Annotated in this window: 46 protein-coding genes (1 of these 46 cut by a window edge); 16 read left to right on the forward strand and 30 right to left on the reverse strand. The window is 70.8% G+C overall.

What is annotated here, in order from left to right; all coding sequences use genetic code 11:
* Positions 1 to 740: 740 nt before the first annotated feature.
* From ACZ4N5_RS17195 to ACZ4N5_RS17210, 4 genes are all read right to left on the reverse strand, one after another.
* Positions 741 to 1,442 carry an AAA family ATPase gene (locus tag ACZ4N5_RS17195; protein ID WP_467757887.1) on the reverse strand — a complete coding sequence of 234 codons (702 nt, stop codon included), beginning with the start codon at positions 1,440 to 1,442 and terminating at the stop codon, positions 741 to 743.
* 34 nt (positions 1,443 to 1,476) lie between these two features.
* Positions 1,477 to 2,298, reverse strand: a complete 822-nt coding sequence (locus ACZ4N5_RS17200; protein ID WP_467757888.1) for an ABC transporter permease — start codon at positions 2,296 to 2,298, stop codon at positions 1,477 to 1,479.
* Positions 2,299 to 2,386: 88 nt separating this feature from the next.
* Positions 2,387 to 3,361: an ABC transporter ATP-binding protein gene (locus tag ACZ4N5_RS17205; protein ID WP_467757989.1), complete on the reverse strand. Its 975-nt coding sequence runs from the start codon at positions 3,359 to 3,361 to the stop codon at positions 2,387 to 2,389.
* A 149-nt stretch (positions 3,362 to 3,510) separates the two neighbouring features.
* Positions 3,511 to 4,728, reverse strand: a complete 1,218-nt coding sequence (locus ACZ4N5_RS17210) for an NYN domain-containing protein (RefSeq protein WP_467757889.1) — start codon at positions 4,726 to 4,728, stop codon at positions 3,511 to 3,513.
* A gap of 224 nt (positions 4,729 to 4,952) precedes the next feature.
* On the opposite strand from ACZ4N5_RS17210, the gene ACZ4N5_RS17215 reads away from it, so the two are divergent.
* On the forward strand, positions 4,953 to 5,132 hold the full coding sequence (locus tag ACZ4N5_RS17215; RefSeq protein WP_261709820.1) for a hypothetical protein: 180 nt from the start codon (positions 4,953 to 4,955) through the stop codon (positions 5,130 to 5,132).
* Between the two features lie 137 nt (positions 5,133 to 5,269).
* On the opposite strand, the gene dnaE is transcribed toward ACZ4N5_RS17215, so the two are convergent.
* Positions 5,270 to 8,809: a DNA polymerase III subunit alpha gene (gene dnaE / locus ACZ4N5_RS17220; protein ID WP_467757890.1), complete on the reverse strand. Its 3,540-nt coding sequence runs from the start codon at positions 8,807 to 8,809 to the stop codon at positions 5,270 to 5,272.
* A 265-nt stretch (positions 8,810 to 9,074) separates the two neighbouring features.
* Between dnaE and ACZ4N5_RS17225 the strand changes: the two genes are divergently transcribed.
* The 4 genes from ACZ4N5_RS17225 to ACZ4N5_RS17240 all read left to right on the forward strand — a co-directional run bounded on the left by ACZ4N5_RS17225 (position 9,075) and on the right by ACZ4N5_RS17240 (position 14,035).
* Positions 9,075 to 10,403, forward strand: coding sequence for a DUF2252 domain-containing protein (locus ACZ4N5_RS17225; RefSeq protein WP_467757891.1), 1,329 nt, complete (start codon positions 9,075 to 9,077; stop codon positions 10,401 to 10,403).
* A 115-nt stretch (positions 10,404 to 10,518) separates the two neighbouring features.
* Positions 10,519 to 11,205, forward strand: coding sequence for a hypothetical protein (locus ACZ4N5_RS17230; protein ID WP_467757892.1), 687 nt, complete (start codon positions 10,519 to 10,521; stop codon positions 11,203 to 11,205).
* A 163-nt stretch (positions 11,206 to 11,368) separates the two neighbouring features.
* On the forward strand, positions 11,369 to 12,208 hold the full coding sequence (locus ACZ4N5_RS17235; protein WP_467757893.1) for a thioredoxin domain-containing protein: 840 nt from the start codon (positions 11,369 to 11,371) through the stop codon (positions 12,206 to 12,208).
* A 159-nt stretch (positions 12,209 to 12,367) separates the two neighbouring features.
* Positions 12,368 to 14,035 carry an alkaline phosphatase D family protein gene (locus ACZ4N5_RS17240; RefSeq protein ID WP_467757894.1) on the forward strand — a complete coding sequence of 556 codons (1,668 nt, stop codon included), beginning with the start codon at positions 12,368 to 12,370 and terminating at the stop codon, positions 14,033 to 14,035.
* A 56-nt stretch (positions 14,036 to 14,091) separates the two neighbouring features.
* Here ACZ4N5_RS17240 and ACZ4N5_RS17245 read toward each other — a convergent pair whose 3' ends face one another.
* Positions 14,092 to 14,661 (reverse strand): dienelactone hydrolase family protein, encoded by a 570-nt coding sequence (locus tag ACZ4N5_RS17245; protein WP_467757895.1) that lies wholly within the window; start codon positions 14,659 to 14,661, stop codon positions 14,092 to 14,094.
* Between the two features lie 173 nt (positions 14,662 to 14,834).
* On the opposite strand from ACZ4N5_RS17245, the gene ACZ4N5_RS17250 reads away from it, so the two are divergent.
* A complete protein-coding gene (locus ACZ4N5_RS17250) occupies positions 14,835 to 15,986 on the forward strand; it encodes a mechanosensitive ion channel family protein (RefSeq protein ID WP_467757896.1) in 1,152 nt (383 codons plus the stop codon).
* 71 nt (positions 15,987 to 16,057) lie between these two features.
* Here the strand turns inward: ACZ4N5_RS17250 and ACZ4N5_RS17255 are convergent, their stop codons facing one another.
* The 5 genes from ACZ4N5_RS17255 to ACZ4N5_RS17275 form a co-directional block, all read right to left on the reverse strand.
* Positions 16,058 to 17,644 (reverse strand): Na+/H+ antiporter, encoded by a 1,587-nt coding sequence (locus ACZ4N5_RS17255; protein ID WP_467757897.1) that lies wholly within the window; start codon positions 17,642 to 17,644, stop codon positions 16,058 to 16,060.
* A gap of 79 nt (positions 17,645 to 17,723) precedes the next feature.
* Complete coding sequence (locus ACZ4N5_RS17260; RefSeq protein WP_467757990.1) at positions 17,724 to 18,194, reverse strand: GNAT family N-acetyltransferase; 471 nt, start codon at positions 18,192 to 18,194, stop codon at positions 17,724 to 17,726.
* A 38-nt stretch (positions 18,195 to 18,232) separates the two neighbouring features.
* Complete coding sequence (locus ACZ4N5_RS17265) at positions 18,233 to 19,177, reverse strand: RluA family pseudouridine synthase (RefSeq protein ID WP_467757898.1); 945 nt, start codon at positions 19,175 to 19,177, stop codon at positions 18,233 to 18,235.
* A gap of 171 nt (positions 19,178 to 19,348) precedes the next feature.
* Complete coding sequence (gene lspA / locus ACZ4N5_RS17270; protein WP_467757899.1) at positions 19,349 to 19,972, reverse strand: signal peptidase II; 624 nt, start codon at positions 19,970 to 19,972, stop codon at positions 19,349 to 19,351.
* 125 nt (positions 19,973 to 20,097) lie between these two features.
* Positions 20,098 to 20,952 (reverse strand): TraR/DksA family transcriptional regulator, encoded by an 855-nt coding sequence (locus tag ACZ4N5_RS17275; protein ID WP_467757900.1) that lies wholly within the window; start codon positions 20,950 to 20,952, stop codon positions 20,098 to 20,100.
* Between the two features lie 582 nt (positions 20,953 to 21,534).
* On the opposite strand from ACZ4N5_RS17275, the gene ileS reads away from it, so the two are divergent.
* The gene (gene ileS, locus ACZ4N5_RS17280; protein WP_467757901.1) at positions 21,535 to 24,678 is read left to right on the forward strand and encodes an isoleucine--tRNA ligase; all 3,144 of its coding nucleotides are present in this window, start codon (positions 21,535 to 21,537) and stop codon (positions 24,676 to 24,678) included.
* Positions 24,679 to 25,045: 367 nt separating this feature from the next.
* On the opposite strand, the gene ACZ4N5_RS17285 is transcribed toward ileS, so the two are convergent.
* From ACZ4N5_RS17285 to rsmH, 16 genes are all read right to left on the reverse strand, one after another.
* Positions 25,046 to 26,338, reverse strand: a complete 1,293-nt coding sequence (locus ACZ4N5_RS17285; protein ID WP_467757902.1) for a DivIVA domain-containing protein — start codon at positions 26,336 to 26,338, stop codon at positions 25,046 to 25,048.
* A gap of 46 nt (positions 26,339 to 26,384) precedes the next feature.
* Positions 26,385 to 26,669 carry a YggT family protein gene (locus ACZ4N5_RS17290; protein WP_261706878.1) on the reverse strand — a complete coding sequence of 95 codons (285 nt, stop codon included), beginning with the start codon at positions 26,667 to 26,669 and terminating at the stop codon, positions 26,385 to 26,387.
* Positions 26,670 to 26,722: 53 nt separating this feature from the next.
* Positions 26,723 to 27,364, reverse strand: coding sequence for a cell division protein SepF (locus tag ACZ4N5_RS17295; RefSeq protein ID WP_356783932.1), 642 nt, complete (start codon positions 27,362 to 27,364; stop codon positions 26,723 to 26,725).
* 129 nt (positions 27,365 to 27,493) lie between these two features.
* Positions 27,494 to 28,213, reverse strand: a complete 720-nt coding sequence (locus ACZ4N5_RS17300) for a YggS family pyridoxal phosphate-dependent enzyme (RefSeq protein WP_467757903.1) — start codon at positions 28,211 to 28,213, stop codon at positions 27,494 to 27,496.
* A 6-nt stretch (positions 28,214 to 28,219) separates the two neighbouring features.
* Positions 28,220 to 28,957, reverse strand: coding sequence for a peptidoglycan editing factor PgeF (gene pgeF, locus ACZ4N5_RS17305; RefSeq protein ID WP_467757904.1), 738 nt, complete (start codon positions 28,955 to 28,957; stop codon positions 28,220 to 28,222).
* On the reverse strand, positions 28,954 to 30,147 hold the full coding sequence (gene ftsZ / locus ACZ4N5_RS17310) for a cell division protein FtsZ (RefSeq protein WP_467757905.1): 1,194 nt from the start codon (positions 30,145 to 30,147) through the stop codon (positions 28,954 to 28,956). Before ftsZ ends, pgeF begins: the two co-directional genes overlap by 4 nt.
* 275 nt (positions 30,148 to 30,422) lie before the next feature.
* A complete protein-coding gene (locus ACZ4N5_RS17315; RefSeq protein ID WP_467757906.1) occupies positions 30,423 to 31,208 on the reverse strand; it encodes a cell division protein FtsQ/DivIB in 786 nt (261 codons plus the stop codon).
* A gap of 25 nt (positions 31,209 to 31,233) precedes the next feature.
* Positions 31,234 to 32,325 (reverse strand): undecaprenyldiphospho-muramoylpentapeptide beta-N-acetylglucosaminyltransferase, encoded by a 1,092-nt coding sequence (gene murG / locus ACZ4N5_RS17320; RefSeq protein ID WP_081216733.1) that lies wholly within the window; start codon positions 32,323 to 32,325, stop codon positions 31,234 to 31,236.
* 6 nt (positions 32,326 to 32,331) lie between these two features.
* Positions 32,332 to 33,693 (reverse strand): putative lipid II flippase FtsW, encoded by a 1,362-nt coding sequence (gene ftsW, locus ACZ4N5_RS17325; RefSeq protein ID WP_467757907.1) that lies wholly within the window; start codon positions 33,691 to 33,693, stop codon positions 32,332 to 32,334.
* A 68-nt stretch (positions 33,694 to 33,761) separates the two neighbouring features.
* Positions 33,762 to 35,189: a UDP-N-acetylmuramoyl-L-alanine--D-glutamate ligase gene (gene murD, locus ACZ4N5_RS17330; protein ID WP_467757908.1), complete on the reverse strand. Its 1,428-nt coding sequence runs from the start codon at positions 35,187 to 35,189 to the stop codon at positions 33,762 to 33,764.
* On the reverse strand, positions 35,171 to 36,244 hold the full coding sequence (gene mraY / locus ACZ4N5_RS17335) for a phospho-N-acetylmuramoyl-pentapeptide-transferase (protein WP_467757909.1): 1,074 nt from the start codon (positions 36,242 to 36,244) through the stop codon (positions 35,171 to 35,173). The genes murD and mraY overlap by 19 nt, the downstream gene beginning before the upstream one ends.
* Complete coding sequence (locus ACZ4N5_RS17340; protein ID WP_467757910.1) at positions 36,241 to 37,647, reverse strand: UDP-N-acetylmuramoyl-tripeptide--D-alanyl-D-alanine ligase; 1,407 nt, start codon at positions 37,645 to 37,647, stop codon at positions 36,241 to 36,243. The genes mraY and ACZ4N5_RS17340 overlap by 4 nt, the downstream gene beginning before the upstream one ends.
* A gap of 4 nt (positions 37,648 to 37,651) precedes the next feature.
* Positions 37,652 to 39,172: a UDP-N-acetylmuramoyl-L-alanyl-D-glutamate--2,6-diaminopimelate ligase gene (locus ACZ4N5_RS17345; RefSeq protein WP_467757991.1), complete on the reverse strand. Its 1,521-nt coding sequence runs from the start codon at positions 39,170 to 39,172 to the stop codon at positions 37,652 to 37,654.
* A 204-nt stretch (positions 39,173 to 39,376) separates the two neighbouring features.
* Positions 39,377 to 41,329: a peptidoglycan D,D-transpeptidase FtsI family protein gene (locus ACZ4N5_RS17350; protein WP_467757911.1), complete on the reverse strand. Its 1,953-nt coding sequence runs from the start codon at positions 41,327 to 41,329 to the stop codon at positions 39,377 to 39,379.
* A 5-nt stretch (positions 41,330 to 41,334) separates the two neighbouring features.
* Positions 41,335 to 41,892: a cell division protein FtsL gene (gene ftsL, locus ACZ4N5_RS17355; protein WP_467757912.1), complete on the reverse strand. Its 558-nt coding sequence runs from the start codon at positions 41,890 to 41,892 to the stop codon at positions 41,335 to 41,337.
* Positions 41,893 to 42,113: 221 nt separating this feature from the next.
* On the reverse strand, positions 42,114 to 43,121 hold the full coding sequence (gene rsmH / locus ACZ4N5_RS17360) for a 16S rRNA (cytosine(1402)-N(4))-methyltransferase RsmH (protein WP_467757913.1): 1,008 nt from the start codon (positions 43,119 to 43,121) through the stop codon (positions 42,114 to 42,116).
* Positions 43,122 to 43,546: 425 nt separating this feature from the next.
* Between rsmH and ACZ4N5_RS17365 the strand changes: the two genes are divergently transcribed.
* The 4 genes from ACZ4N5_RS17365 to ACZ4N5_RS17380 all read left to right on the forward strand — a co-directional run bounded on the left by ACZ4N5_RS17365 (position 43,547) and on the right by ACZ4N5_RS17380 (position 49,144).
* Positions 43,547 to 44,095, forward strand: coding sequence for a beta-class carbonic anhydrase (locus ACZ4N5_RS17365; RefSeq protein ID WP_467757914.1), 549 nt, complete (start codon positions 43,547 to 43,549; stop codon positions 44,093 to 44,095).
* A gap of 263 nt (positions 44,096 to 44,358) precedes the next feature.
* Entirely contained in the window at positions 44,359 to 45,393 is a 1,035-nt protein-coding gene (locus tag ACZ4N5_RS17370) for an AAA family ATPase (RefSeq protein ID WP_467757915.1), read from the forward strand.
* Positions 45,393 to 46,757, forward strand: a complete 1,365-nt coding sequence (locus tag ACZ4N5_RS17375; RefSeq protein WP_467757916.1) for a DUF58 domain-containing protein — start codon at positions 45,393 to 45,395, stop codon at positions 46,755 to 46,757. The genes ACZ4N5_RS17370 and ACZ4N5_RS17375 overlap by 1 nt, the downstream gene beginning before the upstream one ends.
* A complete protein-coding gene (locus tag ACZ4N5_RS17380; protein ID WP_467757917.1) occupies positions 46,754 to 49,144 on the forward strand; it encodes a transglutaminase TgpA family protein in 2,391 nt (796 codons plus the stop codon). The genes ACZ4N5_RS17375 and ACZ4N5_RS17380 overlap by 4 nt, the downstream gene beginning before the upstream one ends.
* 466 nt (positions 49,145 to 49,610) lie before the next feature.
* Here ACZ4N5_RS17380 and ACZ4N5_RS17385 read toward each other — a convergent pair whose 3' ends face one another.
* From ACZ4N5_RS17385 to ACZ4N5_RS17395, 3 genes are all read right to left on the reverse strand, one after another.
* Positions 49,611 to 50,009 (reverse strand): DUF3040 domain-containing protein, encoded by a 399-nt coding sequence (locus tag ACZ4N5_RS17385; protein WP_351131771.1) that lies wholly within the window; start codon positions 50,007 to 50,009, stop codon positions 49,611 to 49,613.
* Between the two features lie 274 nt (positions 50,010 to 50,283).
* Positions 50,284 to 51,054, reverse strand: coding sequence for a methyltransferase (locus tag ACZ4N5_RS17390; protein WP_467757918.1), 771 nt, complete (start codon positions 51,052 to 51,054; stop codon positions 50,284 to 50,286).
* Between the two features lie 256 nt (positions 51,055 to 51,310).
* Positions 51,311 to 51,865: an SAV_6107 family HEPN domain-containing protein gene (locus ACZ4N5_RS17395; RefSeq protein WP_467757919.1), complete on the reverse strand. Its 555-nt coding sequence runs from the start codon at positions 51,863 to 51,865 to the stop codon at positions 51,311 to 51,313.
* Positions 51,866 to 52,040: 175 nt separating this feature from the next.
* Between ACZ4N5_RS17395 and ACZ4N5_RS17400 the strand changes: the two genes are divergently transcribed.
* From ACZ4N5_RS17400 to ACZ4N5_RS17420, 5 genes are all read left to right on the forward strand, one after another.
* Positions 52,041 to 52,994, forward strand: a complete 954-nt coding sequence (locus tag ACZ4N5_RS17400) for an ATP-binding cassette domain-containing protein (protein ID WP_467757920.1) — start codon at positions 52,041 to 52,043, stop codon at positions 52,992 to 52,994.
* Positions 52,981 to 55,065 (forward strand): YhgE/Pip family protein, encoded by a 2,085-nt coding sequence (locus ACZ4N5_RS17405; protein ID WP_467757921.1) that lies wholly within the window; start codon positions 52,981 to 52,983, stop codon positions 55,063 to 55,065. Before ACZ4N5_RS17400 ends, ACZ4N5_RS17405 begins: the two co-directional genes overlap by 14 nt.
* 35 nt (positions 55,066 to 55,100) lie before the next feature.
* Positions 55,101 to 55,730, forward strand: a complete 630-nt coding sequence (locus ACZ4N5_RS17410; RefSeq protein ID WP_467757922.1) for a TetR/AcrR family transcriptional regulator — start codon at positions 55,101 to 55,103, stop codon at positions 55,728 to 55,730.
* A 578-nt stretch (positions 55,731 to 56,308) separates the two neighbouring features.
* Positions 56,309 to 56,947: a DUF4126 domain-containing protein gene (locus ACZ4N5_RS17415; protein ID WP_467757923.1), complete on the forward strand. Its 639-nt coding sequence runs from the start codon at positions 56,309 to 56,311 to the stop codon at positions 56,945 to 56,947.
* Between the two features lie 109 nt (positions 56,948 to 57,056).
* Positions 57,057 to 57,671, forward strand: the 5' end (the start) of a protein-coding gene (locus tag ACZ4N5_RS17420; RefSeq protein WP_467757924.1) for a phytoene desaturase family protein. It continues 936 nt past the right edge of the window; 615 of the gene's 1,551 nt are visible here — the first part of the coding sequence; the start codon lies at positions 57,057 to 57,059; its stop codon lies beyond the right edge, outside the window.

Raw genomic sequence — 57,671 nt, forward strand, 5'->3', positions numbered from 1 at the left:
GGCGCCACGCACGTCCGAGCGCGCACGACCTCCCGCCGTCCACGCCCGTCGGGCGGGCGGGCGCAGCCTCTCGCCGTCCACGCCCGTCGGGGCGGGCGCAGCCGCTCGGCGCCACGCACGTCCGAGCGCGCACGACCTCCCGCCGTCCACGCCCGTCGGGCGGGCGGGCGCAGCCTCTCGCCGTCCACGCCCGTCGGGGCGGGTGCAACCGCTCGCCGTCCACGCCGTCGGGGCGGGTGCAGCCGCTCGGCGCCACGCACGTCCGAGCGCGCACAGCCTCCCGCCATCCACGCCCGTCGGGCGGGCGCAGCCTCTCGCCGTCCACGCCGTCGGGGCGGGCGCAGCCGCTCGGCGCCACGCACGTCCGAGCGCGCACGACCCCTCGCCGGCCACGCCCGCCGGGGCGGGTGCGCCGCTCGGCGTGCGCGCCCGTCCGAGCGTGCACGACCCCTCGCCGTCCGCTCCCGTCGAGCGGGCGCACCCCTGGCCGCACGCGCCCGTCGGGCGTGCGGGACTCCGCGACGTCCGCACCCGGCGTGGCCTGTACGAGCCCTCGACGGATGGCCCGCCCTCGGTTAAGCACGAGTGGCATGTCGAAGAAAACGCGGAAACGCAAGTGGCGCATCAAGAAGGGCCGCTCGAACCACGGCCACCGTCCGGCGTGACCCACGCTCCGCACCGAAGGGCCGGCCGGGCAGCCTCTCCGAGGCGCCCGGCCGGCCCTGTCCCGCCCCGTCCGCTCAAGCGGCGGGAGGTCCCGGCGGTGTGGCCGGGTACGGGTTCTGCTCGTACGGGTCGGGGTCCCGGGGGCCGAAGAGGGCCATCAGGCCGAGGTGGACCACCAAGGCGCTCAGGGGCCACGCCAGCAGCGCACCCTTGGCCCCGAGCTTCAGCGGCGCGGAGAACGTGACGCCCTTGCCCACGGCCTTGGCGTGCGCGACCACGTTCTGCGGGGGCCCGAGCCAGATCCCGATCCGCCAGGCGAGGAGCGATCCGAGCAGGCCTCCCAGGGCGAGCGCGATCACCAGGGGCACACCGCCCCGCCGTCGTACGAGGAACACGACCAGGGCGCTCAGCGCCCCGAAGCCCAGCGCGAGCAGGGTGAAGGTCCCGTCGACGCCGATCGCCTGCTCCCCCTCGGTGTCCTTGAGGTACACCGCGGTGGCGTCCGCGATCAGTGGCACATGCGGCGCCAGCCACGACCAGAGCACCCCGAGCAGAGCTCCCGCGAGGGCGACCGCGACCGTGATCACGGCGGCTTCCCGCAGTTCGGTCTTCATCCCGGGTCCGTCCTGTCCGTAGGAGACCTCGTAGGCCGCCGGATACACGGGGTAACCCGCGGGTCCGGGAGCGTGCGGGGCCTGCCAGGCGGGGTGCGGTTGCTGCCGGTCCTGCGGGGACTGTTCGTGCGGCGGCGGAGGTGGAGTCAGCGGAGCGGTCACCCTGCCATCGTGCCAGGCCCCGCTGTCGGCCGCGTCACCGGACGGCCGCCCGACGGTAGGCCCAGGCCGCGAGGCCCAGTGAGGCCACCCCGACTCCGGCGCAGACGGCCAGATCGCCGAGGACGACGGCCCAGTCGGGATGCGCCCCGAAGGTGCGTGCGAAGGCCTCGACACCGTAGGTCGAGGGCAGCAGATCCCGGGCGTACTGCACCGCGGTCGGCATCCGGTCCGCCGGGAGAACGCCCAGCAGCAAGGCCGCGGACATGCCCATCTGGCCGAGCAGGGTGGCGAGCTCGGGCCGCGGCGCGAGCAGCCCGAACGCGGCCCCGAGCCCGGCGAGCGCGGCGCCCGCGAGCGGGACGACCGCGGCGAGCACCCACAGGTGGGCCAGCGGCAGCCCGAAGAGCAGGCACCCGAAGACGGCGGTGACGGCGGTGCCGGGCACCGTGAAGGACGCGTACGCGCCGGCGGCGCCGAGCACCACGGCCGCCGGCGGCACCGGCAGCGTCGCGTAGTGGTCGAGCCCGCCGCTCGCCCTCAGCTGCCCGAAGTACTGCGCGAGCAGGTTGAGGGCGACGAAGGCGACGACCAGGACGGTCGCCCCGGCCACCACGGCGCGCGCCTCGGCACCGCCGTCCACCACCCCGCGCATCATGATCATGATGCCGACGGACTGGAAGGTGGCCACGAACAACAGCGGGATCCGCGCGACGCGGGCCCGGGAGAGCTGCGCCCGGTACACGGCGGCCAGCGACGGCCACAGCCGCGCACGCGGCCCCAGCTCCGCGACGGAACCGGCGTCCTCGGCCAGCGGCAGCGCGCCGCCCGGCAGGACTCCAGCGGGTACGACACTCACGTCGAACTGCTCCCCTTCACTCCGGCAGCCGTCCTGTTCCGCACTCGTACGACGCCCCTCTCCCGTACGGATTCCACACCCCGGACGCTCACGCCTTCACCAGTCCCTGCGTCGCGTGGCCGCCGAGCGCCAGGTACACGTCCTCCAGGCTGGGCGTTGCCAGCGTGAAGTCGTCGAGGGCGGCGAAGGCGGCCCCGCCGGTGACCGTGGCGACGGCCGCGCGGGCCTCCTCGGGCGCGAGCCGCAGCGTCCAGCGGCGGCCCGACTCGACGGCGCGGGCACGCAGCGCGACGACCTCGGGGACGTGCAGCGGGGCGCTCTCGCGCCAGACGAGTTCGACCCGCACCTCGCCCGCGACCCGTTCCTTGAGCCCGGCCGGGGTGTCGCAGGCGATGACCCGTCCCTCGTCGAGGACGGCGACCCGGTCGAGGACCGTCTCGGCCTCGATGACGTTGTGGGTGACGAGCAGGACCGTGGCGCCGTGCTCCGCGCGACGCCGGTCGACGGCGGCCCAGACGGCGCGCCGGGCGACGGGGTCCATGCCGGTGGTGGGCTCGTCGAGGACCAGCAGCGGGCGCCGCCCGACGAGTGCGGCGGCGAAGCAGGCGAGCCTGCGCTGCCCGCCCGAGAGCTTCTTCAGGGGGCGGGAGGCGAGCGGGGCCAGACCCAGTTCGTCGAGGACGGCGTCCCGCTCGGCCCGCGCCGCGCGCAGGTCGAGCCCGCGCAGCCGCCCGGTCGTCTCGGCGGCGAGGGACACGGTCAGCTCGTCCAGGGCGGTGGACTCCTGCCCGAGGTAGGCGAGGATCCGGGCCGCCCGCTCGGGATGGCGCACGATGTCGTGCCCGAGGATCTCCACACTGCCGCTGTCGGGACGCATCAGCCCGGTCAGCTGGCGTACGAGGGTGGACTTCCCGGCGCCGTTCGGCCCGAGCAGCCCGAAGATCTCGCCCCGCCGGATGTCCAGACGTACCCCGTCGGTGGCCCTGACCTCGGGTGTCGCCGGGGTGCCACGACGGCCACGGACCGCCGGATAGGTCTTGGTGAGACCTCGCACGGCGCACACGACATCGCCCCTGTGTCCCATTCGGACCGCCTGTGCCGTGCGCGTACTCACGAAGGACGAGAGTACGTGGTCCGATGGCCTGTTACGCGATCGGGGCGGTGGCGGACCCCGGGCGAAGGCCTCCGCGGGCCTTCGCCGACGGCTTCGGATCACTCCCCGACGGGCGCGTGCTCCGTCGCGGTGCGCACATCGATCTCCCGCCAGAATCCGGCCCGGATCGCGTAGCGGTCGTGCTCGTCGATCTGGTCGTCCTTGTGCGCGAGCAGGCCGAAGCGGGCCGCGTAGCGCAGCAGCTCGCCGTCCACCCGGTGCGGAACCCGCGGGTACATCGCCGACAGCTTCTGCAGATGGCTCGGGTCGGTGAGGCGCCCCATCCAGCGGCGCGCGAAGACCTGGCCGACCTCGTAGGGGTCACCGCCGACGGTGGTGATGTCCTCCTCGCGGTCCGCCCACCGCTGCTCCGCGGAGGTGAGCTGGGCGAGCGTGGGCAGCGCGGCCGCCTCCGGTGACTCCATGGCGCCGCCGGGCCGGTCGACCCAGCCCTTGTCCGAGGACCAGCGCAGCGTCGCGTTCGTGGGGTGCTGGGCGGGCTGGGTGCCCGGTCCGCGGAGCGCGGCCAGGTCCTTCGGTGTGGGGACCCCCTTGGGGGCGGGCATCCGCTCCTGGGTGCCGTTCTGCGATTCGGCCGCCTGATGGTGTTCGGCCTCCTGGACGGAGCGCTCGGCCGCCGCCGCGAGGGCGGACTCGGGCAGCGGCGCGGAGAGGATGGCGGCGATCTCCGGGCGCGGAACCGGCGACGGGGCGCAGATCCCGCCGATCTCCTTGGCGCGCACGGCCTTGGTGATCCAGGCGCGGTCGAGCACCCGCCGCTCGTCGGCCTCGGCCACCAGGTCCTCGGACTGGTTGTAGTCGCCGTCCGCGGCCTGCACGGCCCACAGGTGCACGGCCACGCCGTGCTCCTTGGCGGCCATCATGCCCGGCAGCAGATCGCCGTCGCCGGTCACGAGGACCACGTCGGAGCAGGCCCGGTTGCGCGCCAGCTCGGTCAGCTCGGCGTGCATGGCGGCGTCGACGCCCTTCTGCGCCCACCGCCCGTCGCTGCGGGTCAGTGCGCCCAGGCGCACCGTCACCCGCGGCATCACGCGCAGCCTGCGGTGCTCGGGCTGCGGTACCCGGTCGGGGGCGCCGTCGAACCAGTAGATGCGCAGCAGGGGCCGCTCCGTGTCGGACTCGGCGCGCTCGCGCAGGCCCTGGATGAGGGCGGTGTGGTCGACGGTGATCCGGGATCGCGAAGGCTCCCCGGCGAGGAGACTGGCAGCGGCCCCCAGCAGATACCCGGCGTCCACCAGGACGATGCAGCGGTCCACGCGATCCACCCTCTTTCCGGGAGGTTTGCTTCGGGCTTCCTTGGAGTCTGCCCGACCGTGCGGAGGTTAACGGCCGGAACTCGATCTTCGGCGTGGCGGATCGGAAGAACACCTACCGACAGGTCTAATTACGCACCGTAATTCTACGAAATGCGCCACTTGCCAGCCTATGTGAATCTGGTCGCGGCCCTGGCCCCTAGATCCCCTTCAGGAGGCAGATCACCATGGCCAAGAACAAGAATCGCAAGCAGGGCGGCCAGCAGGACCGCTCCTCGCAGGCTGAGCGTGCGCAGGAGCAGGCACAGCGGTCGTCGGCGCAGGCACAGCAGTCGCCGATGTCGCAGGCCCAGGGCAGCCCCGCTGATGTTGCCCGTAAGCATCAGAAGCGCTTCGGCCACAACTAAAGGCCGCCGCGCGGGCTGTTGAGGCCCAGGCACGCACCGAGGGGCGCATCCGGTACCGGATGCGCCCCTCGGTGCGTGGTCGGTCTCGCCGTACGGCCTGCCGGACCGGCGTCGCGCCCTACGGCCTCTCCCCGATGTCAGCCGGCCAGGCAGGCCGGGCCGAGCAGCACCTTCAGGTCGCCGAAGAGCGCGGGGTCCGGCTTCACCCGGTGCCGGTCGAGCCGCAGCACCGTGGTCTTGCTCGGGCCCTGGAGCCTGATGCGGACCTCGCTCTCGCCCTTGTGGTGGCTGAGGATCTCGCCGAGGCGGCTGACCATGGGCGGAGTGACCTTCAGCGCCGGGATGGTGAGGATCACGGGCGCGTTGGTGCCCGCGTTCGACAGGTCCGGGACCTGGAGCTCCATCGCGACCAGCCGCGGCACGTCCTCGCGCTTGTCGAGGCGCCCCTTGACGAAGACGACCGCGTCCTCGACGAGCTGGGTCGACACCAGCTGGTACGTCGCCGGGAAGAACATGCACTCGATGGAGCCCGCGAGGTCCTCCACGGTGGCGATCGCCCAGGCGTTGCCCTGCTTGGTCATCTTGCGCTGCAGGCCCGAGATGATGCCGCCGATCGTGACGACGGCGCCGTCCGCGTGCTCGCCTCCGGTCAGCTGCGAGATGCCCGCGTCCGCCTTGTCGGACAGGACGTGCTCCAGGCCGAAGAGCGGGTGGTCGGAGACGTACAGGCCGAGCATCTCCCGCTCCTGGGCGAGCAGATAGACCTTGTCCCACTCATCGGTGGTGAACTCCACGTCGAGTCCGAAGCCGGGCTCGCTGGTGTCCTCGTCCCCCATGCCGCCGAAGAGGTCGAACTGGCCCTCGGCCTCCTTGCGCTTGACCGCCACCACGTTGTCGATCATCGGCTCGAACTGCGCGGTGAGGCCCTTGCGGGTGTGCCCCATCGTGTCGAACGCGCCCGCCTTGATCAGTGATTCCGTGGTGCGCTTGTTGCAGGCGACCGCCTCGACCTTGTCGAGGTAGTCCGGGAAGGAGGCGTACTTCCCCTTGGCCTTGCGGCTGCGGATGATCGACTCCACCACGTTCGTGCCGACGTTGCGGACGGCGGAGAGGCCGAAGAGGATCACGTCGTCGCCCTGGGCGGCGAAGTTCTGCTCGGACTCGTTCACATTGGGCGGCAGCACCTTGATGCCCATGCGCCGGCACTCGTTGAGGTAGACGGCCGACTTGTCCTTGTCGTCCTTGACCGAGGTGAGCAGCGCGGCCATGTACTCGGCCGGGTAGTTCGCCTTCAGGTAGCCGGTCCAGTACGAGACCAGTCCGTACGCGGCGGAGTGGGCCTTGTTGAAGGCGTAGCCGGCGAAGGGGACCAGCACGTCCCACAGGGCCTGGATGGCCTCGTCGCTGTAGTTGTTCTTCCGGGCGCCCTCCTGGAAGAGGACGAAGTTCTTCGCCAGCTCGTCGGGCTTCTTCTTGCCCATCACGCGGCGCAGGATGTCGGCCTCGCCGAGCGAGTACCCGGCGATGATCTGGGCGGCCTTCTGCACCTGCTCCTGGTACACGATCAGGCCGTAGGTGACGGCCAGCACCTCTTCGAGCGGCTTCTCCAGCTCCTTGTGGATCGGGGTGATCTCCTGGCGCTTGTTCTTGCGCTCCGCGTAGTTGATGTGCGAGTTCATGCCCATCGGGCCCGGCCGGTACAGGGCCGAGACGGCGGAGATGTCCTCGAAGTTGTCGGGCTGCATCTGGCGGAGCAGCGAGCGCATCGGGCCGCCGTCGAACTGGAAGACGCCGAGGGTGTCACCGCGGCAGAGCAGTTCGAACGTCTTGGGGTCGTCCAGCGGGAGGGCGAGCATCTCCAGGTCGATGCCCTTGTTGGCCTTCACCATCTTGATGGCGTCGTCCATGATCGTGAGGTTGCGAAGGCCCAGGAAGTCCATCTTCAGCAGGCCCAGCGACTCGCACTGGGGGTAGTCCCACTGGGTGATGGTCACGCCGTCGGTGTGCCGCACCCAGATGGGGGCGTGGTCGACGATGGGCTCGCTGGACATGATCACGCCGGCGGCGTGCACGCCCATCTGCCGGACCAGGCCCTCGACGCCCTTGGCGGTGTCGATGACCTTCTTCACGTCCGGCTCGTTCTCGTACATCCCGCGGATCTCGCCGGCCTCGCTGTAGCGGGGATGCGAGGGGTCGGTGATGCCGTTCAGGTCGATGCCCTTGCCGAGGACGTCGGCGGGCATCGCCTTGGTGAGCCGGTCACCCATCGCGTACGGGTAGCCCAGCACGCGCGCGGAGTCCTTGATGGCGTTCTTCGCCTTGATCTTGCCGTACGTGCCGATCATGGCGACCTTGTCGGCGCCGTACTTCTCGGTCACGTACCTGATCACCTCGACGCGCCGACGCTCGTCGAAGTCGATGTCGACGTCGGGCATGGAGACGCGCTCGGGGTTGAGGAACCGCTCGAAGATCAGACCGTGCGGGATCGGGTCGAGGTCGGTGATGCCCATGGCGTACGCGACGATCGAGCCGGCCGCGGAACCACGGCCGGGGCCCACCGCGATGCCCTGCTTCTTGGCCCACATGATGAAGTCGGCGACGACGAGGAAGTACCCCGGGAACCCCATCTGGATGATGACGTCCATCTCGTACTCGGCCTGCTTCTGGCGGTCCTCGGGGACGCCGCCGGGGAAGCGGCGCTCCATGCCGAGGCGCACCTCCTCCTGGAACCAGGTGACCTCGGTGAAGCCGTCCGGGATGTCGAACTTCGGCATGAGGTTCTTCGCCTCGAACATGCCGGTGGTGTCGATCTGCTCGGCCACCAGGAGGGTGTTGGCGCACCCCTCCTGCCAGGCGTCCGAGGAGTCGACGGCGTACATCTCGTCCGTGGACTTCAGGTAGTAGCCGGTGCCGTCGAAGCGGAAGCGGTCCGGGTCGGAGAGGTTCTTGCCGGTCTGGATGCACAGCAGGGCGTCGTGGGCGGTCGCCTCGTGCGCGTACGTGTAGTGCGAGTCGTTCGTCACCAGGGGCGGGATGCCGAGCTTCTTGCCGATCTCCAGGAGTCCGTCGCGGACCCGGCGCTCGATCTCGATGCCGTGGTCCATCAGCTCCAGGAAGTAGCGGTCCTTGCCGAAGATGTCCTGGTACTCGGCGGCCGACTTCAGTGCCTCGTCGAACTGGCCGAGCCGCAGCCTGGTCTGGAGTTCGCCGGAGGGGCAGCCGGTGGAGGCGATGAGCCCCTCCGACCACTGGGAGATCGTCTCCTTGTCCATCCGGGGCCACTTCTGGAGCCAGCCCTCGGCGTACGCGTCCGAGGAGAGCTTGAAGAGGTTGTGCAGGCCCGTCCGGTTCGACGCCCAGATCGTCTTGTGCGTGTAACCGCCCGAACCGGACACGTCGTCGCGCTTCTGGTGCGGCTGGCCCCACTGGATCTTGCGCTTGTTGCGCCGGGACTCCGGGGCGACGTACGCCTCGATTCCGATGATCGGAGTGACACCCGCCTTCTTCGCCGTGTGGAAGAAGTCATAGGCCCCGTGGAGGTTGCCGTGGTCGCTCATCGCGATATGGGTCATGCCCATCTCGTTGCACGCGTCGAACATGTCCTTGAGCCGCGCGGCACCGTCCAGCAGCGAGTACTGGGTGTGGACGTGCAGGTGCGTGAACGGCGGCTTCGACACGGTTTCGGCCTCCAGGAAGAACCATTGGTGACAGGCTGCGGACAGTCTGGGGGGTCAGCGTCGAAGTCTATGACGCGCGACTGACACTCGGCGGAGGATCACCCGTACCTTCATGCGGGGGCCGGAATCCCGGGCGTGGGTTCGTCGCCGGAACCCGGGCACTCCGGCGTATCTTCGTCCGTTGGAAGTGGACGGACCCCTTGTCCCCGGGGCGGCGCGCCCGCCCTGTCAGCCACGCACCACCTGCACCAGGAGGCACCCAGCGATGTCGGTCCCGCAGCTCAGCGCCGAGCAACGCGGCGAGCAGATCCTCGCCGTCTTCGACACCGCCTTCGGCGAGCTCCTGGCCGCCGACCCGGCCGCGTTCCGCGTGAAGTTCCGCAAGATGGCGGCCTCCGCGTTCGCCTTCTACCGCGGCACCGCGGCGCTCTTCTACCACGACCTCGACCAGGAGCGGCGGGGCGGCCCGTACCTGGACGAGCGCACCTCGCGCGTGTGGATCCACGGCGACCTGCACGCCGAGAACTTCGGCACGTACATGGACGCCCAGGGCCGCCTGATCTTCAACGTGAACGACTTCGACGAGGCCTACGTCGGTCCCTTCACCTGGGACCTCAAGCGCTTCGCCGCCTCCGTGGCCCTCATCGGCTACGCGAAGGCGCTCAGTGACGAGCAGATCACCGAGCTGGTGCGGGTGTACGCGGCCGCCTACCGCGAGCGCATCCACGCGCTGGCCACCGGCGCCAAGAGCGACGAGGTGCCGCCCTTCACGCTGGACACCGCCGAGGGCCCGCTCCTGGACGCGCTGCGCGACGCCCGGTCGCTGACCCGCTTCGGGCTGCTCGACTCGATGACCGAGATCCGCGACTTCGAGCGGCGCTTCGCGCCGGGCGGCGGCTCCATCGAGCTGGACGCCGCCACCCGCTACAAGGTCCTCGCGGCCTTCGACGGCTATCTGGAGACGCTCCCGGAGTCCTCGCTGACCCGCCCGGACTCGTACCGCGTGAAGGACGTCGTGGGCCGCCGCGGCATCGGCATCGGCTCGGCCGGCCTGCCGTCGTACAACATCCTTCTGGAGGGCAACAGCGACGCCCTGGAGAACGATGTGGTGATCTACATCAAGCAGGCCCAGACCCCGGCCGTCTCCCGGCACATCACGGACTCCTCGATCCGCGACTACTTCCAGCACGAGGGCCACCGCACGGTGATCTCCCAGCGCGCCCTGCAGGCGCACGCCGACCCGTGGCTGGGCTGGACCGAGCTGGACGGCGCGGGCCAGCTGGTCGCCGAGGTCTCGCCGTACGCGGTGGACCTGGACTGGGGCGACATCGACGACCCCGAGGAGATCGCCTCGGTCGTCGCGGACCTCGGCCGGTCCACCGCCACGATGCACGCGGCGGCGGACGACGAGAGCGGCCACTCGGAGCTCGTGCCGTTCTCCACGGAGCGGGCCATCGACGCGGCCATCGCGGCCGACGAGGACGGCTTCGCCGACCTCCTGGTGGACTTCGCGCACAGTTACGGCACCCGCGCGCGCGGCGACCACCAGATCTTCGTGGACCTGTTCCGCAACGGACGGATCCCGGGACTGTAGGCCACGCGACCGGTCGCGGGGCTTGATCCACGCGACCGGTCCCACAACGCTCCCGTAACGCACAGGGACCCTTTAGGGGACGCTTACGGGAGCGCGTGGGAGACTCGCCTCTGCTATGGACATATCCGGGATCCAGCTCAGGGCCGTGCGCGCGGCGGTGTTCACGGCTGTCGTCGTGACACTCTCCGCCGCGTCCCACGTACTGCTGTCCCGGATGCCGCTGCCGCTGTCCACCCTGGCCGCGATCACCGCCGCCGTCTTCGCCCTGTCCTTCGCGCTGGCGGGCCGTGAGCGGGGCTTCGGCCGGATCGCCGCTCTGCTCGTCCCGCTGGAACTGGCCGCCGACACCGTGTTCACCACGGGCCAGCACGTCTGTTACGGCAGGGCGGGCGGCCCGGTCGCGGGTCCGCTGCGCTCGGTCGGACTGGACGTGCTGTGCGCCGGCGGCAATGTGGGCACCCCGCTGTCCCAGGTGACCGGCGGCGCCCCCGACCGTGCCGCCGCCCTGCTCGCGCACGCCGACCCGGCCGCCGCGTGGCTGCTGCTCGGCGCGCATGTCAGCGTCGGTCTGCTCGCGGCCGCCTGGCTGCGCCGCGGCGAGCGTGCCCTGGCCCAGCTGCTGCGCGCGGTGGCCGCCTCGACCTTCCGGCCGCTGCTGCTGGCGGTCGCCGCGGTGACCGCACGGCTCGCCCCGGCTCGTCCGCTGCCGCGCACCGCGCGCCGGTCGACCGCCGCGCGTACCCGCTTGTTCGTGCACTCCCTGGGCCGACGCGGGCCGCCCCGCGCGGCCGTTCTCGCCTGAGCGACGGCTCCCCGAGCGACCGCTCCCTGGCCACGGCCCACCAGTCACCGCTTCCGGGCGACAGCGTGTGAACGAACGTTCCCGAGAACAGCCCTGAGCATCAGCAGTCCCCCTTACGTATTCCGCGTACCACGTGTGCGCGTCCTTGATGGAGATCACCACTATGAGCAAGCGGAACAGCCAGGCGTCGAAGACGGCAGCGCGCGAGAGGCTGCGCATCGAGCGCGAGCGCCAGGCCAAGCGCGACAAGATCAAGCGCCAGGCGATCGTGGCCGGTTCCCTCGTCGCGGTCCTCGCGATAGCGGGCGGCATCGGTTACGCGGTCGTGCAGAACAACAAGCCCAGTTACTGGGAGGGCCTGAAGGACGCCAAGGTCGTGGCGCCGGCCAACTCGACCGGCACTGACGGCACGACCGTGGTCTTCGGCAAGAGCACCGCGAAGAAGACCCTGAAGCTGTACGAGGACCCGCGCTGCCCCGTCTGCGCCAGCTTCGAGCAGACCGTCGGCCCGACCGTCAAGAAGGACCTCGACGACGGCAAGTTCAAGATCCAGTACATCGGTGGCACGTTCCTCGACGGCGACTCCCTGGGCAAGGGGCAGATCGGCTCGCGCGGCGAGGGCTCCAAGAACGCGATGAGCGCGATGGGCGCCGCGCTGAACGTCAGCCCCGAAGCGTTCCTCGAGTACAAGACCGCCCTGTACTCGGCGAAGTGGCACCCGGACGAGACGACGGACAAGTTCAAGGACGACGCCTACCTCATCAAGGTCGCGAACACCGTCCCCGCGCTCAAGGCCAACGCCAAGTTCCAGGACGCGGTCAAGAAGGGCACCTACGACGCCTGGGCCCTGGCGATGTCCAAGACGTGGGACAACAACAAGGACGGCGTCACCGGCACGCCGAGCCTGGTGATGAACGGCAAGAAGCTCACCGGCGCCGACGGCAACGCGCCGATGACGGTCGCCGACTTCACCACGGCGATCGACGCGGCCCTCAAGGCCTGACCGCGGCCGCGGTGAACCCCGAACCGTCCGACGCGACGGGCCGGGTGACCTGAGCGACCCGTGTGGGCCGTGTGACCTGAGCGGCGAAAAGCCGAAGAGCGGGCGAACTTTTCCAGTTCGCCCGCTCTTGGCATGTACCGCTCGGTAACCTCATCGTCCGTGACCAGTCGACAGAGATCATCCGACTTCGCGGAAGCCCTCAACTCCCGCGCCCCGCGCCGCCGTACGGTCGTCAAGGCCGCGGCCGCCACCGCCGTCCTCGCCGCCCCGCTCGCGGCCGCCCTGCCCGCCCGCGCCGCCGAGGCGCCCGCCTTCCTGCACGGCGTCGCCTCCGGCGACCCGCTGCCCGACGGCATCCTGCTGTGGACCCGGGTGACGCCCGACTCCCGGGCGACACCCGGCTCCGGACTCGGCCCGGACACCGAGGTGAGCTGGACCGTCGCCAGGGACAAGGCGTTCACCACGATCGTCGCCAAGGGTTCCACCGTCGCGACCGCCGCCTCCGACCACACCGTCAAGGCGGACATCCGCGGTCTGCAGCCGGCCACCGACTACTGGTTCCGCTTCTCCGCCGGCGGCACCGACTCGCCCGTCGCCCGCACCCGCACCACCCCGGCCGCCGACGCCTCCGTGGCCGGCCTGCGCTTCGGAGTGGTCTCCTGCGCCAACTGGGAGGCCGGCTACTTCTCCGGGTACCGCCACCTCGCGGCCCGCAACGACCTGGACGCCTGGCTGCACCTCGGCGACTACATCTACGAGTACAAGTCCGGCGAGTACGGGACCCGCGGCACGGTCGTACGGCCGCACTCCCCCGCCAACGAGATCCTCACCCTCGCCGATTACCGCACCCGGCACGGCCGTTACAAGACCGACCCGGACCTTCAGGCCCTGCACCACAAGGCGCCGGTCGTCGCGATCTGGGACGACCACGAGTTCGCGGACAACTCCTGGTCGGGCGGCGCGGTCAACCACACCGAGGGCGCCGAGGGGGCCTGGACGGACCGTCAGGCCGCCGCGAAGCAGGCCTACTTCGAGTGGATGCCGGTCCGCCCGGCCATCGCCGGCACCACCTACCGCAGGCTGCGCTTCGGCAAGCTCGCCGACCTCGCGCTGCTCGACCTGCGATCCTTCAGGTCGCAGCAGGCGTCCACGGCCAGCGGCTCGGTCGACGACCCGGAGCGTACGATCACCGGCCGCGCCCAGCTCGACTGGCTGAAGTCCGGGCTCAAGTCCTCGGACACCACCTGGCGTCTGGTCGGCAACTCGGTGATGATCTCGCCGTTCGCGGTGGGCTCCCTGTCCGCCGACCTGCTCAAGCCGCTCGCCAAGCTGCTCGGTCTCCCGCAGGAGGGCATCGCCCTCAACACCGACCAGTGGGACGGCTACACCGACGACCGCCGCGAACTGCTCGCGCACCTGCGCTCCAACGCCATCCGCAACACGGTCTTCCTGACCGGTGACATCCACATGGCCTGGGCCAACGACGTTCCGGTGGACGCCGGTACGTACCCGCTGTCCGCCTCCGCCGCCACGGAGTTCGTGGTCACGTCGATGACCTCCGACAACCTCGACGACATCGTCAAGGTCCCCGAGGGCGCCGTCTCGGCCATCGCCTCCCCGGTCATCCGCGCGGCCAACCGCCATGTCCACTGGGTCGACACCGACCGCCACGGCTACGGCGTCCTGGACGTCACCGCCGACCGCGCGCAGATGGACTACTACGTGCTCTCCGACCGCACGAATCCGAACGCGACCTCGTCCTGGGCCCGTTCGTACCGCACGCGCAGCGGCACGCAGACGGTGGAGCGGACGTACGACCCGGTGTAGGTCCCCCATGGGCCCGGGGCCCGTCCGCAGACCGGGCGGCCCGCCCAGGGCTCCGGCTACAGACTGTCGAGGAAGCCGAGCGCCACCTTCCAGGTGGCCTCGGCCGCCTCGGCGTCGTAGTCGGGCAGGTCGGGGTCGGTGTAGAGGTGCCCGGCGCCCGCGTACCGGTAGATCTCCACGTCGGCTCCGGTTCTCTGCATCTGGAGATACCAGGCACTCAGCCAGTCGTCCGTCTCGAACTGGTCGGGTTCGGCGACATGCAGCTGGACCGGCAGTTCGTCCACCGACGCGCTCTCGGCGATGTCCGACGTGCCGTGCAGCAGGAGAAGGCCGCGGGCCTTCTCGTCGCCGAGGGCCAGGGTCTGACCGACGGAAGCGCCGAGGGAGAAGCCCGCGTAGACCAGGCCGCGCTCGGAATAGGGCGCGGCGGCCAGGACCGCCCGCTTGAGCAGCTCGTCCTTGCCGATCTCGTCGCTGAAGGCCATGCCCTCCTCGACGGTCTCGAAGGTGCGCCCCTCGAAGAGGTCGGGCGTCCACACCTCGTGTCCCGCGGCCCGCAGCCGGTCCGCCGCCGCGCGCACCGCCGGCCGCAGACCGTAGGTCGAGTGAAAGAGCATGATGTTCATGGACCCCATGGTGCCAGCCGGCACCGACGGCGCCGGGCGCCCGTACCCCCGTACCGGGTGGCGCGGGTAACGGGTGCCGGGTCGCGGGGTACCCCGTTCCGGGTCGCTGGGATACCCCGTTCCGCCCGGAGAACACATGTTCATGACGCCCATGGCCGGTTACGTTCTCAGGCATGGAGAACGTACTGCGCCCGGTGATCGTCGTCGGTGGCTCGGTCGTGCTCACGCTGATCATCGGGTGGTCCGTGGACCGCCTGTTGCGGCGGGCGGACGACCGGCACAGCGAGACCTCCCTGTGGGGTCTGCTCCGCCGTGGCCGTATCCCCTTCCAGCTGGTCCTGTTCGCGGCTCTGCTCAGAGGCTCGTACGACCAGGCGAAGCTGCTGGTGGAGCACCGGATCGGCATCGGCCGGACCCTGACCCTGCTCCTCATCGGCGCCGCCGCCTGGCTGGTGGTGAGCATCGCCACGGCGGTCGTCGAGACCTCGTACACCCGCTACGCGAACGCGCACCGCGATCCGGCGCGGGTCCGCCGTGTCCGCACCCAGGTCGCGCTGATCCAGCGGGTGGTCACCGCGGTCGTCGGCGTCGTCGCCGTCGCCGCGATGCTGCTCACCTTCCCGGCGATGCGCGCGGCCGGGGCCTCACTGCTGGCCTCGGCCGGAATCCTCGGCATCGTCGCCGGTGTCGCCGCCCAGTCCACGCTCGCGAACCTCTTCGCCGGACTGCAGATCGCCTTCGGCGACATGGTGCGGCTCGGCGACACGGTGGTGGTCGACGGCGAGTGGGGAACGGTCGAGGAGATCACCCTGACGTTCCTGACGGTACGGACGTGGGACGAGCGCCGGATCACCATGCCGGTCTCGTACTTCACGTCCAAACCGTTCGAGAACTGGTCGCGCGGCACCCCGCAGATGACCGGCATCGTCTTCCTGCACGTCGACCACTCCGCTCCGGTGGAGGCGATGCGCGGGAAGCTGCGCGACATCCTGCGCGAGTGCCCCGCCTGGGACGGCCGCGACTACGGCCTCGCCGTCACCGATTCGACGCCCACCACCATGCAGGTGCGCGCCCTGGTCACCGCGAAGGACGCGGACGACATCTGGACGGTACGGGTCACGGTCCGCGAGCAGATGATCCGCTGGCTGACCGAAGAACATCCCTACGCGCTCCCCCGCGTCAACACCGCCGAGGCGGTGCTGCTCCCGGGTCAGACACGGCACACGGGGCACACGGGCCGCGCTGAGCCGGACGGAGTCGCGGCCCACGCGAACCACGGCCACCACATCCACGAACCACCCCGGACAGGCCCGGGCCGCGGCTGACAGCTGGCAGCTGGCAGCTGGCAGCTGGCAGAGCCTGCCGCGGACGGAGGATGGCGGCAGGCTGCGGACGGTCAGCGGAGGCTGCGGACGTCGAGGTGTCTGAGGACCCGGTCCACGATCTCCGGGTCGGCCCCGGGCTCGCTCCGCGCGGACAGCACCTCGTGCCGGGCCGCGCTCATCATCTCCCCCTGGATCCGCCGCATCCGCTTCATCCGCCGGACCCGCTGCACATGCGCGTCGCGCCGCTCCTCGTCCCCCATGTCGGGACTGATCCGCACGCCGATCTCGAAGGCCCGGCGCAGCAGTTGCTCGGAGACCTCCTCCGGCAGCTCCTCCACCGCCTCGATCTCGCGCAGCCGACGCTTCGCGGCCTTGGCTGCCCGTACCGCCAGCTCCTTCTCGAAGGCCTTCTCGACGTCCTCGTCGGCCCGCACCCCGAGCTTTCTGACCAGCCACGGCAGAGTGAGCCCCTGGAGCACCAGGGTCGCCATGATCACCCCGAAGGCGATGAAGACGATCTCGTCCCGGTCGGGGAACGGCGACCCGTCGTCCATCTTCAGCGGAATCGCGAGCGCCAGGGCCACGGAGGCGACCCCGCGCATGCCGGCCCACCACATGACCACGGTCTCCCGCCACGACGTCGGGATCTCCTCGTCGTAGTCCCGTTTGGCGTGCAGCCGCTTGGTGAGCCAGGTCGCGGGCAGCAGCCACGCCAGGCGTACGAGCACCACCACGACCACGATGGTGGCGGCCCAGCCGAGCATCTCGCCCCACCGGCCCGCCGCCGTCCGGATCGCGTTGTGGAGTTCGAGCCCGATGAGCCCGAAAGCGACGCCGGTGACGAGCGTGTCCACCACGTCCCAGACGGTCGCCCCCGCGAGCCGGGTCATGACGTCGTCGGCGTCGGTGGCGTACTCCGCGAGGAACAGGGCGGTGGTGAGCACGGCGAGCACCCCGGACCCGTGCAGTTCCTCGGCCAGCACGTACGCGACGTACGGCACCAGCAGGGTCAGCCCGATCTGAAGGGTGGCGTCGCCGACGATCGTCATCAGCTTGTTCGCCGCCCACCCGAGGGCGACTCCCATGACGAGCGCGACGACGGCGGAGAGCACGAGGTCGAGTCCGGCCCGCCACGGCGAGAAGCTCCCGCTCACCGCGGCGGCGATCGCGACGTGGTACAGCACGATGGCCGTCACGTCGTTGAAGAGCCCCTCCCCCTCCAGGATCGACACCAGCCGGCGCGGCAGCCCGAGCTGTCCCGCGACGGCGGTCGCCGCGACCGGGTCGGGGGGTGCCACCAGCGCGCCGAGCGCGAAGGCGGCGGCGAGCGGCAGGCCCGGCACGATCGCGCTCGCGACGGCCGCCACGGCCAGCGTGGTGACGAACACCAGGGCCACGGCGAGCAGGAAGATCGGGCGCTTGTTCGCGGTGAACTGTCTCCACGAGGTGCGCCGCACCGCGGCGTACAGCAGCGGCGGCAGCAGCGCGGGCAGGATGAACTCCGGCGGGATGTCCACGTTCGGGACGAAGTCCAGCACGGCCAGCACTATGCCCAGCAAGGTCATCAGGACCGGCGCGGGAAGCCCGAACCGCTCTCCCAGGGGGACACTGATCACGGCCCCGAGCAGCAGCACGAACAGCAGGGCCAACTGATCCACGGTCAGCGCTCCGGCGGGGTCTAGACGATCACAGGCGAACCAGACCCCAAGCGTGCCACGCGCCTACGGCAATCCCCGCTCACAGGGCCTTGCGCATCGCGCGGTGCGGCATTCCGGCGTCCGCGAACTCCGGGCCGTACGCCACGTACCCGAGCCGCTCGTAGAACCCCAGCGCGTGGGTCTGCGCGTGCAGGTCCACGGCGGCCAGGCCGCGCGCGCGTGCCGCGACCTCGATGGCACCGACGATCGCTGCGCCGACGCCGAGCCCGCGCGCCTCGCGCGTCACGGCGAGCCGCCCGAGCGAGCCGACGGTCAGGTCCCCGCCGGCTTTCGCCGCGGCCGCCTCGCCCTCCAGGAGACGCCCGGTGCCGAGCGGTACGCCGTCCTCGCGGACCGCCAGCACGTGCAGGGCGCCGGGGTCGTACGCGTCGTACTCGATGTCCTCCGGGACGCCCTGCTCACCGACGAAGACGTCCTTGCGCACCGCGAAACAGGCCTCACGGTCGGTGACGTCCTCGGCGACCCGCACCTCGTACGCACAGCCCCGCACCGCCGGGGAGACTCCCGCCGCCCCGTCCGAACCGCCGCTCACGCGTAGCTCTCCTCGCGCACCTTGTCGAGCGCCTGCTGAAGGTCCTCGGGGTAGTCGCTCTCGAACTCCACCCAGCGCCCGTCCCCGGGGTGCTCGAAGCCGAGCCGCACCGCGTGCAGCCACTGGCGGGTGAGGCCGAGGCGCTTGGCGAGTGTGGGGTCCGCGCCGTAGGTCAGGTCGCCGACGCAGGGGTGGCGGTGGGCGGCCATGTGGACACGGATCTGGTGGGTGCGCCCGGTCTCCAGCTTGATGTCGAGCAGGGAGGCGGCACGGAACGCCTCGACCAGGTCGTAGTGGGTGACCGACGGTTTGCCCTCGGCCGTGACCGCCCACTTGTAGTCGTGGTTCGGGTGGCGTCCGATGGGCGCGTCGATGGTGCCGCTGGTCGGGTCCGGGTGGCCCTGCACGAGCGCGTGGTAGCGCTTGTCGACCGTGCGCTCCTTGAACTGGCGCTTGAGCGACGTGTACGCGTACTCCGACTTGGCGACGGTCATCAGGCCCGAGGTGCCCACGTCGAGGCGGTGCACGATGCCCTGGCGCTCAGCGGCTCCGGAGGTCGAGATCCGGTAGCCGGCGGCCGCGAGACCGCCGATGACGGTCGGTCCCGACCAGCCGGGGCTGGGGTGCGCGGCCACGCCGACGGGCTTGACGATCACGAGCACGTCGTCGTCGTCGTGGATGATCTCCATGCCCTCGACGGGCTCGGCGACGATCTGTACGGGCGCGGGGGCCCCGGGCATCTCGACTTCGAGCCAGGCGCCGCCGTGCACCCGCTCGGACTTGCCGACCACCGAGCCGTCGACCGTGACCTTCCCCGCCGCGGCGAGCTCTGCGGCCTTGGTACGGGAGAAGCCCAGCATGCGGGAGATGGCGGCGTCGACACGCTCGCCCTCCAGGCCGTCGGGCACGGGCAGGGTGCGGATCTCGGGAACGGTGCTCACCCGTCGAGTATGCCGGACGGCTCGGACACCACCGGACCACGGACCGAACGCCAGTGCCCGGGGAGCCGCCCGGCGGCCCCGTACACGGGCCGCGGGCGCCGGTCCGAAGGCCTGTCCGACGGTCCGTGCGCGGTCCGTGTGGACCGTGTCTCAGTCCGTGTGGACCATGACTCAGTCCTTGTGGACCGTGCCGTCCGGGTCGAGGCCGCGGAAGGACAGCAGCACGATCAGGATGCCGCCGCAGACGATCGCCGAGTCGGCGAGGTTGAAGACGGCGAAGTGCTTGGGCGCGATGAAGTCGACCACCGCTCCCTCGAAGACGCCGGGCGAGCGGAAGACCCGGTCGGTCAGGTTGCCGAGCGCGCCGCCCAGCAGCAGGCCCAGGGCGATGGCCCACGGCACGCTGTAGAGCTTGCGGGCGAGCCGGGCGATGACGACGATCACCGCCGCCGCGATCACCGTGAAGATGATCGTGAAGGCCTGACCGAAGCCGAAGGCGGCGCCCGCGTTGCGGATCGCCTCGAACTTCAGCCAGTCCCCGATGACCTCGATCGAGTCGTGGTGCTCCAGCTTCGCCACCACGATCATCTTGCTGACGAGATCGAGGGCGTACGCCAGCACGGCCACCGTGAAGAGCACGGCGATCCTGCGCTTGCCCCTGGGACGCTCGGCCGGGGCCGGCGCGGCGGCGCCGGACCGGTCGCCGGACGCCGCGTTCCCGTCGGACTGCTCCGGCCCGGCCCCCGCCGCCCCTGGAATGTCCGGCGTACCGATGATGCGCTCCGCCTCTGCCACGTGAGTGAGTCCCTCGACCTAGGTTCCTGGCTGAGGACGAGGGTACGGCACACACTCCTGGGCCCACATGCTCAGGAGCTCTCGAGGACGGCGAGGCGGTGGCGCTTCCGCGCGGCGCCCGGGATTCAGTGCCTGCGTTCCTGCTTCTGCTTGCATTCGACGCACAGGGTGGCGCGCGGGAAGGCCTGCATACGGGCCTTGCCGATGGGGTTGCCGCAGTTCTCGCAGAGCCCGTAGGTGCCCGCGTCGAGGCGGTCCAGGGCGCGCTCCGTCTGCTCCAGCATCTCGCGCGCGTTCGAGTTGAGCGCCATCTCGTGCTCGCGTGTGATGTTTTTCGTACCCGTGTCCGCCTGGTCGTCACCCGCGCCGTCGCCGGAGTCCCGCATCAGGCCCGCGAGCGCCTCCTCGGACGACGAGATCTCGGTACGCAGCCGCAGCGCCTCCGACTGGAGCTCCGCGCGGGCCGCCCCGACCTCCTCCGGGGTCCAGGGGTCCTCGCCCGGTCGCACCGCGAGCTCGCCGGGCTCCACCGCGGCGATCCTCGCCTTGGGGACCGCAGTGGCCTTCTTGGCGGCCGTGGCCGTGCCACGGGTCTTCTTCGCAACCACCGTCGTGGCTCCCGTCGTCTTCGCGGCCTCGGCCGCACCCTGGGCCGCGGAAGCGGCCGCCTTCTTGGCCGTACTGGTGCTCTTCCTCGCCGTGCCGGTGCTCTTCTTGGCCGCGGACTTCCTGGCCACGGGCTTCCTCGCCGCTGTCGCCGCCTTCTTCGCGGTGGCCTTCTTGGCGGCCGGCTTCTTGGCCGCCGCCTTCGAGGACGCGGTCTTCGAGGACGCCGATTTGGTGGCGGTCGACTTCAAGGACGTCGCCTCGGCTGTCGCCGGGACCGCCTGCGCGTTCTTCTTCCCACCCACATTCTTGGCCGCCGCACTCGTGGATCTGCCGGACGCCGACTGCTGTACGGCGGTCTTCTTCGCCACCATGGCCGCGGCCCCTTCACATATTGTGATCTTGCTCGCGAATCGTGCTGGGACGATAAATCGACTTCTGGCCCGCGGCAACGGGACCCGCCCACGATTCGCCCGCCTCGCCAGCCCCGCGCGGCGAGTCTGCATGCGTTGTGCCCAGCTCCCCGCCGGGTAATCCGCCGGGCCCGGCGGACCAGGATCCGGACACGCGCACCTCGCCATTCGGGTCACCGCGCAGGCCACGGCGATGCCCGGGAAAACCGGTCGGCCGCTGTCCCCGGGGCGCCGTACACTGGGCGGAGCGAGAAGCGTGGATGGGGACGAGTAGCGGCGTACGCGGCCAGGAGCGACCCGGGGACGGTGGAAGCCCGGGGGCGAGCGCGACGCGAAGATCACCCCGGAGCCGCCGGCAGAACACCCCTCTGGGGCCAGTAGACCCGGCATCGCGACCCCAATGAGGGGGCTCACTGATGCGAACGGCGCATCGGGGAGCCAAGGAGGGTGGTACCGCGGGAGCGCGCCGCACACGGCGTCCGTAGCAACACGGCTCTCGTCCCTCCGACGGAAGGCAGAAAGTCCGTTGGAGGAAGCTCGCCGATGACAGCGCCGACGTACCGCCAGGTGCCCGCCCAGGTCGACCTGCCCGCCCTCGAGCACGCCGTGCTCGACTTCTGGCGCGAGCAGAAGATCTTCGCCAAGAGCCTTGAGCAGTCCGAGGGCCGGCCGGAGTGGGTGTTCTACGAAGGTCCGCCCACCGCCAATGGCATGCCGGGCGCCCACCACATCGAAGCGCGCGTCTTCAAGGACGTCTTCCCGCGCTTCCGCACCATGCGCGGCTACCACGTGGCCCGCAAGGCCGGCTGGGACTGCCACGGCCTCCCGGTGGAGCTGGCGGTCGAGAAGGAGCTCGGCTTCACCGGCAAGCAGGACATCGAGGCGTACGGCATCGCCGAGTTCAACGCCCGGTGCCGCGATTCCGTGACCCGCCACACCGACGCGTTCACCGAGCTGACGAACCGCATGGGCTACTGGGTCGACCTCGACGACGCCTACCGGACCATGGACCCCGAGTACATCGAGTCCGTGTGGTGGTCGCTCAAGGAGATCTTCAACAAGGGCCTGCTGGTCCAGGACTACCGCGTGGCGCCCTGGTGCCCGCGCGACGAGACGGGCCTGTCGGACCACGAGCTGGCCCAGGGCTACGAGACCATCGTCGACCCTTCCGTCTACGTCCGTTTCCCGCTCACCTCCGGTCCGCTGGCCGGCCGTGCCGCGCTCCTGGTGTGGACGACCACGCCGTGGACGCTGGTCTCCAACACCGCGGTCGCCGCGCACCCGGGCGTCACCTATGTCGTCGTGACGAACGGCGAGGAGCAGTTCGTCGTCGCGCAGCCGCTCGTCGAGAAGGCGCTCGGCGAGGGCTGGGAGACCACGGGCGAGTCCTTCACGGGTGCCGAGATGGAGCGCTGGACGTATCAACGTCCGTTCGAGCTCGTCGAGTTCCCCGAGCCCGCCCACTTCGTGGTCAACGCCGAGTACGTGACGACCGAGGACGGTACGGGTCTGGTCCACCAGTCCCCCGCCTTCGGTGAGGACGACCTCAAGGTCTGCCGCGCGTACGGCCTCCCGGTCGTGAACCCGGTCCGCACCGACGGCACCTTCCAGGAGGACGTCCCGCTCGTGGGCGGCGTCTTCTTCAAGAAGGCGGACGAAAAGCTCACCGAGGACCTCCAGAGCCGCGGCCTGCTCTTCAAGCACGTGCCGTACGAGCACAGTTACCCGCACTGCTGGCGCTGCCACACCGCGCTCCTGTACTACGCGCAGCCGTCCTGGTACATCCGCACCACGGCCGTCAAGGACCGCCTCCTCCAGGAGAACGAGGAGACCAACTGGTTCCCGGAGTCGGTCAAGCACGGCCGCTTCGGCGACTGGCTGAACAACAACATCGACTGGGCGCTCTCGCGCAGCCGTTACTGGGGCACCCCGCTCCCGCTCTGGACCTGCGAGGAGGGTCACCTCACCTGTGTCGGGTCGCGCGCGGAACTGTCCGAGCTGACCGGCACCGACCAGTCGGAGCTGGACCCGCACCGCCCGTACATCGACGCGGTGACGTTCGCGTGCCCGCAGGACGGTTGCGGCCTGACGGCGACCCGCGTCCCGGAGGTCATCGACGCCTGGTACGACTCGGGTTCGATGCCGTTCGCGCAGTGGGGCTACCCGTACAAGAACAAGGAGATCTTCGAGAGCCGCTACCCGGCGCAGTTCATCTCCGAGGCCATCGACCAGACCCGCGGCTGGTTCTACACGCTGATGGCCGTCGGCACCCTGGTGTTCGACAAGTCCTCGTACGAGAACGTCGTGTGCCTCGGCCACATCCTCGCCGAGGACGGCCGCAAGATGTCCAAGCACCTGGGCAACATCCTCCAGCCGATCCCGCTGATGGACCAGCACGGCGCCGACGCGGTGCGCTGGTTCATGGCGGCCGGCGGCTCCCCGTGGGCGGCCCGGCGCGTCGGCCACGGCACCATCCAGGAGGTCGTCCGCAAGACGCTCCTCACCTACTGGAACACCGTCGCCTTCCAGGCTCTGTACGCCCGCACCTCCAACTGGGCGCCCAGCGAGGCCGATCCGGCTCCGGCCGACCGCCCGGTCCTGGACCGCTGGCTGCTCTCCGAACTCCACGCGCTCACCGACCAGGTGACGCAGGCTCTGGAGGCGTACGACACCCAGCGTGCCGGAAAGCTCCTGTCGGCGTTCGTCGACGACCTCTCGAACTGGTACGTCCGCCGCTCCCGCCGCCGCTTCTGGCAGGGCGACAAGGCCGCGCTGCGCACGCTGCACGAGGTCGTGGAGACGGTCACGCGGCTGATGGCCCCGCTGACCCCGTTCATCACCGAGCGGGTCTGGCAGGACCTGGTCGTCCCGGTCTCCCCGGACGCCCCCGAGTCCGTGCACCTGTCGGCCTGGCCGGAGGCGGACCTGTCCGTCATCGACCCGGAGCTGTCGCGCCAGATGGTGCTCGTACGCCGTCTCGTCGAGCTCGGGCGGGCCACGCGCGCGGAGTCGGGCGTCAAGACCCGTCAGCCGCTGTCGCGCGCGCTGATCGCCGCGACCGGCTTCGCGACGCTCGACCCCGAGCTGCACGCGCAGATCACCGAGGAACTGAATGTGAGTTCCCTCGCCTCACTCTCCGAGGTCGGCGGCTCACTGGTCGACACCACGGCGAAGGCGAACTTCCGCGCTCTGGGCAAGCGCTTCGGCAAGGGCGTCCAGGATGTGGCGAAGGCCATCGCCGGGACCGATGCCGCCGCCCTGTCCCTCGCCCTGCGCGAGGGCACCGCCTCGGTCGAGGTCGGCGGCGAGACCGTGACCCTGGCCCCGGACGAGGTCATCATCACAGAGACCCCGCGCGAGGGCTGGTCGGTGGCCTCCGACTCCGGCGCCACCGTCGCCCTCGACCTGGAGATCACCGAGGAGCTGCGGCAGGCGGGCCTCGCCCGTGACGCGATCCGCCTGATCCAGGAGGCCCGCAAGAACAGCGGCCTCGACGTCGCCGACCGCATCGCGCTCCGCTGGACCTCCACGGACCCGGCGGTCATCGCGGCCCTCGGCGAGCACGCCGGCCTCATCGCCGACGAGGTCCTCGCCACGGACTTCGCCCAGGGAGAGGCCGACGGCGCCTACGGGGAGCCGTTCACCGACGAGGGCCTGTCCCTGGTGTTCCGCCTCCGCAAGGCGTAACGAGGACGGCACACCCGCACCGAAGGCCCGGGGCCACCAGGAAATCCTGGTGGCCCCGGGCCTTCGGCGTTGTTCTCCGGGCCGGCCCCGGACCTTCGGCATGCGGCCCGGCCTTCGGCGTCGCGGCCCCGCGCCTTCGGCGTCGCGTGCCCCTGTGACAAGCGTCGCGCGCACCCCGTACGAGCGACGACCAGGCACTCTGTACGAGCGCGGGCCCCGCACCCCGAGTACAAGCGCCCCACACACCCCGTACGGGCGCCCCTCGACCCCGCACCAGCCCGTGATGGACCGCACAAAAGGGCGAGGCCCCCGGAATCCGGGGGCCTCGCCCTGAACGCTGCCGACGCCTAAGGCGTGCTCGTGGCCGTCAGTTGTCGTCCTCGTCGATGAGGAACCCGCGCATCGGCGAGGGCGCCTGCTGCATCGGCGACGGGCCCTGAGGCCGCACCGGAGCCATCGGCTGGGTCATCGCGGGCGACATCTGCTGCTGCCCGCCGTAGGACGGTCCCCCCTGCGACGGTCCACCCATGCCCTGGTTGCCGCCGTAGGACGGCGCACCGGCGCCTGCGGGGGCCATGGAGGGCGCGGAGGACGACGGCAGGGACGCCGTGGCCGGGCTGCGCGGCGGGGCGAGCGAGTCGTCCGCCTGCGTCTCCAGCTGGCGCAGCTGCGACTCCAGGTAGGACTTCAGACGCGTGCGGTACTCGCGCTCGAAGCCACGCAGGTCCTCGACCTTGCGCTCCAGCGTGGCGCGGGCGGACTCCAGGGAGCCCATCGCGACGCGGTGCTTCTCCTGCGCGTCCCGCTCCAGGGCGTCGGCCTTGGCACGGGCGTCCCGCTCCAGACCCTCGGCGCGGCTACGGGCCTCACCGACGATCTTGTTGGCCTCGGAACGCGCCTCGGCGATCGCCTGGTCGGCGGTCTGCTGAGCCAGCGAGAGGACACGGGCGGCACTGTCGCCACCGGGGCCCTGCTGCGGCATCTGCTGGCCGTGGCCGCCCATGGGGCCACCCATGGGTCCGCCCATCGGGCCGCCCATCTGCTGCATCTGCTGCATCTGGCCGGGACCCTGGCCCATCGGACCCTGACCCATGGGGCCCTGGCCCATCTGACCCTGACCCATCGGACCCTGACCCATGGGGCCCTGACCCATCGGACCCTGACCCATGGGGCCCTGACCCATCTGACCCTGACCCATAGGGCCCTGGCCCATCGGACCCTGACCCATGGGGCCCTGGCCCATCGGACCCTGACCCATCGGGCCCTGGCCCTGCTGTCCGCCCTGGCCGCTGGGACCCGCGGGCAGCTGCGGCGCACCGCTCGGGAGCTGGGGCGGACCACCCATGGGGCCACCCATTCCCTGCGGCGGACCCGATATGCCGGCGGGCACGGGAGCGCCGGGCCCACGCATACCCTGCGGCGGGCCCTGCTGGTCCTGCTGCTCGGGCGGCTTGCGCATACCCTGCTGCTGCTGGTTCTGGGCGGCCGCGCGCGTGGCGGCGGCCAGCTTGGCGCGCAGGTCCTCGTTCTCGCGGAGCAGGCGAGTCAGTTCGGCTTCGACCTCGTCGAGGAAGGCATCGACCTCGTCCTCGTCATAGCCTTCTCGGAGGCGGACGGTCGTGAACTGCTTGTTCCGCACGTCCTCGGGGGTCAACGGCATCTCTTCACCTCAACGTAGTCGTCGGCATTCGGCAAGACCGTATCGTTCACAGCCGGCTCACGACGGAGATCAGGATGTAGACGATGATCATCAGTACGAAGAAGGACAGGTCAAGCGCCACGCCCCCGAGACGCAGCGGCGGAATGAACCGCCGCAGAAGCTTGAGCGGTGGATCGGTGACAGTGTAGGTGGCCTCCAGAACGACCACCATCGCCTTGCCGGGTTGCCATGAGCGGGCGAACTGGAAGACGTAGTCCATGACCAACCGGAAAATCAGCACGATGAGGAAGCACATCAGCGCGATGTAGAAAACCTGCCCGACCACGCTCATGATCCGTGCTTCCCTCTCCCCTGTTTCCCATGCGGTGTTTCCGGTCCTGCGTCTCAGCTCTGGTTGAAGAACCCGCCCTCTGCGATGCGGGCCTTGTCCTCCGCCGTGACATCGACGTTAGCAGGCGACAACAGGAACACCTTCTGCGTCACCCGCTCGATGCTGCCGTGGAGACCGAAGACCAAACCGGCCGCGAAGTCGACAAGTCGCTTCGCGTCGGTGTCATCCATCTCCGTCAGGTTCATGATCACCGGGGTGCCCTCACGGAAGTGTTCCCCGATGGTACGGGCCTCGTTGTAGGTCCGGGGGTGCAGCGTGGTGATCCGGTACGGCTCTCGTTCCGACACGACCTTGGGCATGATCACCGGGGCGTTCTTCTCCAGGCTCTGACGTTCTTGTGTGATGGACGCCACGGGGGCGATGCGCGCCGGACGCCCGGACTCCGCGGCGAGCGAGGCGGAATGCGGCACCGGGTCCCGCGGCGCCGCGGGCTGTACCACTCGCACCGATTCGTCCCGTTGGGACGAGTGCGCCTGATGTGACTGGTGTGGCGGTTCATGCCGTCGCCGGTCCCGCTCGGGTTCCGGGTCGAGCTCGGGCTCGAAGTCGTCGTCGGGGTCGAATCCCCTGCCGTCGTACCCATCGTCCTCCACGAGGCCGAGGTAGACCGCCATCTTGCGCATCGCGCCGGCCATGCTCTGAGTCCTCCGCTCTGTGGTGGATCGGCTGACGAATTGCCAAGTGCCCGCGATCCACGAGGTCGTTATGCCCGCCTTTGGCGGAAATGACCATATTTTCTGCTGTGGTCCGACTTCTTGGCGACGTTACCCGAGGCCGGGTCGGACTCCGAGTACCGCAGTACCGACGCGTACATGTGTCGCTCCGGCTGCCACAGCCTGTTCGAGGTCCGAGCTCATCCCTGCCGAGACCATGTTCGCAGCCGGATGAGCCCGGCGCACGGCAGTCGACAAATCCATCAGCCGCTCGAACGCCTGTTGTTGGCGTCCCGCGTACTCGCCGGCGAGCGGAGCGACGGTCATCAGCCCGTCGAGCCGGAGCCCCGGGGCCCCCTCGACGAGGTCGGCCAACTCCTCGATCCCGCCGACCCCCACGCCCCCCCGCTCACCCCGGCCGCTCTCCTGCGCGTCCAGCGCGACCTGGATGAGACACCCCACTTCACGCTCCGCCCGCACCGCTTCCTTCGACAGAGCCGCAACGAGCCGGGAACGGTCGACTGACTGAACGAAATCCGCGTAACCGACCACAGAACGCACCTTGTTGGTCTGCAATTGACCGACAAAATGCCACAACAGGGGCAGATCCGAGCACTCCACGGCCTTGGGTGCCGCGTCCTGATCCCGGTTCTCGGCGACATGACGCACACCGAGTTCCGACAGGATCCGCACATCACTCGCGGGATAGGTCTTGGTGACCACGATCAGGGTCACCTCTTCGCGCTTGCGTCCGGCGGCCGTGCACGCCGCCGTGATGCGCTCTTCCACTTTCGCCAGGTTCGCGGCGAGTTGAGCCTTACGGTCCGTCATGCCCCATCAGTCCAGCCAGACATAGCCCGCGAGCCGCCCGGTGGTGCGGTCCCGTCGGTAAGAGAAGTGGTCCCCCGATTCGAGCGTGCACACCGGCGACTGCTCGCGGTCGCGCACTCCGAGCCGTTCCAACTGCGCGTGCACTCCGGCCGTCACATCGACCGCGGGCGTCCCCCACCCCGTCTCGGCGTAGGCCGCGGGCTCGACGGCGGCGACATCGGCGCGCATCGCGTCCGGCACCTCGTAGCACCGTCCGCAGACGGCGGGTCCGGTGCGGGCGACGATCCTGGCCGGATCGGCGCCGAGTTCCACCATGGCCCGTACGGCCGCGGGAACCACGCCGGCGACCATGCCGGGCCGTCCCGCGTGCGCGGCGGCCGCCACACCGGCGACGGGGTCGGCCAGCAGGACGGGCGTGCAGTCGGCGGTGAGGACGGCGAGCGCCAGCCCCCGCCGCGCCGTGACGATCGCGTCGACGGAGGGGATCTCCGAGGCACCCCAGGGCGCCTCGACGACCGCCACGTCCGGCCCGTGCACCTGGTTCATCCAGACGACCCGGGCCGGGTCGAGCCCGAGCGCCTTGGCGGCCAGTTCCCGGTTGGCGCGTACGGCGTCGGGATCGTCGCCGACCGCCCCGCCGAGGTTGAGCTCCTCGTACGGAACGGCGCTCACCCCGCCCCACCTGTCGGTGAAGGCGAAGTGGGCGCCGCTCACGGTGCTCGTTTCGGAGCGTTGTCCTATCACTTCAGGAAGTCCGGCACGTCCAGTTCCTCGGCCGCGCTGTCCGAGTAGGAGCGGGACGGCGGGACCGGCGGGGACGCCGGCAGCTCACTGACCGGCTCCGGAGCGGGCTCCGGGGTGACCTCCTTGGGCGTGACGCTGCCGAGCGACCCGAAGGACGGGCGGCTCTCGGCGGGGCGCGACTGAACGGGCTCCTCGCGTCGGGTGGAGGTCGAGCCGAGGACGTTGTCCCGCTTGGCCGGCGGCTGGCCGCCGTCGAAACCGGCGGCGATGACGGTGACCCGCACCTCGTCGCCGAGGGCGTCGTCGATGACCGCGCCGAAGATGATGTTGGCCTCGGGGTGCGCGGCCTCGCTGACCAGCTGGGCGGCTTCGTTGATCTCGAACAGGCCGAGGTCGGAGCCGCCGGAGATGGAGAGCAGGACGCCGCGGGCGCCGTCGATGGAGGCTTCGAGGAGCGGCGAGGAGATCGCCATCTCGGCCGCCGCCACCGCGCGGTCGTCGCCGCGGGCCGAGCCGATGCCCATGAGCGCCGAACCGGCCTCGGACATCACGGACTTGACGTCGGCGAAGTCGAGGTTGATCAGACCGGGCGTGGTGATGAGATCGGTGATGCCCTGAACACCGGAGAGCAGGACCTGGTCCGCCGACTTGAAGGCGTCGAGGACCGAGACCTGGCGGTCCGAGATCGACAGCAGCCTGTCGTTCGGGATGACGATGAGGGTGTCGACCTCTTCGCGGAGTTCCGCGATGCCGTCCTCGGCCTGGTTGGCGCGGCGCCTGCCCTCGAAGGTGAAGGGGCGGGTGACCACGCCGATGGTGAGGGCGCCCAGCGAGCGGGCGATGTTGGCCACGACGGGCGCGCCGCCGGTTCCGGTGCCGCCGCCCTCTCCGGCCGTCACGAAGACCATGTCGGCCCCCTTGAGGACCTCCTCGATCTCCTCACGGTGGTCCTCGGCGGCCTTGCGGCCGACTGCCGGGTTGGCTCCGGCCCCGAGGCCGCGCGTGAGTTCCCGGCCGACGTCGAGCTTGACGTCGGCGTCGCTCATCAACAGCGCCTGAGCGTCGGTGTTGATGGCGATGAACTCGACGCCCTTGAGACCGACCTCGATCATCCGGTTGATGGCATTGACACCACCGCCGCCGACACCGATGACTTTGATGACTGCGAGGTAGTTCTGCGGTGCTGCCACGTCGAAGGCCTCTCGCCTCGAGTTACGTGTCGTCGCCTCGCATGCTCGCGATCCGACGACTGATGCCGAATGGGACGGTCCGAACGCCGACCCGAACCCTAACGCTGAAGTTTAGGGTTACCAGTGTGTCTGTTCCTTGGACTCTTCCGAACAGGACACTAAGTCGACAAGTGGCGCGCGTTCAACGAACACGCCGAACCTCCCGTTTTTCTTTTCACCCTATGTGATCAGGCAGAGCGCTGCCCAACCAGGGTGCTGGCCTGCATCGATGCGAGTCAACTGCCCGACGATGCGGGTGCGGTGGGGGCACTTACGTCGAAGTGTCGGGCCCCAGGATCGGCTTTCATGAGAGCAAGGAGCGCCCTGGCCTTGGCGCGGCCCTTCTCGACACTGCCCCACTCGACGGTCCTGCCGCCCGCCAACTCCAGCGAGACGGCGTCATAGGAACGGACCTTGACGGTACGGGTGTCACGGGCGACGGCATCCGGGATGTCCCCGGCGATCCGCACGGCTTCACGCACCAGACGGTCGGTGGGGAAGCGGCGCAGCGCGGCGCTCTTCGGCACCGCCAATTCCAGTACGGGCACGCCCTTCGGGGCGTCGGAAACGGTGGCGAACCGCACGCCCTTGGCGTCCACTTCGATGAAGTTTGCGCCCTTTTCGACAATCAGGACCGGAGTACGCTCGGTCACTTTCAGACCGATTCCGTGCGGCCAGGACCGGACGACGTCAACCGAGTCAATTCGGGGCAATTTCCCGAGCAATCGCGCCTCGATCGCGTCCGTGTCGACGGAAATCAGCGGGGACCCGACCGGAACGTCGGCCGCTTCCCGCACCTGCCCGGCCGTCAGCACCCGCATCCCGGAGGTCGATACGCGCTCTGCGCGCAGCCATGGGGAGCCGTAGAGAATCCACACCGCGGCGGCCCCGGCCAACACCACGGCGAGCAAAAGGATGATGAGCCTACGAAGGCGACGGAGCCGCCCGATGAGGGGCGGCCGGGGCGGGCCGGACTCCAGCTTCTGCCGTTCACCGCGCTCGGCGGTCGTCGGTCCGGCCACGCTCCCTGCCTTCCCTCATGCGGTCCTAGCGGTGGCGCGAGGCGATCGCCTCGTACACCATGCCGACGAGCAGGTCGTCGGCGTCCCGGCGGCCGAACTCGCTGGCGGCACGCGACATCTCGTACAGCCGGTGCGGGTCGGCGAGCACGGGCAGCACGTTCTGCTGCACCCACTGCGGGGTCAGCTCCGCGTCGTCGACCAGCAGTCCGCCGCCGGCCTTGACCACCGGCTGGGCGTTCAGCCGCTGTTCGCCGTTGCCGATGGGCAGCGGGACGTATGCGGCGGGCAGTCCGACGGCGGAGAGTTCGGCGACGGTCATCGCGCCCGCGCGGCAGAGCATCATGTCGGCCGCGGCGTACGCGAGATCCATCCGGTCCACGTACGGTACCGGGATGTACGGGGGCATCCCCGGCATCTGGTGCACCTGCGGCAGTTCGTTCTTCGGGCCGACCGCGTGCAGGATCTGGATTCCGGCCTGCTGGAGGTACGGAGCCGCCTGCTGGACCACCTCATTGAGGCGGCGGGCGCCCTGCGAGCCGCCCGACACGAGGAGCGTCGGCAGGTTCGGGTCGAGCCCGAACGCGGCGCGCGCCTCGGGCCGTACCGCTGCCCGGTCGAGGGTGGCGATGGAGCGGCGCAGCGGGATGCCGATGTACCGGGCCCCGCGGAGCTTGCTGTCGGGCGTGGAGACGGCGACCTGGGCCGCGTACCGCGATCCGATCTTGTTGGCGAGCCCGGGGCGGGCGTTGGCCTCGTGGATGATGATCGGCACGCCGAGGCGCTTGGCCGCCAGGTAGCCGGGCAGGGCGACATAGCCGCCGAAGCCGACGACCGCGTCCGCCTTGGTCCGCTCCATGATCTGCTCGACGGCCTTGATCGTGCCGCGCAGCCGTCCGGGAACGGTGATCAGCTCGGGGGTGGGCTTGCGCGGCAGCGGTACGGCGGGGATCAGCGCGAGTTCGTAGCCGCGCTCGGGTACGAGCCGGGTCTCGAGTCCGCGTTCCGTGCCCAGGGCCGTGATCCCCACGGTCGGGTCCTGCCTGCGCAGGGCATCCGCGAGGGCGAGCGCGGGCTCGATGTGGCCGGCGGTCCCCCCGCCGGCGAGTACGACATGCACCGAAATTCACCGCTCTCCGGACGAACGCGCCGCAGAGGCACGCCGTCGCATCGTGTTCCATCTCCGGGGCCCCGCGGCCCTTGCGGACTCTCTCACCGCACCCCGCTTTCTGCCAAAGCGGGGTTGCCGCATCGCGAGAGCCGCCCGCGCAGCGGGGTCGTCACGCGCGAAGGCGATCAGCAACCCGATGGCGAACATGGTCGGCAGCAGGGCGGAACCCCCGTAGGAGAACAGCGGGAGCGGGACACCGGCGATCGGCAGCAGACCGAGCACCGCACCGATGTTGATCACGGCCTGGGCCGTGATCCAGGTGGTCACGCCTCCCGCGGCATACCTCACGAAGGGGTCCTCCGTGCGTCCGGCCACGCGGATACCCGCATAGCCTAGAGCCGCGAAGAGGGCGAGCACCGACAGCGTCCCCGCGAGGCCCAGTTCCTCCCCGGTGATGGCGAAGATGAAGTCGGTGTGCGCTTCGGGCAGTTGGCCCCATTTCTCCACACTGGCGCCGAGGCCGGAACCGAAGAGTCCGCCGGAGGCGAGGGCGTAGATGCCGTGCACGGCCTGCCAGCAGGTGTCGTGCGGGCCCGGCTCGGTCGCGCCGATACAGGCCAGCCTGGACATGCGGTTGGGGCTCGTCTTGATGAGGATGAAGCCGATCGCCAGGGCGATGGACAGCACCCCCACGAACAGCCGGGTGGGCGCTCCGGCCAGCCACAGCAGCCCGAACAGGATGGCCGTGAGGATGATCGCGGTGCCCATGTCGCCGCCGAGCATGATCAGGCCGAGCAGCATGAAGGCGACGGGCACGAGCGGCACCAGCATGTGCTTCCACTGGGTCAGCAGCCGCTTGTCCTGTTTGCGGGCGAGCAGATCGGCGCCCCAGAGCACGAGCGCGAGCTTGCCGAACTCGCTGGGCTGGATCTGGAACGAGCCGCCGAGGGAGATCCAGTTCTGGTTGCCGTTGACCGAGACTCCTATCCCGGGCACCTGCACCAGGGCCATCATGAAGACGGCGCCCGCCAGTATCGGGTAGGCCAGCGCCCGGTGCAGCTTCACCGGCATCCGGGAGGCGGCCAGCAGCAGCACACCGCCGATCAGGGCCGCCAGGAACTGCTTGCGGAAGAAGTACGACCCGGGCAACGACAGCTGGAGGGCCGTGATCTGCGAGGCCGAGTAGACCATCACGAGCCCCAGCACGGTGATCAGCAGGCTGCCGCCGAGGATCAGGTAGTACGCGGTCAGCGGCCGGTCCCAGGCCTTGCGGGCACGCGTGAAGAGGCGGCGTACGGGGTTGTCGCGCGGCACCCCGGCGGCGGGCCGCCGGCCGGCCCGCTGCACGGGAGGCCGGCCGGTCCGGCTAGTGGGCATCGGCGTCTCCGGGCCACAGCGATGTCACGCGTCCGTCCCTCCCAGGTTCGCCCGGCTAGGCGGCCGGGTCAGGCGCCGAGTTCGCGGACCGCCTCCGCGAACGCGTCACCGCGCTTGTTGTAGTTGGCGAACATGTCCATGGACGCACAGGCCGGGGCCAGCAGCACGGTGTCCCCGGGCTCGGCGAGCCTCCTGGCCTCCTGAACAGCCGCGAGCATCGCCCCAGTGTCGGTCCGGTCGAGGTCGACGACGGGTACTTCCGGTGCGTGTCGCGCCAGGGCTTCACGGATCAAAGCGCGGTCCGCGCCGATCAGGACGACGCCCCGGAGCCGCTTGGCCGACCTGGCGACCAGCTCGTCGAAGGTCGCGCCCTTGGCGAGCCCGCCGGCGATCCACACGATCGACTCGTAGGCCGCCAAGGAGGCTTCCGCGGCGTGGGTGTTGGTGGCCTTGGAGTCGTCGACGTAGGCGACCTGGTCCACATCGGCGACGTGCGCGATGCGGTGCGCGTCCGGGGTGAAGTTCCGCAGTCCGTCCCGTACGGCCCGGGGAGGCACTCCGAAGGCGCGCGCGAGGGCCGCCGCGGCAAGGGCGTTGGCGATGTTGTGCGGGGCGGGCGGACGGACGTCGGAGACCTCCGCCAGCTCCTGCGCGTTCTGCTGCCGGTTCTCGACGAAGGCGCGGTCGACCAGGATGCCGTCCACGACGCCGAGTTGGGACTGCCCGGGAGCGCCGAGGGTGAAGCCGACAGCCCGGCAGCCCTCCTCGACGTCCGCCGCGCGCACCAGGTCCTCGGTGGCCTTGTCGGCCACGTTGTAGACGCAGGCGACCCGATTGCCTTCGTAGACACGGCCCTTGTCGGCGGCGTACGCCTCCATGGAGCCATGCCAGTCGAGATGGTCGGGCGCGAGGTTCAGCACGGTCGCGGAGTGGGCGCGCAGCGAGGGCGCCCAGTGGAGCTGGTAGCTGGAGAGTTCGACCGCGAGGACGTCGTACTCCTGCTCGCCGAGGACGGCGTCGAGGAGGGAGACGCCGATGTTGCCGACGGCGGCGGTGCGCAGGCCGGCCGCCTTCAGGATGGAGGCGAGCATCTGGACGGTCGTGGTCTTGCCGTTGGTGCCGGTGACCGCGAGCCAGGGCGCGGCCTTCCTGCCGTCCAGTTCCCGCAGCCGCCAGGCGAGTTCGACGTCGCCCCAGACCGGGACGCCCGCCGCGGCGGCCGCGGCGAACAGCGGTTTGTCCGGCTGCCAGCCGGGCGCGGTCACGATGAGCTCGGTGCCCTCGGGCAGGGTCGCGCCGTCACCGAGGCGCACGGTGACGCCGAGCGCCTCCAGCTCCGCGGCCTGCGCCCGGGCCCGTTCGTCGTCGCCGTCGTTGACGACCGTGACGACCGCGCCGAGGCCGTGCAGGACCTTGGCCGCCGGGATTCCCGAGACGCCGAGGCCGGCGACGGTGACGTTCTTGCCCTGCCAGTTGGTCACTTCTTGGCTGCCCATCCTGCGTAGAAGAGGCCGAGTCCGACGATGACGCACATGCCCTGGATGATCCAGAAGCGGACCACCACAAGGACTTCGGACCACCCCTTTAGTTCGAAGTGGTGCTGCAGCGGGGCCATTCGGAAGACGCGCTTCCCGGTCAGTTTGAAGGAGCCGACCTGGATGACCACCGACATGGTGATGAGGACGAAGAGGCCGCCGAGCAGGGCGACCAGAATCTCGGTGCGGGAGCAGATCGCGAGACCGGCGAGCGCGCCGCCGAGGGCCAGCGAACCGGTGTCACCCATGAAGATCTTGGCCGGCGAGGTGTTCCACCACAGGAAGCCGAAGCAGGCGCCCATCAGGGCGGAGGCGACGACCGCGAGGTCGAGCGGATCGCGTACCTCGTAGCAGGCCGCCGGGTTGGTGAGGGTCTGCGCGTTGGCGCAGGACTCCTGGAACTGCCAGACGCCGATGAAGGTGTAGGCACCGAAGACCATCGTCGCGGCGCCGGTGGCGAGGCCGTCGAGACCGTCCGTCAGGTTCACGCCGTTCGACATGGCGAGGATCATGAACAGCGCCCAGACCACGAAGAGCACCGGGCCGATGGACCAGCCGAAGTCCTGGACGAAGGAAAGCTTCGTGGAGGCCGGGGTGTTGCCGAGGTTGTCGGCGAACTGCAGCGCGAGGACCGCGAAGGCGATGCCGACGATCAGCTGGCCGGCCATCTTCGCCTTGGCCCGCAGACCGAGCGAACGCCGCTTGACGATCTTGATGTAGTCGTCGAGGAAGCCGACCAGGCCCATGCCGGACATCAGACCCAGCACCAGCAGACCCGAGAAGGTGGGCGGATAACCCGTGATCACCTTGGACATGAAGTACGCGATGATCGTCGCCAGGATGAAGGCGATACCACCCATCGTCGGCGTACCGCGCTTGCTGTGGTGCTCGCGCGGGCCGTCGTCACGGATGTACTGCCCGTAACCCTTGCGGGCGAGCAGCTTGATCAGCAGCGGGGTGCCGATCAGGGTCAGGAAAAGACCAATGACTCCTGAGAACAGGATCTGCTTCATCATCGGGCGGAAACCTCACCCTCGGTACCGTCGGCGAGCAGCGCGAGCGCCACCCGTTCCAGCCCGACGGACCTGGACGCCTTCACGAGCACGACGTCCCCTGGGCGCAGCTCGCTGCGCAACAGGTCGACAGCCGCCTGTGCGTCGGACACGTGCACCGACTCCTCACCCCACGAACCCTCGTTATATGCGCCCAGTTGCAGCCAGGACGCTTCCCTGCCCCCGACCGCGACGAGCTTGCCGACATTGAGCCGGACGGCAAGCCGTCCGACCGCGTCGTGCTCGGCGAGCGCCTCGTCCCCGAGCTCGGCCATCTGACCGAGCACCGCCCACGTACGACGTCCCTTGCCCATCGCCGCGAGCGCGCGCAGGGCGGCTCGCATGGACTCGGGGTTCGCGTTGTAGGCGTCGTTGACGACCGTCACGCCGTCCGGACGCTCGGTGACCTCCATCCGCCAGCGGGAGAGGGAGCCCGCCTCGGAGAGCGCGCGGGCGATCTCGTCTGCGGACATGCCCAGCTCATGGGCGACGGCGGCCGCGGCGAGCGCGTTCGACACGTGGTGCTCACCGTACAGGCGCATGGTCACATCACTGCACCCGGAGGGTGTGCGAAGGCTGAAGGAAGGCTGTCCGCTCTCCGTGAGCCGGACGTTCTCGGCCCGTACGTCCGCTTCGTCGGACTCTCCGAAGAGGATCACGCGTGCCTTGGTACGCGATGCCATGGCACGTACGAGGGGATCGTCGGCGTTGAGGACCGCGGCGCCGTCCTCGGGGAGGCTCTCGACGAGCTCGCCCTTTGCTTGCGCGATCTGCTCGCGACCGCCGAACTCGCCGATGTGGGCGGTGCCGACGTTGAGGACGAGGCCGATCTTCGGCGGGGTGAGACCGGCGAGATAGCGGATGTGGCCGATACCGCGGGCGCCCATCTCCAGCACGAGGAACTTCGTCTCCTCGGTGGCGCTGAGCGCGGTGAGCGGCAGTCCGATCTCGTTGTTGAGGGAGCCGGGGGTGAAGACCGTCGGCGCCTTGCTCCGCAGTACCTGGGCGATCAGGTCCTTGGTGCTGGTCTTGCCCGCGGAGCCGGTGAGGGCCACGAGGGTCGCGCCGAGCCGTTCGACGACATGGCGGGCGAGGGCACCGAGGGCGGTCTGCACGTCGTCGACGACGATGGCGGGCACACCGACGGGGCGGGACGCCAGGACGGCGGCCGCGCCGGCTCCGATCACCGCCTCGGCGTAGTCGTGGCCGTCGACCCGTTCGCCGACGAAGGCGACGAAGAGACTGCCGGACTCCACTTCACGGGAGTCTCTGACGACCGGTCCGGTGACCTGCACCGCCGGATCCGGTATGTCGTACGTCTGCCCGCCGACGACTGCTGCGATCTCGGCGAGAGAGAGGGCGATCACAAGTTCATCCCTGGGTCTTCTGGATAGCTTCGCGAAGCACTTGGCGGTCGTCGAAGGGACGCACCACCCCGGCGATGTCCTGGCCCTGCTCGTGGCCCTTGCCCGCGACCAGCACGGTGTCGCCCGGCTTTGCGCGCGCGACGGCCGCGGCGATGGCCGCGGCCCGGTCCTCGAAGACCTGGACCTCGCCGCGCTCGTGCGCCGGTACCTCGGCGGCTCCCGCGAGCATGGTGGCGAGGATCGCCAGCGGGTCCTCGGAGCGGGGGTTGTCGGAGGTGAGGACGGCGGTGTCGGCGAGCCGGGCCACGGCCGCGCCCATCGGCTTCCGCTTGGTCTTGTCACGGTCGCCGCCGCAGCCGAGCACCACGTGCAGGCTGCCCTCGGTCACCTTGCGCAGGGCGCGCAGGACCGATTCGACGGCGTCCGTCTTGTGGGCGTAGTCGACGACGGCGAGGTACGGCTGGCCCTCGTCCACGCGCTCCAGCCGGCCCGGGACCCCCGGGACGGCTGCGACGCCGTCCGCGGCGGTCTGCGGGTCGAGTCCGGCGGCCGCGAGGGCGACGATCGCGGCGAGGGCGTTCGCGACGTTGAAGGGGCCCGCGAGCGGCGAGCGGGCGGTGATCCGCTCGCCCTTGGGGCCGACCGCGGTGAACGTCGAGTCCATCGGGCCGACTTCGACGTTCTCGGCGCGCCAGTCGGCGTCCGGGTAGCCCTCGGCGGAGAAGGTGATGACCGGGACGGTGGCTTCCCCGGAGAGCCGGCGGCCGTACTCGTCGTCGAGGTTCACGACGCCGAGCCGGCTGCGTCTGGCCGTGAACAGCTGCGCCTTGGCCTGGAAGTAGTCCTCCATGCCGGTGTGGAACTCCATGTGTTCCGGGCTGAGGTTGTTGAAGACGGCGACGTCGAAGACGCAGCCGTCGACGCGGCCGAGGACCAGCGCGTGGCTGGAGACCTCCATCGCGACCGAGTCGACCCCGCGCTCGCGCATGACGGCGAACAGGGCCTGGAGGTCGGTGGCCTCGGGCGTGGTGCGTTCCGACTTGATGCGCTCGTCACCGATGCGCATCTCGACCGTGCCGATCAGGCCGGTGGAGTGGACCGTCCTCAGGCCGCCCTCGATGAGATAGGCCGTCGTGGTCTTGCCGGAGGTGCCCGTGATGCCGATCTGGAGGAGATCGCGCCCCGGGTGGCCGTAGATGGTGGCCGCCAGTTCGCCCATCGATCCGCGCGGGTCGTCGACGACCAGGACCGGCAGACCGGTGGCCGCGGCGCGCCCGGCGCCGGTCGGGTCGGTGAGTACGGCGACGGCGCCGAGGCCGGCCGCCTGGGTCACGAAGTCGGCGCCGTGCAGACGCGCACCGGGGAGGGCGGCGTACACGTCGCCGGGTCGCACCGCTCGGGAGTCATGGGTGATGCCCGTGACCCCGACGTCGCTCTCCGGCTTCTCGGCGCCCAGCTGATCGGCCAGCTCCGCGAGGTGGATGGCGGAGACGTGAACCGGACGCGGCGGTCCCGGATATGTCACAGGAACGCCCTTCTGGGTGGTTTGGGACTGATCAGCTTGTGGCACGGCGGTGAGCGTACCGGGCTCACCCCCGCCGGGGCGAAGCGAGGGCGGGGACGGGGTGTGCGGGGAGGAATGGTTCCCGGGGTCCGGGGTGATCGTTGTCACGAGTGGTTCCTGGTCCGTTGTGCGGGGGTGCTGAGCACGGCGTGCGGTCGGGGGCGGTCACGGCTTGAACTCCACGGGCAGGCGGGCGGCGGGCGCGCCGGTGGGCGGGACCTGAAGGGTCTTCAGGGCGAACTCCATCACCTGCTTGAAGACGGGTCCGCAGATCTGGCCGCCGTAGTAGAGGCCCTTCGTGGCGTTCTGGATCGCGCAGTAGACGGTGATCCGCGGCTTGTCCGCGGGGGCGAATCCGGCGAACGACGAGGTGTAGCCGTGGTACTTGCCGGTGGCCGGATCCACGCGGTTGGCCGTACCCGTCTTGCCCGCGACCCGGTACCCGGGGATGCGCGCCTTGATGCCCGTGCCCTGTTCGTCGTCCACCACGGACTCCAGCATCTGGGCGAGCGTCTTCGCCGTCTTCTCGCTCACGACCCGGGTCTTCCTGGGCGCGGCGGCGGGCGTGAAGCGGCCGTCGGGTCCCTTCGTACCGCGCACCAGGGTCGGCTCGATACGGACGCCGCCGTTGGCGATCGTCGAGTAGACGGAGGCCGCCTGCATCGCGTTGATCGATACGCCCTGGCCGAAAGGGATCGTGTACTGCTGCGAGGTCGACCACTTGTCCGCGGGCGCGAGGATGCCCGCCGTCTCGCCGGGGAAGCCGAGCCCGGTGTGGCTGCCGATGCCGAACTTGCGCAGATACGAGTAGAGGACCTGGTTGGCCTGTTTCTGGGTCTTGCCGAGCTGGCCGGTCGCCAGGATGGTGCCGATGTTGCTGGACTTGGCGAGCACGCCGTTGAGCGTGAGGTCCCAGGTCTTGTGGTCGATGTCGTCCTGGAAGAGCCGGTCGCCGCGGTGCAGCCGGTTGGGCACGACGACATGGGTCCCGGGTGTGGCCACGTTCTCCTGGAGGACCGCGGCCATCGACATCAGCTTGGCGGTGGAGCCCGGTTCGTACGCGTCCTGGAGGGCCGCGTTGCCCATGGCCGCCGCGTTGGCCTGGGTGAGGTCGTTGGGGTCGAAGCCGGGCGAGTTGGCCATGGCGAGGACCTGGCCGGTCCTGGTGTCCTGCACTATCACGTAGCCGCGGTCCGCCCTGGACTTCCTCACCTGCTCGGCGATGGCGTCCTGCGCGGCCCACTGGATGTCGCGGTCGATGGTGAGCTCGACGTCGAAGCCGGCCACGGCCGGTGTCTCGGTGGAGCCCACGGTCGGCACCTGGCGGCCCCCGGACTGGGCGTAGCGGATCTTGCCGTCCTTGCCGGTGAGCTCCTTGTTCAGCTGCTGCTCGATGCCGCCGCCGCCCTTGCCGTCGGCGTTGACCCAACCCAGTATCCCGGCGGCGAGATCGCCGTTCGGGTACACGCGTTTGCTGGCCGGCACCGCGAGGACGCCCGCGAGGACGTTGACCGTGCTCCTGTCGGTCTCCGCCTTCGTCCCGAGCGTGCTCTTCAGGTCCTTGATCTGCTGCCAGACCTGGGGGGTGCGGCGGTGCGCGAGGAGCGTGTAGCGGGTGTTCGTCGTCCGCAGTTTCCTGGCGACGGTGTCCACGTCCTGGCCGATGATCGGGCCGAGGAGCGCGGCGGCCTGTTCGGGAGCGTCCCCCACATGGGTGGCCTCGCGCGTGAACATCGTCGGGTCCGCGGTGATGTCGTACGCGTCCACGCTCGTCGCCAGCTCGACGCCGTCGCGGTCGGTGATCCCGCCGCGCTCGGCGGCCAGCGTGCGCCCGACGTACCGGTTCTGCTCGGCCTTCGCGGCGTAGGTGCTCGCGTCCACGGCCTGCACCTGGAGCAGCCGGACGACGAACGCGATCATCACCAGTGTCAGCGCGAGGCTGACCATGCGCAGGCGGGGACGGGGGCTGCCGAGCCGGATGACGCGCGGGCCGTCGGAGCGGGCCGCGGCCGGGCGGCGCACGGGGCGGCCGCCCGGGCCGGGGCGGCTCCGGCCGCCGGGGCGCACGGGCCTGGCGGGGCCGGGTACTCGGCGGCGCGGCGGTTCCCTGTCGGACACTTCCGTCACCTGCCGGGGGTTGTGGAGGGCTGCGTGGACGGGGCGGGGGCCCTGGTGGTGAGCGCGCCGGGGGACGGCTGCCTCGGGACGGACGTCGATGCGGGAGACGGTGCCGCGCTCCCCGCCGGGCTCGTGGTCCGGGCCGGGACCGGGGCGAGGACCTCGGGCGGGGGGATCATCGGGGCCCGTGCGGCGGACTGCCGGCCGGCTCCGGGGACGCCTTTGACCGTGCCGTCGGGGTTGAGGAAGGCGGGGTCGCCGCCGGGGACCATGCCGAGTTCGCGGGCGCGGCGCTGGAGGGCGTCGGGGGCGGAATAGGCGTCCACGTCCCGTTGAAGGGCCTGTTCCTCGTCGGTCAGGCTCTTGGTCTCCTTCTGGAGGTCGTCGAGGCGGAACGCCCCTTCGCTGAGCGCCGAGTTCAGCACGAGGAGCCCGATGAGACCGCCGCCGAGGAGAAGGACGACCAGGAGGACGAAGGGGGTGCGGGCGGCCTGCCCGGCCCCGGCCGGAAGAAGCCGCGCGAGCCGGGCGGCCCGCCCCCTGAGTTCGGGTCTGCCGCTCACGCGCCCTCCCTGTGGGTCTGGTGTGCAGGCTTCACGGCCACGGCCGCTCCATGGGTTCGGTTCCCGTACTCACGAAGCCGTCGCGGGTTCGGTTCCCGGACTCACGAAGGCGTCGCGGGTTCGGATTCCCGGCCCCCGCCGTCCGGCGGGTTCGGGAGACGGACCCACGGCCTTCCGCGAGTTCGGATTTCCGACTCACGACCCCTCCTTCTCCCCGCGCCTCACTCGGCGGCTTCCTCGCGGATGCGCTGTGCCCCCCGCAGCCGGGCGGGAGCGGCTCGCCGGTTCTCGGCGACCTCTTCCTCGGTGGGAAGTTCGGCACCGCGGGTGAGGAGCTTGAGCCGGGGCTGGTAGCGCTCGGGGACGACCGGCAGTCCGGGCGGCGCGGTGTTGGCGGCGCCGGCCGCGAACACCTGCTTGACCAGCCGGTCCTCAAGCGAGTGGTACGAGAGCACGGCGATACGGCCGCCGACGGCGAGCGCCTTCACGGCCGCGGGAATCGCCCTCTCCAGGACACTCAGTTCGCCGTTGACCTCGATGCGCAGCGCCTGGAAGGTGCGCTTGGCGGGATTGCCCCCGGTGCGCTTGGCCGCCTGGGGCAGCGCGTCACGGATCAGCTCGACGAGCCGCGCGCTGTTGGTGAAGGGGTCCTTCTCGCGCTCGCGCACGACCGCGGAGACGATCCGCTTGGCCTGCTTCTCCTCGCCGTACGCCCGCAGGATCCGCACCAGTTCGCCCGGCGGGTAGGTGTTGAGCACCTCGGCCGCGCTCATGCCGGTCGTCTGGTCCATGCGCATGTCGAGCGGGGCGTCCTGCGCGTACGCGAACCCCCGGTCCGCCTCGTCGAGTTGCATGGAGGAGACACCGAGGTCGAACAGGACGCCCTGGACGCGCGGGATGTCCAGGCGGTCGAGCACGTCGGGGAGTTCGTCGTAGACGGCGTGCACCAGGGTGGCGCGGTCACGGTAGGGGGCGAGCCGCTCTCCGGAGAGGCGCAGCGCCTCCTTGTCACGGTCCAGGGCCACGAGCCGCACTTCGGGGAACCGGGTGAGCAGTGCCTCGCTGTGACCGCCGAGCCCGAGCGTGCAGTCGACGACCACGGCTCCCGGTTCGGCGAGGGCCGGGGCCAGCATGTCCAGGCACCGCCGGAGCATGACCGGGACGTGTCGGCTCTGCCCCTCCGGTCGCCCGCTGTCGCCCTCGTTGGGAAGCGCTTCGCGCCCTTTCATTCCGGGCCCTCTCAGGTCCGGCGCGGCCATACGCACTGCCGGGTCCCCACCCGCTCGGGAAGGGGAGGTCCGTGGCGCCGGATGAATGGCGTCAGCCGACCGGGAGCGGGAGGAGGCCGAGCCGTACGTACGCGCCGCGCACGCGGGGAAACTCCGGAAAGTCGCCGGGTCTCCAGGGGAAAACAGTCCAGCGGGGAGAGCCTCGCCTCCCGCTTCGCGTCACTTTAGTCCACGGTGTCTCGCGGTCAATCAACCGGCATGCGCGTCGCGGACGGGGCTCGGATCGAAGCCGCGGATCCGGAAGAATCACCCGAACGGGCACGTCGTCACCCCCCGTGTGGATTACCTCACAACAAGCCGCGATGACATTCTTTGTCCCCTCTCACAGCAGGACTGCTCCATGCGTGACCAGTACCGTCATGGGTATGACGACTTCCGCAGCTGTTCCCACCGAACCCGAAGGCGCCATAGCGGTGGAGCGCACGGTCACCGACCGTCTCGTCGACGCGAACGAGAAATACGCCGCCGCCTTCACCGACCCGGGGATGGACGCCCGCCCCGTGCTGCATGTCGCGGTGGTGGCGTGCATGGACGCCCGGCTCGACCTGCACGCCGCTCTCGGGCTGGAACTGGGTGACTGCCACACCATCCGCAACGCGGGCGGCGTGGTCACCGACGACGTGATCCGGTCCCTCACCATCAGCCAGCGGGCGCTCGGCACCCGCAGTGTGGTCCTCATCCACCACACCGGCTGCGGTCTGGAGTCCCTCACCGAGGACTTCCGGCACGACCTGGAGATGGAGGTCGGCCAGCGCCCCGCGTGGGCGGTCGAGGCCTTCCGGGACGTCGAGCAGGACGTACGGCAGTCGATGCAGCGCGTGCGCACCTCCCCGTTCCTGGTGCACACGGACGACGTCCGCGGCTTCGTCTTCGACGTCACGACCGGCCTGCTGCGGGAGATCGACCCCTCCTGACCGGCCCCGCCGAACCCCCCGGTCGCCGGCCCTCCGCAGCTCGTGGGACCCTCTCTTCACAAAAAACCCCGGTCGTCCGGTGCGCAAAGGGCCGTAAGAACTGACATATCGCGGCCACTTATCCACAGGCGAGTGACACGAACCGGTAACGGCAACAAGAATGCGGTTGTGGCGTCACGCGGAACCTTTCGCGCGTGGTGTCCGTGTTTCGGGGTGGGCCGGTCCGCACAGGGCGTCGGCCCGAACGGGCCGAGGAGGGCCGGGTGACGACCTATGACGATCGAGCGAGCCTTACAGATCTGACCGCCACTGCGGAGCGTGTCCGCAGTTCGGTGGAAGGAGTGATCGAAGGCAAGCCTGAGGTCGTACGGCTTTCGCTGACCGTGCTGCTCGCCGAGGGTCATCTTCTGATCGAGGATGTCCCGGGCGTCGGCAAGACCATGCTCGCCAAGGCGCTGGCACGGTCCATCGACTGTTCGGTGCGGCGCATTCAGTTCACGCCCGACCTGCTGCCCTCGGACATCACGGGTGTGTCCATCTGGGACCAGCAGCGCCGGGACTTCGAGTTCAAGCCGGGCGCGATCTTCGCGCAGATCGTGATCGGCGACGAGATCAACCGCGCCTCGCCCAAGACGCAGTCCGCGCTCCTGGAGTCGATGGAGGAGCGGCAGGTCACCATCGACGGGCAGACCTACGAACTGCCCAGCCCGTTCATGGTGGTGGCGACCCAGAACCCGGTCGAGATGGAGGGCACCTACCCGCTGCCGGAGGCCCAGCGCGACCGCTTCATGGCCCGTGTCTCCATCGGCTACCCCAGCGCGGAAGCCGAACTGCAGATGCTGGACATCCACGGCGGGGTGAACCCGCTGGACGACCTCCAGCCGGTCGCCCACGCGCACGACATGGTGAAACTGATCGACGCGGTCCGTACGGTCCATGTCGCCGACCCGGTGCGCCGCTACGCGGTGGAGCTGGTGGCCGCCACGCGCACCCACCCCGACCTCAGACTCGGCGCCTCGCCGCGTGCCACGCTGCATCTGCTGCGCGCGTCGAAGGCGTCCGCCGCTCTCAGCGGCCGGGAATTCGCGCTGCCGGACGATGTGCAGGCGCTCGCCGTCGCGGTCCTGGCCCACCGGCTGCTGCCCACGGCCCAGGCACAGTTGAACCGCCGCACGGCGGAACAGGTCGTCCAGGAGATCCTCCAGCGCACCCCGGTGCCCGCCGCTCCCCAGCAGTCCGGCCTCTCGATGGGCCGGGGCGCGCCCACGTACGGTCAGCAGCCGCCCCGGAGGCTGTGATGACGCAGGCGAGCACGGAGCACACCGCCGAGGGGGACAAGGGCGGGCTGCGCACCGCGCTCGCCGGGCTCACCACCCGCGGTCGCTCGTTCCTGGCCGCCGGAGTGGCCGCCGCGATCTGCGCGTACGTCCTGGGGCAGAGCGATCTGCTCCGGGTCGGCCTGCTCCTCGCGGTCCTGCCGCTGGTGTGCGCGACCGTGCTGTACCGCACCCGCTACCGGGTCGCGGGCAGCCGCAGGCTCTCCCCCGGGCGCGTGCCCGCCGGCTCCGAGGCGCGCGTCCATCTGCGCATGGACAACGTCTCGCGGCTGCCGACCGGCCTGCTGATGCTCCAGGACAAGGTGCCGTACGTCCTCGGTCCGCGTCCCCGCTTCGTGCTGGACCGGGTGGAGGCGGGCGGCCGTCGCGAGGTGTCCTACCGGGTGCGCTCGGACCTGCGTGGCCGGTACCCGCTGGGTCCGCTCCAGCTGCGGCTGACCGACCCGTTCGGCATGTGCGAGCTGACCCGCTCCTTCTCGACGTACGACACCCTGACGGTCATCCCGCGCGTGGAGGCACTGCCCCCGGTGCGGCTCACCGGCGAGGCGAAGGGGTACGGCGACGGGCGGCAGCGCTCACTGGCCCTGGCCGGCGAGGACGACATCATTCCGCGCGGGTACCGCTACGGCGACGACCTGCGCCGCGTGCACTGGCGGCTGACCGCTCGCTACGGCGAGCTGATGGTCCGCCGCGAGGAACAGCCCCAGCGCTCCCGCTGCACCGTGCTGCTCGACACCCGGGGCATCGCCTTCCAGGGCGCGGGCCCCGACTCGGCCTTCGAATGGGCCGTGTCGGGCACGGCGTCGACGCTGGTGCACATGCTCGAACGGGGCTTCTCCGTCCGTCTCCTGACGGACACCGGCACCTCGGTGCCCGGCGAGGGCGCCGACGGGTTCGCGGGCGCCAGCCAGGAGTCGGCGGACGCCGCCGGGATGATGATGGACACGCTCGCCGTCATCGACCACTCGGACGGCGCGGGCCTGTCCCGGGCATACGACGTGCTGCGCGGTGGCAACGAAGGACTGCTGATCGCCTTCCTCGGCGATCTCGACGAGGAGCAGGCGACGGTGCTCGGCAAGATGCGCCAGCGCAGTGGCGGGGCCGTCGCGTTTCTGCTGGACAGTGAGTCCTGGGTGCGGGAACCGACCGAGGTGCCCGGCCCGTTGGACAGGAGCGTGGACCGGCTGCGCATGCTGCGCGAGGCTGGCTGGACCGCCGTGATGGTGCCGCGGGGGGCGTCGCTCGCCGACCTGTGGCGCGAGGCGGACCGTCAGCGCACGCACGTGGCGTCGACGGGGACTACCGCGGGGGGTGGTGGCGTATGAGTGGGCGAGCCCGACTGGCGCTGTGCGCGGCGGCGGCCACGCTGATGGCGTCCTGCGCGCTGCTGCCGCTGGTGAGCCCGGCGACGTGGATCTTCCAGGCGTGGTTCCTGCTGGCCGTGCAGACCGGAGTGGGCGCGCTGACCCGGCGGGTTCCGCTGGCCCGGCCGCTGACCGTGGCGGCGCAGGCGCTGGTGACGCTGATGCTGCTGACGCTGGTCTTCGCCCGCCATCAGGCCGTCGCCGGGGTCGTCCCCGGGCCCGAAGCCTTCCAGCACCTCTCGGAGCTGCTCCGGGCGGGCACCGACGACGTCGGCAGATACTCGATTCCGGCCCCGCTGTCGGACGGGATCCGGCTGATGGTGGTCAGCGGCGTCCTGGTGATCGGACTCGCGGTGGACGCGCTCGCGGTGACCTACCGCAGCGCCGCGCCCGCGGGCCTTCCGCTGCTCGCCCTGTACTCGGTCGCCGCGGGCCTCTCCGGCGGTGGCGCGGCCTGGCTGTGGTTCCTGCTCGCGGCCGCCGGCTATCTGATGCTGCTGCTGGCCGAGGGCCGGGACCGGCTCTCGCAGTGGGGCCGTGTTTTCGGCGGAGCCGCCCGCGCACCCGGCCCGGAGCCTGTGGGCGGCGTCGTCGCGCCCGTCCGTACCGGGCGGCGGATCGGCATGGTCGCGCTGGGCATCGCCCTGTTCGTGCCGTTCGTCCTGCCCTCGCTCGACGGTGGTCTGCTGGACGGCGCGGGGCGGGGCATCGGCAACGGCACCGGGGGCGGTGGCACGATCTCCGCGGTGAACCCGCTGGTCTCGCTCCGCGACAGTCTGAACGTGGACGAGGACCGCACGGTCCTGACCTACCGCACCAACACCGCGGAGACGCAGGACCTGTATCTGCGCATCGTCTCGCTGGACGACTTCGACGGCACGGCGTGGAAGCCGGCCCAGCGCCACATCGTGGACGTGCCGAAGACGTTCCCTGCGCCGATCGGTCTCTCCGGCCAGGTCAAGCGGGCGACGATCCAGACCCGTATCGCGGCGGCCGACTGGTACGCCCAGGACTGGCTGCCGATGCCGTACCCGGCCAGCAAGGTGGACATCAGCGGCAGCTGGCGCTACGAACCGGTGGGGCGCACCCTCGTCGGGGACCACGGACAGAACACGCGCGGTGTGCAGTACCAGGTCACGAGCCTGATGGTGGAGCCGACGGCGCAGCAGCTGGCGAGTGCCCCGGAGCCCTCGCCCGCGATGAGGCGCGAGTACACCAAGGTTCCTGAGTCGTTGCCCGCAGTGGTCGCGAACACGGCCCGCAAGGTCACCGCGGGCTCCGCCAACCAGTACGAGCAGGCGGTCAAGCTCCAGGACTACTTCGCCGCCAGCGGCAACTTCCGGTACAACACCCAGGTGCAGGCCGGCAGCGGCTCGACAGCGATCGCGAACTTCCTGAAGGACAAGGAAGGCTTCTGCGTCCACTTCTCCTTCGCGATGGCCTCGATGGCGCGGACGCTGGGGATCCCGGCCCGCGTGGCGGTGGGCTTCACGCCCGGGACTCCGCAGGCGGACGGTTCGATGTCGGTGGGACTGCGGGACGCGCATGCCTGGCCCGAGCTGTACTTCGAAGGCGTGGGCTGGACCCGCTTCGAGCCGACCCCGAGCCGGGGCTCGGTGCCGTCGTACACCCAGACGAACACGCCGGGCAACGACGTGCCGGCCGCGCCGAAGCCGACGTTCTCGACGTCCGCGGCGCCCTCCACCGCGCCGTCGGCCAGCGAGAGCTGCTCGGCCCAGCTGCGAAGGCTGGCGGCCTGCCCGGGCCAGTCCTCGGCGGTGGCGGTCGGCGATCAGGACGACGACTGGCCCTGGTTCAACATCCTTGGGCTGACGCTGGCCGGGCTCCTGGTCCTGGGAGTGCCGCTGCTGCCCATGCTGTGGCGGATGCGGGTACGGGCGGTCCGGCTCGGCGGTCACGGCCGCACCGAGGCGGACGTGGCGGCGTACACGCTGGGGGCCTGGCTGGAGGTGACCGATTCGGCGTGGGACTACGGGATCGCGCCGGAGGGGTCGCAGACGCCGAGGAAGGCCGCCGAACGGGTCGTCGGGCTCGGGCACCTGGATCCGGAGGCCGCGGCAGCGGTGCACCGGCTGGCCGCGGCGGTGGAGCAGGTTCTCTACGCTCCGCATCCCCGGCCGGTGGCGGGCCTCGCGAACGACGCGCGCCGTATCGAGGAGGCCTTCTGGACCTCCGCGAGCCGTCCCGCCCGTCTGCGTGCCCTCCTCGCCCCCCGTTCGGCCGTCCGGGTGATCTGGGCGGCCTCGACCGTCCTGACAACCCTGAGCGCCCGCCTGTCGGCCCGCCGGCAGTCCCTGCTCCACCGCCCGTCGGGCCAGAACAGCTGACGGACACCGGGCGTCTTGCCCTCGCCGGGCCCGAGCGAGTTGCGGCCCGCGGCCTGGCGAGGGCCGGTCCACTGAAGGCCGGTCCACTGAAGGCCGGTCCACTGAAGGCCGGCCCGACGTTGAGCGGTCACGGGCGTCCGGCGCCCGTGACCGGTGCGGACCACCGTCCCGCCGAGCGATGGCGGTCCCCCGGCCGGGCGAACCCGACGCCTTGCGGACGGTGGGCACAGTCACCCGTCCCTGACGCCGTTGCGACATGAGAGCGCGGGCGCCGGACCGGGTTCCCGCAGCCGGGTGTGCACCGGGTGCCCCGTCGGCGCACCGAGCGGCACCTCACTCCCGCCCGCAGCGGGCGCGCGGCGGCTGTCCGACCGCACTCCGACCGCACATACGCGTGAGGGGGCGTCCACCCGGATCCGGGTGGACGCCCCCTCACGCGTATGTCTGCGGCTGCGACGCCGGGGGCTCAGTTACCGCCCTGTTCGTCGCGGCGACGCTGCCAGCGCTGTTCGATTCGATCCATCACGGAACGACGTTGTCGGCCCTGCCTGCGAGCGGCGGGCGAGCCCGACGCGGCCGGCTGTTCACCCGGCTTGGGAGCTTTGCGCCAACCGGTGACGGCAAGCACCGCGCAGCCCAGCATGACGAGGAAGCCCACCACGCTCAGCCAGATCTGAACTGCGACCATTCCAGCCATGAGGAGCGCGATACCCACCAGGAAGCCCGCGACCGCCTGGTATACCCGTCGCCGGGTGTACGTACGCAGCCCGCTTCCCTCAAGCGCTGTCGCGAACTTGGGATCTTCGGCGTACAGCGCTCGCTCCATCTGCTCGAGCATTCGCTGCTCGTGCTCCGAGAGCGGCACGGAGTCCTCCTCATCGTGCAGTCGCCGGGGCGACCGGGGGTCCCCTTCAGGATAGGCAGGGAATCGCCCCCGTGAAACCCGCCCCTCTACGCCAATTCGCCAACCGGAACCCGTCATGGCACCCCGATGCGCTGAGGCGTGCATTCCCCAGCGAACGGTCCGTCATGCCGGACGGTCTCCCCCGATCATACGGCGCCGAGCACTCGATCGGGTGGTCTGTGGCGTACTCCATCCGCTGCCAAGCCCCTGATCAGCGGCGCACCACGGCAGCAGCTCAGTCCCCGGCAGCCCCTCGGGCCTCACCGAGCACATGGAGCTGCGTGGCCACGGAGTGGAACGCGGCATTTTCGGCCGCCGCCGCTTCCAGCTTCAGCAGTGCCTCCAGGGCACCCGGCTCGGTGTCCACCAGGACACCCGGCACCAGGTCCGCGAAGACCCGCACGCCGTGCACGGCACCGACGTGCAGACCGGCGCCGGCGACCAGGGAGGTGAGCTGTTCGGCGGTGAACCGGTGCGGAACAGGATCACCCTCGCCCCAGCGTCCGTCCGGGTCGTCGAGTGCGTGCCGGGCCTCCTTGAAGTGCCCGGCGAGGGCGCGGGCCAGCACGGCTCCGCCCAGGCCCGCGGCGAGGAGGCTGAGCACGCCCTCGGGCCGCAGCGCGTCCACCACGTTGCGGACGCCCTCGGCCGGGTCGTCGACGTACTCCAGGACGCCATGGCACAGCACCGCGTCGTAGCGGCCGCGCTCGACCACGTCGAACAGGCCGTGCGCGTCGCCCTGGACACCCTGCACGCGGTCGGCGACGCCGGCCTCGGCGGCGCGGCGCTCCAGCGCGAACAGCGCGTTCGGGCTGGGGTCGACGACGGTGACACGGTGGCCGAGGCAGGCGACGGGCACGGCGAAGTTGCCGCTGCCGCCGCCCGTGTCCAGTACGTCGAGCGACTCTCGCCCGGTGGCCTTGACCCGGCGTTCCAGGGCGTCCTTGAGGACTTCCCAGACGACGGCGGTACGGAGAGAAGCGCGGGGGCGCATCGGGTCCGACACGGCAGTTGACTCCTCGGCGCGGCACCGCCTCTTGAACGGCGGAGCGATCTTCGGGCCCCCCGGCGGGGAGGCAGCAGGCGCCTCCACCCTATTGCCTCCGTCGCCGTGACCGATCCTCCGTCTCAAGTGCGCCGGAACGTTTGATGAGCGGGTCCCGGATCGTGTGATGAGCGGGTACCGGATGGCGTGAGGAGCGGGTGCCCGGCGGACGCCGAGCCGTTGCCCGCCCCGCGCTCCGCCCGAGGCCCCCTCGCGGTCAACCCGCGTCCGGAACCCCCCTGTCCGCCCGGTCCCGGTCCCCGTCCTGCCGGGGCTGCGGCAGGACGGGTTGCAGCACCAGCATCCGCTCGACGAGGCGCAGGAACATGGCGACGTCGCGTATCAGGTCGTCGGCGTCGCGGGTGGTGGCCGCTCCCTGGATACCCGCCTCCGCGCGGGCGCGGCGGGTGGCCCCGGACGCGAACAGCGCGCTCCACTCGGCCAGTTCGGGCGCGATCTCCGGGAGCACTTCCCAGGCGCTGCGGATACGGGCCCTGCGCCGGGACGTGGGCTCCGGGCGGGCTCGCGCGGCGAGGACGGCGGCGGCGGTGCGCAGCGCGGCCAAGTGCGCCGTCGCGTACCGCTCGTTGGACGTTTCCAGAGCCGTCGCCTCGTCGAGTCCGGCGCGGGCCTGGGAGAGCAGGTCGAGGGCGGCGGGCGGGGCCGTGGCCCGGCGGAGCACGGGGTGGACGTCGCCCGCCGGTCCGGTCAGTGAGGGGGCAGGGCCGGTGGCGCGGCGCCGACGGGCGGCGGCTGCGGAAGAGTTGGCCATGACGAACCTCCTGTCGTCGTGTGACGGCGCTGTGGCCGTATGTACACATCGTGCGGTATGCCACTGACAATCCGTTCTGACCTGGGCTTTTGCTTCGATCGAAAGTTCGGGATAGTTTTTGCACTGACCAGTCAGTTCAAAAGTAGTTCGATGGTGTTCAGGGGATGGGGGAGCTGTGGACGGTCCGCACGGACTGGGCGTCACGGCCGAGGACTTCGGACTCAGGGGGCCCCGCGGGTGGGCGTTCCGCGGGGTTCGTCTCGACGCGGAGCCCGGATCGCTCATCGCGATCGAGGGGCCGTCCGGGTCCGGCCGCACGTGCCTGCTGCTCGCCCTCACGGGCCGGATGAAGGCCAACGAGGGGACGGCGGCGGTGGGTTCGTCGAGGCTGCCGAAGCAGATGGCCGCGGTGCGCCGGGCGAGCGCGCTCGCCCACGTGCCCGGGGTCACGGACCTCGACCCCGCCTTGACCGTCGGGGAGCACCTGAGGGAACGGGCTCTGCTGCAGCGGCGGTTCGGGGGATCGCTGCGCGCCCTGCTGTGGCCTCGGGGCGAGCGGGTGAGCGCGACCGAGCTGCGGATCCGCGCCGCGTCGACCGCCGCCGGATTCGACCCGGAGGCGCTGCCCAAGGGGCCGAGAACAGCCGTACGTGATCTGGAACGGATCGAAGCGCTGCGGCTGTCCCTCGCGTTGGCCCTGATCGGCCGGCCGCGGCTGCTCGGTGTCGACGACACCGACCTCAAGCTCTCGGACGCCGAACGGTCCGAGGTCTGGGCTCTGTTGACGTCTCTCGCCGAGTCGGGCACCACGGTCGTGGCGGTGTGCAGCGAGGCCCCCGAGGGCGCCGTCGTCGTGTCCACCGTGCCGTCCGACACGTCGAGGACCGCCGACGGACAGGACCCCGACGGCGCCCGCGCAACCACGTCCGCGCCCGGGATCGGGAGCACCGCCGAGACCACCGAGGCCACAGACAGCACCGCCGCTGCCGCCGAGGCCGACGCCACCAACACCGACGCCACCGCCGATGCCGGCGTCATCGCCGACGCGGAAACGGACACCGACGTCGACAGCGACAGCGACAGCGACAGCGGAACCCACGACAGGGAGACGGCCGATGCGCTCGCCTGAATTGGCCTTTCTCGAACTCCGTCGCTTCGGCCGGGGCAAGCTCCCGCGTGCCGCACTGGTCGCGCTCCTGCTGCTGCCCCTGCTCTACGGCGCGCTCTACCTGTGGTCGTTCTGGGACCCGTACGGCCGTCTCGACCGCATCCCCGTGGCGCTGGTGAACGACGACAAGGGGGCGACGGCCGGCGGCCGGAAGTTCGCCGTCGGAGACACCATCACCGAGGGGCTGCGCGACAGCGACACCTTCGAGTGGCACGAGGTGAGTTCCGCCGAGGCCCACCGGGGCGTGGAGGACGGCACGTACTACCTGTCGCTGACCATGCCGGGCGACTTCAGCAAGAGGATCGCGTCCAGTGCCGGGGCGTCACCCGAGACGAGTGCGCTCCAGGTGCGGACCAACGACGCGAACAACTACATCGTCGGGCAGATCTCCCGCACGGTGTTCAGCGAGGTGCGGACGGCCGCGTCCACGAAGGCCTCGCGTTCGTTCCTCGACCGGATCTTCATCTCGTTCTCGGACATCCACGGGAAGACCGTGCAGGCAGCCGAGGGTGCCGACCGGCTCAACGGCGGGATCGGCAAGGCGAAGAAGGGCTCCAAGGACCTCGCGGACGGCCTGAAGGTGGCCAAGAAGGGCAGCGGAAGCCTCTCCGGTGGGCTGAGGAAGCTCAACACGGGCGCGGGCGACCTGGAGGACGGTTCGCGCCAGGTCGCGGACGGCACCCGGGCGCTGGCCGACAAGGTCAACGGGGCCGCGGACAAGGTGGGCCCCTTCCTGAAGGACAACGAGAAGTCGATCGGTGACACGGCCCGGCTGGTCGCCGACTCGGCCGCGGGGATCCGCCACAACCTCGACACCCTGGTGAAGACGGCTCCGGCCGCCGCCAAGGGCGCGCGCGCCGCGTCCGACGCGCTGAACGCCGTCCACCGCGCGCGGTGCGAGACCCTGCCGGTCCCGGACGCGGCGTGTCCCGAGCTGACAAAGGCCGCGGAGGCGGCCGCGGACGTCGTCAAGGTCACCGACGACGTGAACACGCTGATCGATGACCAGGACGGCGATCTCGACAAGCTGGACAAGAGCCTGGCGACGCTGGAGAAGCAGGCACAGGCCCTCGCCGATCGCTCGCCGCATCTCTCCGAGGATCTCGACGACGCCGTCTCCAAGATCAACAAGTTGAACGACGGAGCTTCCACGGTCGCCAAGGGCGCGCGGCGGCTGCACTCCGGCCTCGGCACCGCCAGGACCGGCGCGACGGACCTCGACGATGGCGTCGGCCGGCTGAACACCGGCGCGAGCGATCTCGACGGAGGCCTGTACAAGCTCGTCGGCGGCTCCGGCAAGCTGGCGGGCGGCCTGCACGACGGCGCCGGGCAGATCCCCGACTACGACAAGCCCGACCGCGACCTGCGCACCCAGGTCATGGCCGACCCGGTGCACATGGCCTCCAGGGACCTGCACAAGGCGCCCAACTACGGCACCGGATTCGCCCCGTACTTCATCCCGTTGTCCCTGTGGGTCGGCGCGATGGTGGCGTACATGCTGATCCAGCCGCTGAACCGGCGCGCGCTCGCGGCGGGTGCCTCGGCCTGGCGCATCGCGCTGGCGGGCTGGCTGCCGGTCGCCGTCGTCGGCGTGCTCCAGACGGCCGCACTGATGGCGGTGCTGCACTGGGCGATCGGCCTCCAGATGGTGCGGGCGGCAGGAACGGTGGGCTTCCTGTTCCTGGTGACGGCCTGCTTCGCGGCGATCGTGCAGTGGCTGAACGCGCGCTTCGGAGCGGCCGGCCGGATCCTCGTCCTGGCCTTCCTGATGCTCCAGCTGACGTCGGCGGGCGGCACCTACCCCGTCCAGACCAGTCCGGGCTTCTTCAACGCGATCCACCCCTTCCTGCCGATGAGTTACGTCGTCGAGGCCCTCCGGAGGCTCATCACGGGCGGCGGCCTGGAGCCGGTACGGACGGCGTGCGTCGTACTGACGGCCTTCACCGTGGGCGCCCTCGCGCTCACCGCGCTGACAGCCCGCCGCAAGCAGGTCTGGACCCTCGACCGGCTGCATCCGGAGCTGAGCCTGTGACCACGCGCGCGGGCGCTCCTGTGACAATCGGAGCCATGGAAAGCAGCAGCACCACGGCGGGCGGCGGCGGCCGCCGCGAGGCGACCCGGCAGAAGCTCTACGAGGCGGCCGTCACCCTGATCGCCGAACAGGGTTTCTCCGCCACCACGGTGGACGAGATCGCCGAGCGGGCCGGGGTCGCGAAAGGCACGGTCTACTACAACTTCGCGAGCAAGTCGGTTCTCTTCGAAGAGCTGCTGCGGCACGGCGTGGGGCTCCTCACCGCCTCGCTGCGTGAGGCGGCGGAGAAGACCGCCCGGGACGGCGGCAGCAAGGTCGACGCGCTGGACGCGATGATCCGGGCCGGGCTCGTCTTCATCAACCGTTATCCGGCGTTCACCCAGCTGTACGTGGCGGAGCTCTGGCGCACCAACCGGGCCTGGCAGTCCACCCTGATGGTGGTGCGGCAGCAGGCGGTGGCGGTCGTGGAGGGTGTTCTGCGCGATGCGGTGGCGGGCGGGGAGCTCAGCGACGAGATCGACATTCCGCTGACGGCGGCGGCGCTGGTCGGGATGGTCCTGGTGGCCGCCCTGGACTGGCAGGCCTTCCAGCCGGAGCGCTCCCTGGACGACGTCCACGCGGCGCTGTCCCGGCTCCTCCAGGGTCGCGTGAGCGGTCACCACTGAGCCGGGGAGGTCACCGCTCAGCCGGGGAGGTCACCGCTCAGCCGGGGAGGTCACCGCTCAGCCGGGGCGACGGGCCCACCGGGCCCGCGCCGGAGGTCGACCCGGGCGCCCGGGCCCGCGCGCTCGCCCGGGCGCCGGTCCGGCGGAGCCGAGCTCCGCGAACCACCCACCGCACCCGCCGGCGCCAGGAAGCAACGCGCGCCGCTACGGAGCGCGTCGGGCCGCACGGACGAAAGCGCCGGTCCGGGTGGCCGCGTCCCCCGCGGGCCGTCCGTACCGGCGCTTCGTCGTGCTCCCCCGTACCCCCCGTTGGGCCCCCGTTCGGTCGTCCCCCGGGTTCCCCCGTGTCTCACTCCCGCCGAACAGGTCGGCGGAAGGAGCGGCCAAGGGCGCGAGTTCCGTTCCGCCGCCCCGTGTCGGCGGTGCCGGAGCCGCGCCCCTTTCCGTGTCTCCACTCTCCCGTTCGCGCAGGTCGGACCCATCCGTGCGCCTACTCATCTCACCCTGTAGGTACGGATACTCAGGCATACGCGCTCAGACCCAGGACGCCCGGTCGCCGAATGGCTACGATCGCCTCCGTGTCCGTACTCCCCCTGGTCTTCACCAGCGGCTGGGCCAGCGGTGTCAACGCGTACGCGGTGGTGCTGCTCCTCGGTCTCTTCGGCGCGACCGGGCTCAGCGACGACGTCCCGGAGTCCCTGCAACGCCCTGAGATCCTGGTCACAGTCGGTGTTCTCTTCCTCTGCGAGGCGGTCGCCGACAAGATCCCGTACGTCGACTCGATGTGGGACTCCGTGCACACGGTGATCCGGCCGGCGGCGGGTGCGTGGGTCGGGGCGCTGCTCGCCGGACAGAGCGGCTCGGTCTCGGATCTGACGGCGGCCCTGATCGGCGGTTCGACGGCGCTGGCGAGCCACACGGTCAAGGCCGGGACCCGGATGGCGGTCAACACCTCGCCGGAGCCGTTCAGCAACTTCGTGATGAGCACCGCGGAGGATCTCGGGGTCGCGGGCCTCCTCACGCTGGCGATGTTCCATCCCGTGGCCGCGGCGGTCATCGCCGGTGTCCTGCTGTTCACCGGGCTCGGGGTGCTCTACTTCCTCGTCTCGCGGATCAGACAGTTCCTGCGCCGCCGGGCGCAGCGCCGGGAGGAGCGGCGGACGGGCGCGACGGCGGTGCAACCGCCCGGCCGGGCGCCTCGGGCGGACCGCGGCTGACCTCGGCGGGGGGTCCGGGCGGCGGACCGAGCCGGGACGCGGGCGAGCCGGGACCACCCCGCCGACCTCCGGGACGGGACTGTCGGTGGGGGCCGATAAAGTCGCCGGCATGGGACGGATTGCGGTGATCGGCGCCGGGATGGGCGCGATGGCGGCCGCTGCCCGGCTGGCCGTCGCGGGCCACCGGGTGGTGGTGTACGAGCGGACGGAGACGTACGGCGGTGCGGTGCGCCGCTTCGAGCGGGACGGCTTCGCCTTCGACACGGGCCCGGGGCTGCTGCCGGTGCCCGCGGTCTATCGCGATCTATTCGTCAAGACCGGGAAGCAGCCCCTGGAGGAGTGCGTCGAGCTGGTGCAGGTCGACCCGTCGACCGACCACGTCTTCGCCGACGGCACCCGGGTGTCCCTGCCGAACGCCTCGCGCGCGGGTGTGCTCACCGCGCTGGACGAAGCGCTCGGCTCGGACGCGGGCGCGCGGTGGGGCGACTTCCTGGTGCGGGCCCGTGAGGCGTGGGACCGCGCGCGCCGACCGCTCCTGGAGGAGCCGCTGTGGCCCAACTGGGCGGTGCTGGCCGAGCGCGAGCCGTATCCCTCGGTGCCGCACAAGAGACTGCTGCGCACCCGGCGGGCCGGCACCCTCGCCGAGGTCGCCGCCTGGGAGCTGCGCGACGCGCGTCTGACGGCTCTCCTGGAGAGCCACGCCCTGCTGTACGGGCTCGACCCG

The organism is Streptomyces sp. NPDC026500 (assembly GCF_055567635.1).

Coding starts and splice junctions, on each gene's coding strand:
- ACZ4N5_RS17235 (WP_467757893.1), top strand. CDS start 11,369: ATGAGCAAGCGGAACAGCCAGGCGTCGAAGACGGCAGCGCGCGAGAGG.
- ACZ4N5_RS17245 (WP_467757895.1), bottom strand. CDS start 14,661: ATGAACATCATGCTCTTTCACTCGACCTACGGTCTGCGGCCGGCGGTG.
- ACZ4N5_RS17405 (WP_467757921.1), top strand. CDS start 52,981: ATGCGCTCGCCTGAATTGGCCTTTCTCGAACTCCGTCGCTTCGGCCGG.
- ACZ4N5_RS17275 (WP_467757900.1), bottom strand. CDS start 20,952: ATGGTGGCGAAGAAGACCGCCGTACAGCAGTCGGCGTCCGGCAGATCC.
- ACZ4N5_RS17395 (WP_467757919.1), bottom strand. CDS start 51,865: ATGGCCAACTCTTCCGCAGCCGCCGCCCGTCGGCGCCGCGCCACCGGC.
- ACZ4N5_RS17290 (WP_261706878.1), bottom strand. CDS start 26,669: ATGAGCGTGGTCGGGCAGGTTTTCTACATCGCGCTGATGTGCTTCCTC.
- ileS (WP_467757901.1), top strand. CDS start 21,535: ATGACAGCGCCGACGTACCGCCAGGTGCCCGCCCAGGTCGACCTGCCC.
- ftsW (WP_467757907.1), bottom strand. CDS start 33,693: ATGCCCACTAGCCGGACCGGCCGGCCTCCCGTGCAGCGGGCCGGCCGG.
- rsmH (WP_467757913.1), bottom strand. CDS start 43,121: ATGAAAGGGCGCGAAGCGCTTCCCAACGAGGGCGACAGCGGGCGACCG.
- ACZ4N5_RS17295 (WP_356783932.1), bottom strand. CDS start 27,364: ATGGCCGGCGCGATGCGCAAGATGGCGGTCTACCTCGGCCTCGTGGAG.
- murD (WP_467757908.1), bottom strand. CDS start 35,189: ATGGGCAGCCAAGAAGTGACCAACTGGCAGGGCAAGAACGTCACCGTC.
- ACZ4N5_RS17300 (WP_467757903.1), bottom strand. CDS start 28,213: ATGACGGACCGTAAGGCTCAACTCGCCGCGAACCTGGCGAAAGTGGAA.
- ACZ4N5_RS17365 (WP_467757914.1), top strand. CDS start 43,547: ATGACGACTTCCGCAGCTGTTCCCACCGAACCCGAAGGCGCCATAGCG.
- ACZ4N5_RS17250 (WP_467757896.1), top strand. CDS start 14,835: ATGGAGAACGTACTGCGCCCGGTGATCGTCGTCGGTGGCTCGGTCGTG.
- ACZ4N5_RS17215 (WP_261709820.1), top strand. CDS start 4,953: ATGGCCAAGAACAAGAATCGCAAGCAGGGCGGCCAGCAGGACCGCTCC.
- ACZ4N5_RS17230 (WP_467757892.1), top strand. CDS start 10,519: ATGGACATATCCGGGATCCAGCTCAGGGCCGTGCGCGCGGCGGTGTTC.
- ACZ4N5_RS17375 (WP_467757916.1), top strand. CDS start 45,393: ATGACGCAGGCGAGCACGGAGCACACCGCCGAGGGGGACAAGGGCGGG.
- ACZ4N5_RS17380 (WP_467757917.1), top strand. CDS start 46,754: ATGAGTGGGCGAGCCCGACTGGCGCTGTGCGCGGCGGCGGCCACGCTG.
- mraY (WP_467757909.1), bottom strand. CDS start 36,244: ATGATGAAGCAGATCCTGTTCTCAGGAGTCATTGGTCTTTTCCTGACC.
- ACZ4N5_RS17285 (WP_467757902.1), bottom strand. CDS start 26,338: ATGCCGTTGACCCCCGAGGACGTGCGGAACAAGCAGTTCACGACCGTC.
- ACZ4N5_RS17225 (WP_467757891.1), top strand. CDS start 9,075: ATGTCGGTCCCGCAGCTCAGCGCCGAGCAACGCGGCGAGCAGATCCTC.
- ACZ4N5_RS17410 (WP_467757922.1), top strand. CDS start 55,101: ATGGAAAGCAGCAGCACCACGGCGGGCGGCGGCGGCCGCCGCGAGGCG.